This is a genomic window from Clostridium collagenovorans DSM 3089, from assembly GCF_900130005.1.
In the GTDB taxonomy this organism is placed as follows: domain Bacteria; phylum Bacillota; class Clostridia; order Clostridiales; family Clostridiaceae; genus Clostridium_D; species Clostridium_D collagenovorans.
Map to the genome: position 1 here is coordinate 358,732 of NZ_FQXP01000004.1, position 57,671 is coordinate 416,402.

Consider the following 57,671-nt stretch of genomic DNA (forward strand, 5'->3'; position numbering starts at 1 on the left):
GCGATTATATTAAAAGTATAATTGCTGGCTTTATGTATTATTTGCATAGGATTGTATATTTACAGTAATTACAATATAATATCAATATATCAAAAGATTTAATTAAATTTACAGAAGAATAATACGGGGGACATCAATGGTAATAGCGTATCAAATAGGGATCTTTTTAATAATAGTAATATCTTCATTTTTCGGCTTTAGAGCTTTATTAATATCAGTAATTTGCATAGTAGGTTTTAGCTTGACTAATATTTTTACATTAACATTGCTTATGGTACAAATGACAACAATTGCAGTATCTACAGCAATAGGAATGGTTATTGCAACTATAAGGTTATTTATGGACATGCCAAGGCTATTTGGCAAATTTCGTTATTGGCTTAGTGAGAAGATATATAGTTTGAGAAACTCTTCAAAAAGTTTTTTGCTTAGTTTTATATTTGTAAATTTTCTAAGATATCTTTTAACTTGGGCATTTTTTATAGTATGTGAATTTTTAGTTCCAGGTGGAAATATGAGTTCAGCTGGAGAGATAATGGAGATGGTTATGGGGGTATTATTCATAGGTTATTTCTATTCTATAATATTCATAGGAAGAAAAATAAATTATGAAAGTGATTCCTTAATTGAGAAAGGAAGCCTTACTAGCTTTTTAGTCGCATGTGGAAGTATGTATTTAGCATTTAGTCATATTCAAAGATTTTCATATGTTTTATTTGCATAGTTATCTTCAAGATAATCAAAATTATAAAATTGAGCTATAGATAGTTAATTAACTCTCTATAGCTATAAATAGGTTCATTTAAAGATTAGAATTGAACATAAAAAATTTAAGCAGTATTGTGAAGAATATCTATGATAAGAGGTATAGCTTTATATGGTAAATAGAAATAATATATTAGATTGTGGTAAAATAAAGTTGTAAATTGATTATGTACACTTTATTGGAAGGGAGAAGAGGAATATGAGCTTCAATGAAGGCTATAATAAATCTGAACTTTTAGCTATAATAGAAAGTGAAAAATTTAAAGAGATATTTATAAAAAACAATATATTTAATGTTTTAATATTTGGAAGTCTATATACAGAGGAGTTTAATGAGGAATCTGATGTAGATATTGCAGTCATTGCTCAGAATAAAATTCCTTTCAAAACTGAGATAAATATAACATTAGAACTGGAAAAATTATTAGGTAGAGATGTTGACTTTATAGATATAAATGATGAAAATATAAATAACATTATAAAAATAGAGGCTTTAAATAGTAAGAAAATAATAATAAATGATGAGCTTCTAAACAATGCTATAGAAAAATATGATAGATTATATAAAGAAAATAGAGAATTTTGGGATATTTTAGATAGAGAGGTTTTGGGTAATGAATAAGGAAAGATTAAAAAAATTAATATATGATTTGGAAATAACAAATAATGATATTGAAATTTCATTAAAGTTATTAAAAAACAATATAGATAATGGTGACTTAAAAAGTGAGTTCTCCAATAGTTTAAAGTATAAATATTTAAGTTTGTTTATTATATATGAGGATTTTATTTCTATGTTACTAAAAGAGTATAATTTATATGAGATAGGTTTGTCTGTTGATAAAGCCATAAAGAAATTAAGGGAAAGAAATATATTAAATGATAATCAAGAAGTATACTTAAATTCAGCTAGATTAATTAGAAATAAGATAGGACATAGGTATAAGCAACCCTCAATAGAAAGTATAATTGATTTTCTTGAAGAGAATGGGGAAGCTCAAGAAAGTATTCATAATTATATAAAGAGCTTTATATAAGTTGAATATTATAAGAATTTTGGCCATAAAAAATTAAATTAAGCATTTTAAAACTGATATGATTCAATTCATGTCAGTTTTCTTAATTTTAATAAAAAATTTCATATAAAATAAATCTTTGGGAATAATAAAGGTTGCATTTGTTAAAAGAAAAAAGTAGGAGAAAGAATAATGAAAAGTAACAAAAGAACCAAAGGATTTAAAAAAGTAATTTTTATGATTATGGCTATTATGTGCGGTATTGGTATTAGCGTCATACCAAGTACAGAGGTTATGGGAGAAAGCAGCAGCAATATGAAATATTCTGTGGAACTATCTCCAAATAAGAGTTATGTTGAAAGTGGAGAAGTTGTAAAGGTTAAATTACATGTAGAAAACGACACAGAAAAGGATAACTTTGACTTTAAAGCTAAACTTATGATAGATGGTAATAGTGAAGTTATTGGTAGTGATACAAAGGAAATAAAGAAAATTCCATTAGGAGAAAGTACTGAAATTATCTGGGAAGTGAAGGCGAATACTGGAGCTTCTAAGATATTTATAGGGGTAATAGAAAAGAATAATAAAGCCTTTGAAATAAAAGCAAGCAATATTGCAGTTAAGGGAGAGGGATGGTTTATAGGTGATAACCATACCCACACAAAATATTCTGATGGTCAAGGTACTATAGCAGAAAATTTTGATGCTGCAAGAGAAGCAGGACTTAATTATGTGTCTATTACAGATCACAATAACTCTTTGGGCTGGAATGATGCCCAAAGAGAGCAGGGGGAGGATCTTATAGTTATAAGAGGAAATGAATACACTTCAAAATCTTGCCATGCAGTTATTATGAATGTAAGTGATGAAAAAAATTATTCAGGAATGAATACAAATGAGCTCTGCAAATATATAAAAGCTTCTTATAAAAATCCACTTGTATATGCAGCACATCCCTATGAAAGTGCATATACATGGCAGGAAGAAGATTGGAATTGTGATATAGACGGAATCGAAGTATGGAATGGTTGGTGGGGAGCTAAGTACAAGCCTAACTGTGATGCCTTTTCTAAATGGGATGAGCTGAACAAAGAGGGTAGACATATTTATGGAATAGCAACTACTGATAATCATGAATCTAAATATATAGGAAAGACATACACAGTAGCATATCTAAAGGAATTTTCTAGTGAAGGAGTAGTTGAAGCTCATAAAAAAGGTCATATTTATGGGTCTAATGGTCCAGTAATTGATTTTAAAATAGGAGATATTATGATGGGAGATGACCTTCATATAAAAAACAATAAAGTAGTTACTGTTAAAATGAGCGGAAAGTATCATGAAAAATTAAGTAAGGTAACTTTAATAAAAAATGGAGAAATAATTTATAGCAAGGATTTAGATAATAATGAATTTAATATAAGTCAAAATGTACAGGTAAAGCCAGGAGATTTTTTAAGAATGGAAGTTCAAGGAAAAGAAAGTGAACATCTTAAACTAGACTGTATAGCTTTTGATTCTGCACCCTTTGCTTTTTCTAATCCAATTTTCATAGTTAATAATAATTAAGGAGAATTACATAAAAGCAATTATAGAATATAAAATTAATATTAATAAGAGACCATATTATTAAAGTAAATAACAATATAATACTTCGCAAAGGAGTACAAAGTATTATATGTTATAAATTAGGTCGCTTTAAAGATGGTCTCCTAAATTTTGCAGAAAAATTACTATTTATATAAAAATAAACTAGCTTTTAAATTAAGCGTTAATAACAGCTAAAACTGTATTAGGGTCAGTTATTAAAGTTACACCTTCTGGAACATGGATGTCTTTTGCACATACTTTATCCTCAAATGTCATTTTAGATACGTCTATATCAATGAATTCAGGAATTTTTTCTACGTTACCTTGGAAATCTACAAAAGAGGTAAAAGTTTGAAGTACTAGTCTTTTAGCTTCTAAAGCAGACTGTCCTAAGTAGTTAACAGGAATTCTTAATTTTATTACTTCATTTGGTTTTACATATTGTAAATCTAAGTGTAATATTTCACGGAAATTGCTTTTTTGAACTTCTTTAACTACACAATTAAATTTTTTATCATTTAAAGTTAATGGAATAATTGAACCCTTAGAATTACACTTAAGCATCTTAGCTAACTCTACATTTTCCATTTTTGCAGAAATTGGTTCAGGAAGAAATTCACCGTAAATTACGCAAGGAGTAAATCCTGCACTTCTAATTTGTTTTACATTTTCTTTTTTATTTCTTTCATATAATTTAAAAATTATGTTTGACATAATAAGCCTCCAATCGTATGTAGTTTTCTACAATAAATTATTTTTAAACTCTATAGAGGTTAATGCGCTTATCTCATTATAAATTAGGTAAGCAACTAATTATATTGAATGGTTTTCACTTTCGAAATATGTATTAGCCTCAATTAGTCTATCAAGGTGATAATAACATAAATATAAAAATAAGTAAAAAATAGTGTATCTATGTAAAATGACTTTAAATGACTTTATCTATGGAAATATCGGTTTTACATCATAAATCTCAAGAATTTACAATGAATTGCAAGAATTTAAAAAAAATATGATTATTATTTAAAAAAAATAAAAATAGATAAGTCTATTTGTTGATGGATTTACTTGCATCTTTAATGCTAAAAATTAATACGGGAAAGTATATAACTTCCCCGTATAGTATATTTAAATATCTAATATTAACTTTAGCAAAGACTAAGATAGGCTCTTTCTAGCTTCATCACAGAATAAAGAAATATACTGACAAATCTCATCTATACTATGAAGTGAATAAGGTATATTTTCGATATTATACCAAGTGGATACAGAATCGCAAAAGGCATTTGAATCTATCCAAATAAGATATAAAAGCTTATCTAATATATTTTTACCTTTAGCTAGAATTAATTTTTCAGTTGTGTTTAAGGAGCTATAGTTTTCTAATCTAACTTTTGAAGTTTCTATAAGATTAAAACAATATTTAACAACTAATTCATTGAAGGAAAATATAACTTCTTCAACACTGTCATCTTCTAAGGTGTCAATTAAGTCATTTATATAATCTACAATTTCATCATTAGGCATATTACTTTTTAACTGTTTTAAATTTTTGATGCATTCCATTCTCTCTTCCATAATTACCTCCAAGGTTAAGGTTTTTGCTTATGCAAAGCCTCATAAGGATGTATATTGTGAAATATAGATTATCTATTTTATAAAAGTTTTAATATTAAAGCTTTAATATTAAATAAGAAGAACTTATGATTTATATACAATATGATACATTCCTTATTCAGTATAACTTACATAAACTTAACTAAACTTTAATTAAAAATAAAGTTTGGGTTTAAAGTATTTCATAAAATCCTTTACTATAAGTATATGAAGTAAAGGTGAGATTATAGATACCTAAACGTGACCAAATTTATAGCACTAAAGTATGTTTTTTTATTTAAAAATACAAAAGAATTTAAATTTTATATATAAATTTATAACTTTATAAAAATATAAATAGGAATTGATGATCTTAAAAAGGTAAAGTATAGTACGGTTATTTAAAAAAAGGTTTCTATACAGAGTGAGAATATTTATTAATAACTATGTTACAGGGTAGAAAAGTTATCTAAAGAACTATGTGTATCAATTACAAAGTAGTAATTTAAAGATAAAAAAAGAACTAGAATTTCGAATTCTAGCTCTAAGAAAGGAAGTGAATTACTTGATTTAAATTTGTTAGTTCTGTTGAAATAAATACCCTTGTAATTAATAAATACCCTTCATATTTTAACTTAGTAGGATGGATAACTTTTTTGCCCTTAAAGATTAATAGTTATAGTTGTTTTTGATTTCATTGAGATTAGTACACATATTCTAAAGAATGGAATAAAGAAAATGATTTAGCTAATCTCCATATGAACGTAAACAATAACGTTGAATTGACGTTATACTACATAGTATAAAATAATACCCAAGAATGTTACAAAAATATTTTTAGTTAAGAGGTAATTATAGGGCTTTTTATAAAGAAATAAATTGCTTTTAAAGAATTTTATAGAAGACAAACGAAGAAAATATATTAGGTAGAATCTTAAATATTGAGAGTGGATTATTCTGAATTAATAAAATAATAAGAAAATATATACAAAATAAAGGTTGTTTATTATAGTTTTATGTTATATAATTAAGTCAAATTTGTAGAATATATTGCTAGGGGTGCCTTTAAAGGCTGAGAGGGATTGAAAAATCCTAACTCTTAAAACCTGATGTGGATAGTGCCATCGTAGGGAAGCAAAGTTACTTTAATATTTAATTTAGTAATTATAGCTTGCTGTTGCAAGCTTTTTTATTGGAAAAATATAAAATTAACTCCTAGTATAATTAAAGGCTGGGGGTTTTTTTATTTTTATTAAAAGTGCTTATACTTACAATGACTTATTAAGCTTATCTAGAATAAAGGCCTATTAAAACAATATATCTCAATTTAATTTAGTTTATAAGTAAAAACTTAAGAAACTATTAAAAAACAGGGGGATATAAAAAATGAATTATACTACTCAAATGGATGCTGCTAAAAAGGGCATTATAACTAAGGAAATGGAAATTGTTGCTTCAAAGGAAAACATGAAGGTAGAGGAACTAAGAGAATTAGTTGCAGAGGGTAAGGTAGCTATTCCTGCTAATAAGAACCATAAAACTTTAAGTGCTGAGGGAGTAGGACAAGGCTTAAAAACTAAAATTAATGTTAACCTTGGAATTTCAAAGGATTGTCCAGAATGTGAAAAAGAGTTAGAGAAAGTGAGAGTAGCTTTAGAAATGAAAGCTGAAGCTATAATGGACCTTTCTAACTATGGTAAAACTGAGGGGATGAGAAAAAGAATAGTTGAAATGTCAACAGCTATGCTAGGAACAGTTCCTATTTATGATGCTGTAGGTTTTTATGATAAGGAGCTTAAGGATATAACAGCTGAAGAGTTTTTACAGGTTGTAGAAAAGCATGGGGAAGATGGTGTAGACTTTATTACTATACATGCTGGAATTAACAGAGAAGCTATAAAGACTATTAAAGAAAATAAAAGACTTACTAATATAGTTTCAAGGGGTGGATCTTTATTATTTGCATGGATGGAGCTTAATAATAAGGAAAATCCTTTTTATGAGCATTTTGATAAATTATTAGATATATGTGAAAAATATGATATGACTATTTCTTTAGGAGATTCATTAAGACCAGGGTCAATTGCTGATTCAACAGATGCCAATCAAATAAAGGAATTAATAGTTTTAGGTGAGCTTACTAAAAGAGCATGGGAAAGAAATGTACAAATTATAGTAGAAGGTCCAGGGCATATGGCTTTAAATGAAATAGAAAGCAATATGGTTATACAAAAGAAATTATGTCATGGTGCACCTTTTTATGTGTTAGGTCCTCTAGTTACAGATGTAGCTCCAGGATATGATCACATAACTTCAGCTATTGGGGGAGCAATTGCTGCTACCTATGGGGCAGACTTCTTATGTTATGTTACTCCAGCTGAACACTTAAGACTTCCTAACTTAGATGACATGAAAGAAGGAATAATAGCAACTAAGATAGCTGCACATGCTGCAGATATAGCTAAGGGTATTAAGGGCGCAAGAGAATGGGATAATAAAATGAGTAAAGCTAGAGCTGATATTGATTGGAACACTATGTTTGATCTTGCTTTAGACAAGGAAAAAGCTGAAAGATATAGAGCAGAGTCAAAACCACATGATGAAGAAAGTTGTACAATGTGTGGAAAGATGTGTTCTATGAGAACTATGAAAAAGATATTAAATGGAGAAGATTTAAATATATTAAGAGACTAAAATAAAACTCAACCTATAGAGTAGGCTTAATCTTAGAGTCTACCCTATAGGTTTTTATATTATTGCTATTAATAAATTATTTATGTTGTATAATAGGGCTAAGGATATAATTGGGGAGAGTAGACATGATAATAAATAAGGACAAGGTATACTTAAAGTTTTTACTTATTCGTATACTATTAAGTACAAATTTAATTTTATCTATTAGAGTTTTATACATGATAGCTTTTAATATTTCATATGGGGAAATAGGGGTATTGAGGTCTATATTTGCCTTTACTGTTACCTTCTTTGAACTTCCTACAGGAATAATAGCAGATAAGGTAAGTAGGAGATTATCTATGCTTATAGCCAGTGTATTTTTTTCAGCACACTCTATAGTATATATATTCTTGCCGAGCTACACAGGATTTATAATAGCACAAATAATGTTGGGAGTTAGTATTTCATTTATATCAGGTGCAGATTCATCATATTTACATAATTATATAAAGAATAATACAAAGGATGATTTTTTAAAGGTAACTGGAGATATAAGGTATATATCTAAATGGTTTTTAGCTATTTTATCTATAATTAGCTCTATAATTTATAATATTAATCCATATTATAATTTTGCAATTACCTTTATTATGGGTATTGCTGCTTTTATAGTTGTATTTTCATTGCCTAGAGATAGTATGGTAAGTTATATGGAAATATGGAAAAAAAGTTTTTTTAAGGAAGTATATATCTTGACTAAAGATGCTATAAAGAATTTACTAGAAAATAAGTATCTTATGAAAATAATAATATATACCTCTATAACCTTTACATTTTTGATTATTAACTTTGAATATTATCAAATACTTCTTCAAAAGCTGAATTTTCCAAGTAAATATAATGGAAGTTTATATGCAAGCTTTATGATATTTATGGGAATAGGATATAAAATTTCCTCTAAATTAGTTAGAAAATATTCAACGTATTCAATTTTTTATACATATATGATATTAATAAGTAGTACATTTTTTATTTTTAGTAAAACCTCAAGTTTATATATTGTGCTTTTAGGTATAATGGTGCAGCAAATTTGTTTTGGAAGTTGGGAACTAATATTAGAGAATATGGTATTAGAGGAATCACCAGAGGATAATATGAAAAGTACTATTTCATCTCTGAATAGTTTAGTTACCAATATAATAAAGGCTATTTATTCTTTAATATTAGCATTTATGTTCAGCAAGCTTGGATATAAGTTTAGTTATATAGTTATGGGAAGTTGTATAATAGGTATGGTTATAATTAATTATATTCTAACATTATTTAAGAAAGTAAGATGAAGATAAATTTTATATAAAATAGTCTTCTAAAATAAGAAATTTACTATTGTAAAGTGAATTTACTGTAGTATAATATAGTAAAATATATACTAATATAAAGAAAATTTTATAATATTTATTTTAATATCATTAAGGAGAAAAACATGAGAAAGAGCTATAAAAATCCAAAGGAACTAGCAACGCATTTAAAGGATTTAGTTGATTTATACTTTGAAGGACTTATGACTTATGAAAAGTTAAGTGATAAGATTATGGGTGTAGTTGAAGCTAATGATGGAATCAAAGATGGAAAGATTGCATCTAAATTAGAAGTTATAATTGGTGAAGAAGCCTTAGAAGTAATTAAGAAGATAATAGAAGAAAATAAAAATTCTTAATATATAGCTTTAAGATAATAAGCAACTTGGTAAAAGCTTAGTTTTGTAGAGAATAATTTCTGCAAAACTGAGCTTTTATATTACATTTAAATATAGAGGCAAATCAGTATAATATGCATCTATATTATATAGTAAAAAGAATGATATACTAAATTAACTTTATGGTGAGTATATATTAAAAAAGTATTTAAGTCTTATAAATGAACTTATTGTAAATGAAGAAGCTCATAAAAGGTTTATAAAAAAAATAAAATTTAGAAAATTGAGAAATTTATATTGAAAATATCTTTATTACTTATATAAAAAATAGGGGGAATTAAATTATGAAAGCAATATGTATTATAGGAAGTCCAAAGTCAAATGGGAGTACAGCATGTATAATGGACACAATTATAGAGGGAATGAAAGAAAGTAATATAGAAGTTAGAAGATATGTTCTTGGAGATATGGATATAAATTATTGCAAGGGATGTATGCAATGTTATAAGACAAAGAAATGTATTCAAGATGATGATATGAACATAATAATTGAAGATTTACTGGATGCAGACATAGTACTAATAGCTTCACCTTCTTATTGGGGTGATGTTACTGGGCAATTAAAGGTATTTTTTGATAGGTCGACTCCCTTAAGTGATACAAATGGAGAAACTTTAGTACCTAAGGGTAAGATAGGTGTTTCTATAGCCGTTAGAACAGGTACAAGAGTTGAAGAAAATATACATTTGATAAATACAATAGAACATTATTATGGACATTTAGGAATAAATCCAGTTGAAGGATTTACGGTAGAGAGAGTACAGTTTAAAGAGGATTTCAAACAAAATGCAGAAAAGGTAAAAGAAGCTTTAGATTTAGGGAAAAGACTTGTAGGGTTTAGTAAAAATAATCAGGAATAAAGTTAAGTGTATTAATAATGCTCATAATAGTAAGTATTAACAATATTATTTACTTTAATTAATTGAATTAGCAAAGTTTAGGTTCTATAATAAGAATAACTATATTAATTAAATTAGAAGATAAGGTTACTAATATAGAGAAACTGTGAAGAGGAGATGATAACTATGAGAGGGTTTAGCAAAAAAACTATTCTAGGGTTTATGATGATAATTTTAATTTCATTATTTACTGTGGGATGTTCTAAAACAGATAAGGTTCAAAATGCTTTCAATGAGTATAAGGATAAATGGATTGCTAAGGATTTTAAGTCTATGTATGCAATGCTGAGTACTGAATCTAAGGCATATATAACAGAAGAAAAGTTTGTAGAGAGATATAATAATATTTATGATGCCATAGAAGCTAATAATATAGCTATAGAAAACAATGGAGAGGTGGAAAAAGCAGAAAATGAAAATGTTCTTCCATTTAAATTATCCATGGATACTGTGGCGGGAAGTATAGATTTACAAGATTATAAAGTTAAAATCATAAAAGAAGATAAAGAGTATAAAATTAAGTGGGATGAGTCACTTATTTTTCCTAAAATGATTCCTAATGATAAAGTTAGAGTTGATGATAAGGAAGCAAGTAGAGGGAAAATTTTAGACAGAAATAATAAAGAATTAGCTGTTGACGGAGAACTAAGTATTATAGGTATACATCCTGTAGTTTTTGATAAAGAAAATAAAGAAGAAAAGATTAAAGAAATGGCGGAAACCTTAGATATTAGTGTTGAAACCATAGAAAGTAAATTAAACAATAATTCTAATCCAGATCATTTCGTACCTATAGTGGATATATTATCTAATGATGAAAAAACTAAAAAGTTAAGTGGTAGAGTAGATGAAGGCATTTTAATAAAAACCAAAAAATCTAGAATATATTCAGATAGTGAAGCATTAGGAGCTTTGGTTGGATATATAGGACCTGTGACTGAAGAGGAATTACAACAAAATTCAGGTAAGGGTTATGGTTTACATAGTTTAATTGGTAAAGCAGGAATAGAAAAGGTTTATGAAGATACTTTAAAAGGAAAAAATGGAGCTAAAATTTATATAGAAAGAGGAAGTGAAAGTATTCCTATAGCTGAAAGGGAGCTTGAGAATGGAAAGGACGTAAAACTGTCTATAGATTCAGAGTTACAAGCTAAAGTGTATGCAGAAATGAATGGTGATAAGGGTGCTGCAACAGCTGTTGATCCAAAAACTGGAGAGGTTTTAGCTATGGTAACATCACCATCATATAATTCTAATGTCTTTACAACGTATATTACAAAAGCTCAAAGTCAAAAATGGGAAGGAAATAAAAAGGCTGATATGGAGAATAGATTTAATGATGTGTATTCTCCAGGCTCTGTAATGAAGTTAATAACAGCAACAGCAGGATTAGATAATGGAATAATAGATATGACAGGAACTAAGGATATTAAAGGTATTTCATGGCAAAAGGATACTTCATGGGGTGGATACTCTGTTACAAGAGTTACTGACCCAGGTAGACCAATTAATTTAAGAGATGCAGTTAAGTATTCAGATAATATATACTTTGCGCAAGTTGCATTAGAGTTAGGAAGTGAAAAGTATATAGAAACTGCTAAAAAGTTTGGAATAGGTGATAAACTTGAGTTTGACTATCCAATGGATAATTCTCAAATATCTAATGATGGAAAGTTAGATAAGGAAATTTTATTAGCAGATACGGCTTATGGACAAGGTGAAGTTATGGTATCACCTTTAGAAGTTGCTTTGGCATACAGTGCCTTAGGAAACAAGGGTAATATAATGAATCCAAGACTAGTTTTAAGTGAAAATCCAGAAGCTAAGGTATTGAAAGAGAAAACAATATCTGAAGCTAACTTAAGTAATTTAGTAGAGGCATTTTCAGCTCCTATTAAGGATGCAGATGGTACAGCTGCTGGAGCTAAAATAAATGGTGTGAATTTAGCAGGAAAAACTGGAACGGCTGAAATAAAATCTTCACAAAGTGATGAAAATGGTAAAGAAGACGCTTGGTTTGTAGCTTTAGATACAGACGACTCTAAAATTGTTTTATCTATGATAATAGAAGATGTAAAGAATAGAGGCGGTTCCTCTGTAGTAATACCAAAAGTTAAAAATTCTATAGAATACTATTTAAATTCAAAATAGATTAGCGTATATTGTGATATAATGAGTAGAATAAGTGAAAATTATATATAAAAATATATGCAATGGAATAAGGAAGGTATTTTATGACAACAGAAAAAAATAATTCTATGAATGAGGATATGGCTAAAAAATTAGAAGGTTTAAATGCTAAGGAGATTTGGCAAGAGCTATATAATAAAGAGTTAAATACTAAGAAAACAGTACTTGAATATATTGAAATTACAAGAGCTCTTAAACATGTTAATGTAACAGAAAAGCAAATTCAAGATACTTATAATTTAATATATAAATCTATAGATGATATGGCAAGTAACATAAAGCCAAACACAATTATGTATTTAAAGAATCAATTGAAAGATCAATTAGGAAAGCTTGTAAAGGAGAAAGATCCAGGAGCTACTAATGAATTTATTGAGTTCTTTAAATTAGCTTATCCAGAAGGGGATAGAAGAAAAGATTTTACTTGGGTACTTATGGATATTAATAAAATTGTAGATGAGCAAATTTGGACTACAATAAAATATATTAATTCTTGGTGCATAAGAGATAAAAATAGATTAAGTGTAAAACAGAAAAAGGATATAATTCCTATGATTGAATTAATCTTAAAGAGAAATGATCCTAAGTATGTACACCCACTTAAGAATTTTACACAGCTTCAAAAAATACTTAAAATAAAAATAGTACCAGCAGGTAAAGGCTTTAAGGTACTTTATTGTAAGTAATATATAATTAAATATTTTCAAGGAAATAAATTATAAATCTGTAAATCAGAAAGTAAACTGCAAAGATAAGAATAGGATATAGAAAAGAGCTTCTCTTTTCTATATCTTGTTCTTTTTTTATTTTAAAATACTCATTTATGCTAGATAGGTTTATGTATTTAGGATTAAAGTTTAAGGTAATTAATAATGTATATAAAATATATTTTTTAAAGGACTTATAAAATAAAACTGAAAATAGGACTTATAAATTTTAAAAGTTATATTATTGAAAATTGCAATACAATCTATTAAAGAAATGAAATACTAAATACTTACAACTTAAGAACTGTAAGGATTTCAATTATAATTTAGTTCTCCTTTAATTTCATACATAATTTATAAAAATAGTTATTAATACAACTTAATATTGAAGATAGAAAATAGTGGTGTTATAATGACTTTGCAGGTGTATATACAGCTGTAATATTTTAGGACGGTGTAATCATGGAGAGAAACATTGTAGAGGATATCTTAAAGTTAAAAAAAGAAAAAAATGCTATTATACTTGCTCACTACTATCAACCAGGAGAGGTTCAAGATTTAGCTGACTTTGTAGGGGATTCCTATTATCTAAGTGAAATAGCTAAGGACTGTAAGGAAGATGTTGTTGTTTTATGTGGAGTTAAATTTATGGCTGAAAGTGCTAAGATTTTATCACCAAAGAAAACAGTATTAATGTCTTGTGAAAATGCAGGGTGTCCTATGGCAGATATGGCTAATGAAGAGGAATTAGTAAAATTAAAAGAAAAGTATCCTAATGCTTATGTAGTATGCTATATAAATTCAACGGCAAAGGTAAAGGCACATTGTGATGTATCTGTTACTTCTTCAAGTGCTTTAAATATACTTAAAAATATACCTAACAAAGAAGTTTTATTTTTACCAGACAAGAATTTAGGACAGTATATAGCAGAAGCATTTCCAAAGAAAGAATTTATTTTATGGGATGGATATTGTAAATACCATAATAAAATTGAGAAGAGTGCTATCTTAGATCTAAAAGATAAATATAAGGATGCTCAAATATTAGTTCACCCTGAATGTGTGAAAGAAGTTAGAGAACTTGGGGATTATGTAGGAAGTACAAGCGGTATAATAGATTTTGCTACTAAAAGTTCAGCTAAGGATTTTATTATTGCAACAGAAGAAGGCGTTTTACACCAATTAAAAAAGAAAAATCCTAATAAAAACTTTCATATTCCAGGCGGAAGAATATGTTGTGAAGATATGAAAAAGACTACTTTAGAAGGTTTATATGATACTTTACTTAATATGAAAAATGAAATGATTCTAGATGAAGATATTAGAGAAAAGGCATTTATTTCTCTAGAAAACATGCATAAGTTGGCTAAATAGTGACATGGATAATATAGTTGACGTATTAATTATTGGTTCAGGGGTAGCAGGTCTTTATTGTGCCTTAAACTTAAGAAAAGATTTAAACATATTAGTAGTATCAAAAAGTAAATTAGAAAGTAGTAATACCTATTTAGCTCAAGGAGGAATTGCAACTGCACGAAACGAAGAGGACAAGCCATTCTTTGTGCAAGACACTTTAAGGGCAGGGCATTACAAAAATGATATAAAAGCTGTAGAGATATTAGCAGATGAGTCTATGGAAAACATAGATGAATTAATAGGCTTAGGGGTTGAGTTTGATAAAGAGGGTAAGGATTTAAGTTTCACTAAGGAAGGTGCTCACAGTATAAATAGAATAGTTCATACAAAGGATTATACAGGAAAAAGTGTAGCACAAGCTTTAATTAAGGAAGCTTTATTAAGAGATAATATAAGAATTTTTGAGGATTCTTATTTTGTAGATATAATAGAAGATAAAGGGAAGTGTACTGGGGCTATTGTAATTAAGGACAATATGCAAATTAATATATATGCTAAGGCAGTAGTATTAGCAACGGGAGGAATTGGTGGATTATTTAATAATTCAACTAATCAAAGGATATTAAAAGGTGATGGTATAGCAACGGCTATTAAACATAAGATTAAGTTAAAAGATATAGATTATATACAAATACACCCAACGGCTTTTTATGAAGAGAATGTAGATGATAAGAGATTACTTATATCAGAGGCTATAAGAGGAGAGGGTGGAAAGCTTATAAATTCTAAGGGAGAAAGATTTGTGGACGAGATTCTTCCGAGGGATGTAGTTTCAAAGGCTATTTTTGAAGAAATGAAAAAAGATGAAAAACCATATGTTAATTTAGATATAAGATTTTTAGGTGAGGAATATATAAAAAATAGATTTTCCTTCATATATAGAGAATGTTTGAAGAAGGGAACGGATATTACAAAGGATTATATAAAGGTTTCACCAGCTCAACATTATTTTATGGGAGGTATAGAAGTAGATGTAGATTCTAAAACTTCCATGAGAAACCTTTATGCTGTAGGAGAAGTAAGTTGTACGGGGGTTCATGGTGCTAATAGATTAGCAAGCACTTCACTTTTAGAGGGACTTGTTTTTTCTAAGAGGGCTGCAATAGATATAAATAATATTATACATTATAATAAAGTTAAGACTGTAAGGGTAAGTAACTTAAATGAAAGCATTGAAGAATTAAGCATTAGAAATGAAAGAATGGTCATAGGTGCTTTAAGAGAAAGGTGTAAGGATTTAGATTATGAATTATTTAATTGTAGATAAAATAATAAAAGATGCGCTTCTAGAGGATATTCCTAATGAAGATATAACAACTAATTCAATAATAGGTGAAGAGAGCTTATCTACTGTTGATTTGCTTTGTAAGGAAGAGGGTATAATTGCAGGGCTTCTAGTATTTAAAAGGGTTTTTGAAATACTAGGAAGTGTAGAAGTTGAATTATATAAAAATGACGGAGACAAGGTATATCCAAAGGAGAAAATAGCTTTTTTAAAAGGAAGTACACGAAATATACTTTTAGGGGAAAGAATAGCTTTAAACTTATTACAGAGAATGAGTGGAATAGCAACTTTAACAAATAAGTTTGTATCTAAGCTTAATGAATCTAAAACAAAATTGCTTGATACAAGAAAAACAACACCTAATTTAAGAATTTTAGAAAAATATTCTGTGAAAATAGGTGGAGGTTTCAATCATAGATTTAACTTATCAGATGGTGTAATGCTTAAGGACAATCACATAAGTGCAGCAGGTGGAATCAAGAATGCTGTGAAGCTTGCAAGAGAAAATACTTCTTTTGTGAGAAAAATAGAAGTTGAAGTTGAAAGTTTAGAAATGGTGAAAGAAGCACTTGAAGCTAAAGCCGATATAATAATGCTTGATAATATGACCTTAGATATGGCAAGTGAAGCAATAGATCTAATTGGAGATAAGGCACTTACTGAATTTTCTGGGAATGTGAACCTAAATACAATTGAGGAAATAGGGAAAATTGGAGTAGATTATGTGTCTGTAGGTGCTTTAACACATTCAGCTAAAATCTTAGATTTAAGCATGAAGAATCTAAAAAATATATAAAGATAATGGGAGATGAAAATAGTTGTAGTATGTGTATTTTAAGAAACATACTATAACTATTTAGTGCTAACTGATATTATAGAATAAATATAGCTATTATCAGAAAGTCACTATATTAAAATAGAAATCCTATAATAAAGGAAACAATAATCATTATTAATTATTTCGTTGACAAATATAGTTATATGATTTAATATGAAGATGAAAGTTAAAGATGAATTACAATTCATTTGTATAAATGTATGTAGAATAAATCTGAACTTCAAATAATATATTTATAAAGCAAATAAATGTTTTAATTTCATAAATAAAATTTAATATTACGCACTTTATGGTGTTTTTGCAAAATTAAAAGGGAATGTGGTGAAAATCCACAACAGCCACCGTTACTGTAAGAGCTACGAAACTCTAAGAATCAACATGATAACCACTGAGTATATAAACTTGGGAAGGTAGAGGAGTAGGTTTGAAGCTTTAAGTCAGGAGACCTGCCATTAAGTATTAAAAATTTCGGTGAGAAGTTAAGATCGTATATTAAGAATTAAGTTATATTACTACAAATTAATAAATTATCATGTAAATATAAGATTTACGTTTATAAAGTTGCGAAAATTTATAAATTCAATTCTTTGTAAAATGTTAAGATAAATTATTAGTTTATAATAAAGTCTTATTAGGAGATGTGTGTTTATTGTGCACAATACTTAAAATGTGTATAAAAGGACAAGTCTCTAAGAGATAACTTAAAACTTTTTAAAATTTCCATATGTATACTTAAATCTCATAATTTTATTATGAGATTTTTTTATTGCTCAATAATTCAATTATGAGGTAATAAATATAAAATTATTATTTTATTATGAGATTTTTTTATTGCTCAATAATTCAATTATGAGGTAATAAATATAAAATTATTATTTTATGTAATGCCGAAAGGGGAAACAAAGATGAAAAGATCTATTAAAGTGAGAGGATTAATTTGTGCTGCTTTAGCAACATGTGTATTTGCTATAAGTGCAACATCAACTTTTGCTTCACCTAGAAAAGAGTCTGCATGGCCACAATTTAGAGGGGAAGTATTAAATCCAGGAATAACTGACAGCAAAGCACCAAGAACTTCAGCAGAAATTGAAGAGGACTGGGCAGTCAAAATAGGATCAGGTTGGAATTATAGTGATCCTATTATAGTAGGACAGTATGTATATATTACAGATAGCTCTAATATAAAGATGCTTGATAGAAACACTGGAGAAGTCATAAAGTCAGCTCCACTGGCAGAAAATATTGGATTTTTCTCAAGAATGTCTTATGGAGAGGGAAAATTATTTATACCTATAGGTGCAGGACGATTACAATGCTTTGATGCAAATACACTAGAATCCTTATGGATAACAGAAGTTACTCCAAAGGATATGTATTTACAAGCCTTATCACCAGCTGTATATTACAATGGGCATGTTTATATGGGAACTACTAATGGCTCAGCAGATAAAGGAATGTTCTATGCTGTTTCAGCAAAGGATGAGGACCCATCGAAAGTTGATGAAATAAAGGAATATACTTGGACATATGCACCAGAGGTGGGTAAGTCAGGTTACTATTGGAGTGCAGGAACTGTGGTTGGAAATAGCATAGTTTTTGGTGGTGAGAAAGGTGAAGTTGTTATACACAACTTAACTGATAATACAATTACTGATAAATTAGAGCTTAATGAAGCTATAAGATCTTCTGTTCATTATGACAGGAATTTAGGAAGAGTATTTATAACTACTAAGGCTGGAAACATTCACTCTATAAAAATTAATTCTAATGGAACTTTTGATAAAAGCTCTTTATTAACAACAAAAATTGGACAAGATATAACATCAAGTCCAGTAACATATAATGGAAGAGTATATGTAGGTGGCGGTGGAATTAGTAGTGGTGCTGGCTTCTCAGTTTTAGATGCTAAAACTTTAGAAGTAATTTATCAAATAAATGATATACAAACTCAGTCATCACCAATTTTAACTACTGCTTATGCTACAAAGGAGAATAAAAACACAGTATATTTATATGCATTTAAATACACTAATCCAGATGTTATATATGCTGTAAAAGATTTTGAAGGTAATACAGAACCAATTTTTGAAGAGATAGCTACACCAAGTAGTAAACAATATAATTCATCATCTGCTGCTATAGATGAAGATGGAAGTATATACTTTAAAAATGATTCAGGAAAGGTATTTAAGTTTAAAAATACTTTAGATGGTGCTTTCGGTTCAGAGGATGTAATAAAACTTATATACAAGCTACCTAATACAGAAGATATAACTTTAAATAATGAGGTAATTATAAACAGTGCTTTAGAAAGATATAATGATTTATCTGATGCAGAAAAAGCTAAGGTAACAAACTATGATAAATTACAAGCTGCACTTAATAAAATGGAAGAGCTAAAAAATAGTGATAAAGAAGTTGAAAGATTATTAAGTGAGATAGAAAAGTTACCACAGGATATTACTTTAAGTCACAAAGAAAAAGTAAATGAATTATTTAGTAGCTATGAAAGATTACCAGAAAGTCATAAAGCTAAGGTGACTAATATAAATAAATTATTAGATGCTAAGAAAACTATAGAAGCTTTAGAAGAAGAGGAATTAATCAAGAATATAATAGTTAAAATTGATACTCTACCTGAATTAAAAGATATAGTTTTAGATAAAGAAGAATTAATTAATTCAATTTATAAGGATTTTAATAATTTAACAGAAAGTCAAAAAGAAAAAGTAACTAATAAAGATAAAATATTAACTGCTAAAGCTAAAATTGATAAAACTAGAGCTGAAGTAAATTCAATAGAAGAAGATATATGGAATAAAATAAATCCATCAAATATAACTTTAGAAGATAAAGAAGTAGTTTATGACTTAATAAAAAGATATGAAGCTTTAGATGATAGAGATAAGGTTTATGTAAAACACTTTGATGAAGTTTTAGAAGCTAAAAAGATAATTGATAAACTTGAAGCAGAAAATCCATCTAAGCCTGTAGAGGAGCCAGGCAATGGTAATGATAACTCTAAGCCTAATATTGGAGGTAATTCAAACAATGTAGGAAATAATAGTGCATTACCTCAAACAGGGGTAAGTATACCATGGGAATTCATATTAGTTGGTATGATATTAGTTATTAGTGGTATTGCATTAAGTAAGAAAAAAAGAGTTAATGAGAAATAGTTACAAAAGTTAATCTAGAAAGTACTTATTTGGAAGAAATTTTAAATAAGTACTCTTTAGCGTTTAATATTAAAATTAAAGAAGTTTAGAAAAAATGATTAAGTTTAGTTTAATTATTTTATTTATAAGTTTCAAATATAGGGTAAAGTGGAAATAGTATCATTGACAGTCAATGTAGGGTGTTATACTATATTAATGAAATTTAACAATGTATTTCCACAAACACTCTTAAGTTACTAAGCTGAAATTAATAATTTTATATATTATTAAGTATAGGTAAGAAATTTTTATAATTTTTAATTACTATACTTATAATAATATAAGTGGAGGAAAATTATGAAAAAGAGAATTGCTTTAGTATTAAGTTTAGTATTAGGGATTACTATGCTTACAGGTTGTGGAAATAATGATAATAAGAAGGAAAGCTCAGGACAGGTAGCTATAGAAAAAAATGACAGCGGTGCTGATAAGGTATCTGATAATGAGAAAGATAACAAGGAAGAGGAAAAACCTGAAGAAAATAAAGATGGTGAGGAAAACTCAGATAAAAGCAAAGATGATAAGGAAGAAAACAAGGATGGAAGTGCAGCTTCTAGTTTAGAGAATAAACCTTCAAATGAGGAAACTAAATCTCCATCACAAGAAAGTTCATCTTCATCAAATAATAATACACCTTCGACTCCATCAAATAATAATACAGAAAAACCAGCACCTAAACCAGAGCCAGCTGCTAAGTATGTTACTTTATCTATAACATGTAATACACTTTTAGATAACATGGATAAAGTAGATGAGAGTAAAAAAGGAATCATACCTTCCAATGGTGTAATATTAGGAGAACAAAAGGTAGAAATTACAGAAGGAGAGTCAGTTTTTGAAGTACTTTCAAGAGTGACAAGGGAAAAGAGAATACATTTAGATTTCGTTGAGTCACCAGTTTATAATACTGCTTACATCAGAGGAATACAAAACCTTTATGAGTTTGATGGAGGAGATTTAAGTGGATGGATGTATAGTGTAAATGGTGTATTTCCTAATAAGGGATGTAGCCGTATAAATGTGAAAAATGGTGATAGAATAGAATGGAAATATACATGTGATTTAGGAAAGGATCTATAAGTTTATGGAACTCAAATCATACAATAGCTTTGCAGAGTATCATCCAGTAGTAAACTTTTTATACTTTGCATCAGTTATAGTTTTTAATATGATATTTATGCATCCTATATTTTTAATAATAGGATTAAGTGCTTTCTTTATTTATTCAATAAGTTTAAATGGAGTGAAGGCAATAAAATTTAATTTATATTTTTTACTTCCAATGATGATTATGATTATAGTATTAAATCCATTGTTTAGTCATCAGGGAATGACAATATTATTTTATTTGAATAATAAGCCTATGACCTTAGAATCCTTTCTTTATGGAATAGCTACAGCAGTAATGCTTATAAATATGGTTATGGTGTTTAGTTGTTACAATAAGGTAATTACATCAGAAAAGTTTATTTATATGTTTAGTAAGACTGTACCAGCTATAGCCTTGTTAATATCAATGACTTTAAGTTTTGTACCTAAATTTAAACAACAACTTAAAAAAATTAGAACCTCTCAAAGAAATATAGGAAGAGATATAAATAATGGAACTGTGATTCAAAGAGTAAAACACGGTTGTACTATAATATCAATTCTTATTACATGGGCTTTAGAAAATGGGGTGCAAACGGCAGATTCTATGAGAGGGAGAGGTTACGGATTAAGCGGAAGAACAAGTTTTTCTTTATATAAGTTAGAAAAAAGAGATAAAGTAGCTATAGCAATTTTATGTTTTTTAATTTCGGTTTGTACTTTAGGATATGTATATGGTATAAATACCATGCAATTTTATCCTAATATATACATGAAGAAAACAAATATAATAACTATATTTATGTATATATGTTATGGAATACTAGTGTTTTTCCCTCTTGCAATTGAAGTCGAGGAGGCAATAAGATGGAACTTATTAAAATCAAAGATCTAAACTTTAGTTATGATGAGAGTAACAAGAAAAGTTTAGATAATATAAATTTGAATATAAAAGAGGGAGAGTTCGTTTTACTAATAGGAGAGTCAGGTTGTGGTAAAAGTACTCTTTTAAAGCAACTAAAGAATGAATTAGCACCCTTTGGAGAGTTTTCAGGAGAAATATTATATGATGGAATACCTTTAAAAAGCCTGGACCAAAGAAAGTCAGCCTCAGAAATTGGTTTTGTAATGCAAAACCCTGATTATCAGATAGTTACCGATAAAGTTTGGCATGAACTTGCATTTGGACTTGAGAGTTTGGGATTAGATTCCGAAACAATTAGAAGAAGAGTATCAGAAATGGCAAGTTTCTTTGGAATACAAACTTGGTTTAGAAAAGATGTAAGCGAACTAAGTGGCGGTCAAAAGCAGCTATTAAATTTAGCAGCTATAATGGCTATGCAACCTAGACTTTTAATATTAGATGAACCTACATCTCAACTAGATCCTATAGCAGCAGCGGAATTTTTAGAGACTATTTATAAGATAAATAGAGAACTTGGGATAACTGTTGTGCTAACAGAGCATAGAATAGAAGATGTATTTTCAGCAGCAGATAAAGTTGTATTAATGGAAGAGGGGAAAATAGTAGGAGTTGAAAGTCCTAGAAAAATAGGAAAGATAATAAGTGATAAAGAAAATAAACATCCAATGTTTTATTCACTTCCTACACCTACTAGAATTTTTGAAGAATGTGATGGCAGTGGAAGTGCTCCTATTACAATAAAAGAAGGAAGAGAGTGGGCAAGGGAAAATTTCCAAGCTTTAAGTGATGTGCTTAAAGAAGTAAGCTTAGATAAAAGCAAGGAAGCAAAAAGTTATACAAAAGAAGATACGGTTATTGAGCTTAAGGACATATGGTTTAGATATGATAGAAATGCTCCAGATATATTAAAAGGAGTTGATCTTAAGGTATATAAAAATGAACTTTTATGTATACTTGGTGGAAATGGAACAGGTAAAAGTACTACACTAGGTGTTATAGCAGGAAATAATAAGGCATATAGGGGAGAAGTTTATATAAATAATAAAAAGGTAAGTAAGTATAAACTTAAAGAATTATTTAATAAAAACTTAGGGGTATTACCTCAAGATCCTCAAAGTTTATTTGTTAAAAGTACCTTATTAGAGGATCTTAAAGAAGTATTTGATGGTATGGACGTAAAAAAGGAAGAAAGAGAAAATAAAATAAAAGAAGTAAGTAAAACTTTAAAGATAGAAGAATTACTTAACTCTCATCCCTATGATTTAAGTGGGGGAGAACAGCAAAAAGCAGCTTTAGCTAAGGTGCTTTTATTAGATCCTAAAATAATAATACTAGATGAACCTACAAAGGGAATAGATGGTAGTTTTAAAAGAGAATTAGGAAAAATTTTTGAAGAATTAAAGAAAAGTGGAGTAACTATTTTAATGGTAACTCATGATATAGAATTTGCAGCAGAAAATGCTGATAGATGTGCAATGTTCTTTGATGGAGGCATAACTTCCAAGGGAACACCAAGAGAATTTTTCTGTGGAAACTCTTTTTACACAACAGCTGCAAATAAAATGACAAGAGGAATTTTAAATAATATATTAAAGGTTGAAGATGTGGTGAAGTTATGGAAAAAAGAAAAAAATCATTTAAAATAGCTATAATTAGCCTTATAATAATACCTATAATCCTTGTTATGGCAGTTAAGAATGGAAATAAAAATTACTGGTTAATAAGTGTGATTCTTGTTATTTTAGCTATGGCACCCTTCTTTTCAATTTTTGAAAGTAGGAAGCCAAGGGCAAGGGAAATAGTTCCAATAGCAGTTATGTCAGCTATAGCTGCTATAGGTAGATTTGCTTTTGCTATGTTGCCACAGTTTAAGCCAGTTGCAGCAATAGTTATTATAACAGGTATTTCATTTGGTGCAGAGGCTGGTTTTTTAACAGGAGCTATATCAGCTTTAGTATCGAATTTTTTCTTTGGGCAAGGACCTTGGACACCGTGGCAAATGTTTGGTTTTGGTATAATAGGATTTTTAGCAGGGGTTTTATATAAGCATAAAGTAATTGGAAACAAGCTTACAATATGCCTTTTTGGAGCAATATCAGGGTATTTATATGGAATCATATTAAATCTATGGACTGTTTTTGCTGCTGCTAATCCAATTACTCCACAAAGTGTTATAGCCATTTATGCTGCAAGTATTCCCTTTGATACAATACATGCAGTATCAACAGTTATATTCTTATATATATTAGCTATGCCTATGAAAGAAAAAATGGAGCGACTAAAAAGAAAATACGGCTTGTTTAGATAGTTGTTTTTTTACTATTAAGGGGGAATAAAATTGTATTTAAAAGAAGGGGAGTTACTAATAAGAAATGCAAAGCTTGAAGATGCTGATATTCTTTGCAGTTGGTGGAATGATGGAAAAGTAATGGAGCATGCAGGATTTCCTAATGGAATTCATATAAGTAGGGAAGATATTATAGAAAACATTGCTAAGGATTTTCATAAGAGAGTAAGATTAATAATTGAAGTAAAATCTAAGGCTATAGGAGAAATGAGCTATTTAATAGAAGATAATATTGCTGATATAGGTATTAAAATATGTGAATTTTCATATCAAGAAAAAGGATACGGAAGCAAGAGTTTGAAGCTTTTATTAAATTACTTGTTTAGTGAAGTAAAAGTTTTAAAAGTAATTTTAGATACAAATCTTAATAATAAAAGAGCTCAACATGTATATGAAAAAATAGGTTTTAAAAAAGTAGATATTAAAATAGATTCATGGAAAGATGAAGTTGGCAATTTACAATCAGTTGTATATTATGAGTTAAAAAAAGAAGATTATAAATAGAAGAGATAAAGCCATGTATATGTAGAGATTATTCTCTGTATATACATGGCTTTTATATATTATTTAGCTTTTAATATATGAAGGCTAATATTAGTTGCAACAATAGGTGTTATATCAGGAGCAGCATCAATGATTTCTCCCTTAGAGATAGGGGTAGAATAAGCAAATAATTCATTTGCTATCTTCAGGTCTAAGTTTGAAGCCTTAAATGCTTCCTTAGTAGTTTTCTCTGTGGCAAAGGTATCAACTTTAAAGTATTTAAGTACATTTATATTTGGCTCATCATTTTCAGCATAAAAATGATTTATAAATAAAAGTTCCCCTTCAAGTACACGACGCAATTCATTTAATACATTAGCTGAGTCCTGAATGTTAGCAAGCCCAAGATTGCTTGTCATTATTTTAACTGAGGCATCTTTAAAAGGAGTAAGTCTTGCATCAAAGGATAGTAAGCTTACCTTATTATATAAGCCTAAGTGTTCTAAGGCAGCCTTATCTCTTTTTAAAATACTAGGACTAAAATCTGTTGCAACAATGTAATTATCCAAGTTCTTAGCTAATTCTTCAACTAAATAACATCTACCAGAAGCAATATCAACTATAGGGTCACAAGAATTTTTTAAATAGTTACATAAGAATTCAAGCTGACTTTCAGTACCTTTAACAATATCCTTAGTGTATAAATCAGCTCTAGCATTTTTAAATAAAGGCATAGCTTCTTCAAAATTTCCTTGTTCATCTAAAAGCATAGCCTTAACAAATCTGTCAGTAGCACATAAGTCATTATTTTCATGTTCCATAAGTGCATCTACTAATTCAGGATGCTCAAGAAATAGGGTATTAGATTCTTCCCATAAGTCATTTCTTTGAAGTTCTGGAGTAAGGAAAACACCTATTCCATCATGAATTTCATAGGTTGCATTACATTGAGTACATAGAGCATGTCCTTCAATCAATCTCTCTTCAGTTTCATTAGAAATATCCCATGTTAAATTACTATGGCAGAATGGGCACTGTAACATATCCATTAAATATTTATGCATTTTAATTACCTCACTTATATTTAAATTTCATTAGAATACTGCCTTTTGTATTAATAATTATTTTATTTAAGCTTTAACATTGAAGTATATGATTTTAAAAATAAAATTAGAATATGTGTATTGTAAGATTAAGAGTGTAGTATTAAGATTAAGTTTATAAAAGAATAAAGTCGAATCATTCTTAATAAAGGATATTAAGTAATATTATAACAGGGTTGACAGTTGCAAGCTACATTATTAAAATAATATTTATAAGATTTTTACAGGGTACTATTGTTACAACGAAAACTAATGTTATAAAGCTTAGAATCTAAGCATTTTAAGGTGCTAGATTTATATATAAAAAATTAAAAATAATGCTATGCTGTAATCTTTAAAAGAAGAATATTTAGTATTCGATAAAATATTATAGCTACATAATATGAGGAGGAGTAAATTATGAGTTTTGAAAAGGGGAATATTTCAATTCATACAGAGAACATTTTTCCAATAATTAAAAAGTGGTTGTACTCAGACAAAGATATTTTCATTAGAGAACTTATTAGTAATGGCTGTGATGCTGTAAATAAGTTTAAAAGATTAGTTACTTTAGGAGAGGCAGAATGTCCTGAAAATGAGAAGTTTAGAGTAATTGTATCTGTGAATAAAGAAGAAGGAACTTTAAGCTTTAGTGATAATGGAATAGGTATGACTGAGGAAGAGGTTAAAAAATACATAAATCAAGTAGCCTTTTCAGGAGCAGAGGATTTTGTTCAAAAGTATAAAGAGAAAATCAGTGAAGGAAATGACATAATAGGACATTTTGGATTAGGATTTTACTCTGCTTTTATGGTGTCTACTAAGGTTGAAATAGATACTCTTTCTTATACCCAAGATGCAAAGGCAGTAAAATGGGTTTGTGAAGGGGGAATAGAGTACGAAATAGCACCTTCAGAGTCAAGAAGTGAAAGAGGAACCACTGTAACTTTATTTATAGATGAAGATAGTAAGGAATTTCTAGAAGAGTATAAAGTAAGAGAAATAATTACTAAGTATTGTTCATTCTTACCTGTAGAAATCTATTTAGAGAGTGATTTAAACAAGGCATCAGAGGATGGAATTGTGGATGCTGAAATAATCGAAGATTCTAATAAAGCTGAGGGTGATGTTAACTCAGAAGAAAAGGAAGATAAAAAGGGGTTACCTAAGCCATTAAATGACACTACACCATTATGGCTTAAAGCACCTAAGGATTGCACAGAGCAAGAATATAAGGAGTTTTATAAAAAGGTATTCCATTCCTTTGATGAACCATTATTTTGGATTCATTTAAATGTGGACTACCCATTTAATTTAAAAGGGATACTTTACTTCCCTAAGCTTAAAAATGAATTTGAGCTTATAGAAGGAGAAGTTAAATTATATAACAACCAAGTTTTTGTAGCAGACAATATAAAAGAAGTTATACCAGAGTTTTTACTATTATTAAAAGGGGTAATAGATTGTCCAGACTTACCTCTTAATGTATCTAGAAGTTTCCTTCAAAATGATAGAGATGTAAGTAAGATATCTAAACATATAGTTAAAAAGGTAGCAGATAAACTAAATTCTCTATTTAAAAATGAAAGAGAAACTTATGAAGGCTTCTGGGATGATATTCAAGTATTTATTAAGTTTGGATGCTTAAAGGACGAAGGATTCTATGATAAGATTAAGGAATCTTTAATTTTCAAGACTATAAATGGAAAGTACGTTACTTTAAAAGATTACTTAGAAAACTATAAGGAAAAACATGAGAATAAGGTTTTCTATGTAAGTGATGAGGAGCAACAATCACAGTATATAAAATTATTTAAGGATTATGATTTAGATGCTATTATCTTAAATACTACAATAGATAATCATTTTATTTCTTTCCTTGAATATAAAGAAGCTGGAATTAGCTTTAGTAGAATTGATTCTGATTTATCAGAAATTCTAAAGGGTAAGGAAGAGAGCAGTGAGGAGCACAAGGAAAGAGCTAAAAATTTAGAAGAGCTATTTAAAGGAATATTAGGAGATAAAGTAAAGAATTATTCCGTTGAAAGTCTTAAAAATGAAGAAACACCTGCTATGATTTTAGTAGATGAGTATTCTAGAAGAATGAAGGAAATGCAATCTAGATTTGCAGGCGCTAATTTACCTATGAATTTCCAAGAGGAAAAGACTTTGGTTATAAATGATAATAATCCTATAATTCAAAAGCTTTTATCCTTAAAGGATGTAGAAGATAAAAAGGAGCAGGTATCATTAATATGTAACCAAATATTAGACTTAGCTTTAATAGGTAATAAAGATCTTAATGCAGAGCAATTAGATGAATTTATAAAAAGAAGCAATAAGTTAATAAGCTTATTTATTACTTTATAATAAAATTATTTATTATTTTAAGATGAGCTTAATATAGGTCTTAATAAAGTTGTTAAGTATTAAAAGCAGCTTTGAATAAGAATGTATTACCTAGCAAAATATAAAGTTCAATAAGGATTCTTTATTATTAAAGAAAGATATTATGAATTTGTAGCTAGGTATAAAAAGTAAGATAACAAAAAACTAAAAAAGAGGGCTGTAGCACTAATGAATTCATATGTAATATTATGTATTTATACTTGGTTATAAATACATAATGCATAATGCATAATGATATAGATTCATAGTGTTACAGCCTTTCTTTATTGAGAAGTTCCTTTAAATGTCGAAATAAAAATTACCAAAGTTATTATAAAAGTATAAGATGAATAATAAAATATGGTAAATAGATTAAAACTAATATTTATGAAATAGTTTTAATCTTTATTTACAACATTACTTAATTCATATCAGTATAATTACTACATTAATACAAGGGGGGATTTTGTATGTCGGAAAAGAAAGGACTTTCTCATGAAGCTTATGGTGGGGTTAAAGGTGAAGATTATGTTCCATACGTAAATGCTAAGGAGGCTTTACCTGAATTAACAATAGCGTCTATAATTATTGGTTCCTTATTTGCTGCAATTTTTTCAGCAGCTAATGTTTACTTAGGGTTGAAGGTTGGAATGACCATCTCTGCAATTATTCCTGCATCAATTTTAGGAACAGCGGTGTTATTTGCCTTTGGAAGAAGAAGTATTTTAGAGGCTAACTTAGTAGCAGGTGTAGCTGGGGTTGGAGAAGCTCTAGCAGGTGGAATAGTCTTTACTTTACCTGCAATTGTAGTTTGGGGTCAAAAGTTAACATTATTACAGATTGTTTCAATAACTATTTTAGGGGGAATTTTAGGTATTTTATTTGTAGTTCCTTTAAGAAAGTATTTAATGGTAGAGGAACATGGTAAATTACCATTTCCAGAAAGTATGGCAGCTTCAGAGGTACTTGTTAATTCAGCTGCTGGTGGAGATGGACTTAAGAGCGTTGTAACTGGTCTTGCTGGAGGAGGAATTTTCAAATTCTTATCAGGTGGACTTTTGTTATGGTCAGAAAGTCCAACTTGGCTTATTAACGTTACACAGGGTGGAAAATCTATTTTTGCTAGTATCTTTGGTATTGATGCTATAGCTTCACTTTTAGGTGTTGGTTTTATAGTGGGAATTGAAGTTGCAATATACATGTTTGCAGGGGCAGTAATTGCATGTTTTGGATTAATACCGTTAATTAAGTTTTTAGGTGAAGGTTTAGCTGGACCTTTATATCCATCAACAGTTCCAATAGCAGAAATGACAGCTAGTGCAATTAGAAGTGAATATGTAAGATACATTGGTGCAGGTGCTGTTGCAGCAGGTGGATTTATAAGCTTAGCAAAGGCTATTCCAATTATAGCTAAATCTATAAAGAGTGCTTTTAGTGGAATGAAGTCTGGTTCAGTAGAAACTAAGAGAACTGAAATAGATGTAAAAATAACATGGGTAATGGGTGCAGCTGTTTTAGTATTTTTCTTATCATGGTTATTACCAATGACTAAGCTTCATCCAGTTGGAGCATTGTTAGCGGTTATTTTTTCCTTCTTCTTTGCAGTCGTATCTGCAAGAATATGTGGAATAATAGGTGCATCTAACAATCCTATATCAGGTATGACCATAGCAACCTTATTATTTATAACAGCTATATTAAAAGCCATAGGAGTAGTTGGTAATACGGGTATGGTAATGGCGCTAACAGCAGGAGGAATTGTATCAGTAGCTACAGCTGTTGCAGGTGGAGCAGGACAAGCTTTGAAAAGCACATATATTATAGGTGGTACACCTAAAAATGTAGAAATAGGTTTATTAATAGGCTTAGTTGTATCTGCAATAGCAGGTGGAGCGGCAATGCTACTTTTAATAAACATTTATGGTATTGGAGGAGAAACAGGTCTTCCAGCACCACAAGCTAACTTAATGGCAATGGTTGTTCAAGGGGTTATGGATGCTAAGTTACCATGGACACTTGTACTTGTAGGAGCAGCTATAGGAATTGCTATGGAAATGTTTAAGTTACCAGTATTGCCTGTAGCTTTAGGTATATATCTACCAATGAATTTAAGTGCTGGTGTTTTAGCTGGTGGTATTTTAAGAGTAATAGTTGATAAAAAATACAAAGCTAAGGAAAAGCTTAAGAAAGAAAAGGTTGAAAAGGGTGTACTAGTTGCTTCAGGATTAGTTGCTGGAGATGCTTTAGTAGGTATATTAATTGCTGCTTTAACTGGATTAGGATTAGCTGATGCAGTTGGTATAGGTCCAAATATCTTACCAGCTTTAGCAGAAAGTAAGATTTTTGCAATTGTTATGTTCTTAGCATTAATGTTCTGGGTATATAAATATATTACTGGAGATAGCAAGAAAGCTAAGAAGAAAGCTTAAAAGATATAAAATTTTAATTTAAAGTTTAAAGATATAATAAATATGAGGAAGTGTGATATACATGAATAAAAAGAAAGCAAGTGAAGGTGAAAATTTTCTATTGTATATACCAAAGAAAAAGCATATAAATTATAAAGAAATAAAGGGGAGAATAGTTTTATACTTTGAACACAATAAAATTGTAGAAAAACTTGCCAGATTAATTGTTAAAAAGCCAAAAACAACGGATATTGAGCTAGATGAGTTAAGCAGTGAGGTGTGGAGGCTTATAGATGGCAACAATACAATTTATGAAATAATGGAAAAAATGAAAATAAAGTTTGGAAGTAGATGTGAACCTTTAAATGAGAGGTTAATATTGTTTATGAGGTATTTAAATAAAAAAAATTGGATTAGTTTTAACAAGGAAAAAGCGAAAACAAAATCTAAAGTTTCTTAAAATAAATTACTGATAAAGCTTCTATAGGATTTTAGGTACAAAATTGCAATGATAAAAGAAAAATTACTATAGAAAATGAAAAAATTATTAATAAAACTAATAAAAACTTAAAAAAAGGTAGGTTTTTTGAGTTTTTCAAGTACAAAATTGTTATTTGGAATTAATTTTTAAGCTTTAAGTTCTTAAATTTGTGTACTTTTCAAAGCATCTTAATCATTCCATAAACTTCTTAATTTATATATAATAAGTATATAGATAGAAGAGGTGGAATTTATGAAAGAAGAAAGTAAAATTTTAAGGATGTCAGTATTAGGAGCTTTAGGTTTTGCAATACTGGGTATAGCTTGGGGTATAATTTCTCAATCAGAGATGATTATATTTGATGGAATGTATTCATTTGTCAGCTTAATTTTATCCTTAATTGCTTTATATATAAGTAATTATATAAGTAAAAAGGATGCGGATAAGTTTCCTTTTGGAAAGCATATGTTAGAACCAATAGTAATAGCATTTAAATCCTTAGTGATTGCATATATGTGTTTAAGTTCTTTTATAGGAGCGATTAAACAAATTGTTTTAGGTGGAAATGAAGTAGAATATGGGTTTGCATTAGTTTATGCATTAATTTCAGTAATTGGCTGTGGAATTATTTACTTTATAATGAAAAGAAGAGGAGAGAAGACTTCTTCAGAATTAATAAATGCTGAAAGTGCACAGTGGTTAATGGATGGTTTATTAAGTTTAGCTGTACTAGTAGGATTTATTATAGCATCATTATTAAGTAAGACTTCTTTAAGTTATCTTAACAAATATATAGATCCATTTATGGTAGTTATAACATCAGCATTCTTTATAAGAGTGCCAGTTAAGACCTTTATAAAGAGCTTTAAAGAAATAATTTCTGTTAAAGCTGATGATAGTATTAATGAAGAGGTGTATAATTTAGTTAAGACAATAGAAGATGAATATAACTTTGAAGAGTCCATAACAAGAGTATCTAAGGCAGGTACATCACTAAGAATAGAGATTGACTTTGTTTATAATAATGATACTAATATAAATGATTTAGATGATATGGATTGTTTAAGAGAAAAATTAAACGATGAACTAAAGCATATAAGTTATAAAAAATGGCTTAGTGTTACCTTTACTGGTGATAGAAAGTGGGCTATTTAATAGTAAATTATTATCTTTTTAATCAAAATAAAGCCTTTGTTTTATAGGATTTAAGAAGAGAACATTCTTTATTTAATAAGGAGTAGTTCACGACCATATAATGCTTAAAATTTTAGTTTATAATATGAAAAAAGGTTGTCCAATAGGACAGCCTTTTTTTATGATTTTTATTTATAAAGTAGTTTACTCAATGTATTTTATAATTTACTCATTACTGAAATAAGAATACACTATAATATAAAGCTATCAAGAGTTAAGATATATATTTAAGCTAATACTATTTTTAAAAGTAATGTATGTTTTTCAATATTGAAGAGAATTTATATGGAAAACTAAATATTTGGAAAGATATGTGACTTTATCACAGAATAAAAAAGGGAAAAATTATATAACATAAGTAAGAACTTTACTTAAAGAAATGTTTAATCTAGTTATAAATTACTTAAATTACGAAATGAGTAAGTAAATTCTTCATTAGAAAGTTTATAAAGAAAGTGAAATATAAGTTTTATACCTATAAAGTAATTGAAAAACACCAATAGATACACAAAGGATATGAAGGTAAGAAATTTATGAGTTTTGCTCTAAAAGGAGGAGTATATATGTTATCTATATTTAAAAATAAAGCTACAGAAGTTGTAAATGTCAATGATTTAGAAGAATTACTTGGAGAAATTAATTTAATAGATATAAGAGAACCTTACGAAGTGGAACAAGGTACCTTAAAAGGTGCTAAAAATATACCTATGAGGGAACTACTAAAAAATGTAGAAAAATATTTAGAAAAGGATAAGGATTATTATATACTTTGTCAGTCTGGTATGAGAAGCAGCAGAGTTTGTAGTGGATTAAGTAAGAGTGGATATAGAGTTATTAATGTTTCTGGTGGCATGGGTTCTTATGTTGGAAGTAAAATTCAATAGAAGATAGTAACATTATATGAGGGTATTATATTTTATCAATTAACTTAAATGTAGAGAGGGAGCTAAATTTAAGAATAAACACTTTAAAAAAGATATGTAATAAAATTCAAGATAAATTGATTATAAAATACTTGGAGGTAGGATTATAGATGAGTAGAAAGGTTTTAATTGTGGGAGGAGTTGCAGGCGGTGCTTCTGCTGCAGCTAGATTAAGAAGATTAAGTGAAGAGGATAGAATTATAATGTTTGAAAAGGGGCCTCATGTGTCATTTTCAAATTGTTCTTTACCATATCACTTAAGTGGAACTGTAGATAAAGTTGAAAAGCTAGTCTTAATGAATCCACAGAAATTTATGAAACAATATAAAATAGAAGCAAGAGTAAATAATGAAGTAATTAAAATAGATAGAGAAAACAAAGAGGTTCATGTTAAGGATGTGCTTACTAATGAGATTTATAAGGAAAGTTACGATAAACTTATATTATCTCCAGGAGCTAAACCTGTAGTTCCTAGAATTGAAGGTATTGAAAATGTAAATATTTTCACAATAAGAAACGTTGTAGATATTGATAAATTAAATAAATTTATTACAGATATGCCTTCAAAAAGGGTTACTGTAATTGGTGGAGGATTTATAGGTGTTGAAGTAGCAGAAAACTTAAAAAAAGCTTCCTTTGAGGTAACTTTAATAGAAGCTATGCCTCAAATTTTAAGGACCTTTGACTATGATATGGTTCAAATATTTCATAAGGAACTTATGGACCAAGGAGTAAATTTAATTGTAGGAGATAAGGTTAAGAGTTTTGAGAAGGATAAGGTTGTTTTAGAATCAGGAAAAACTGTGGAAGCACAGGCCGTTGTAATGGCAATAGGAATATCTCCTGAGACTTCTTTAGCTAAGGAAGCAGGTTTAGAACTTGGAGAAACAGGGGCTATTAAAACAGACCAAAACTATAAAACAACTGATGAAGATATATATGCTGTAGGTGATGCTATAGAAGTATACAATTCTTTAACATTAGATATGACTAAACTATCCTTAGCAGGACCAGCTCAAAGAGAAGCAAGGGCAGTAGCAGATCATATTAATGGAATAAGTGTAAATAATACTGGTTTCATAGGATCATCTGCTATTAAGGTATTTGATTATAATGGTGCTTCAACAGGACTTAATGAAGGATTAATTAAAGCTTTAAACATGAAAATAGATTATGAAGTAGTTAGCTTAGTTAGCAATGATAAAGTTGGATTAATGCCAGATAATAGCCCTGTATACTTTAAATTATTATTTGAAAAGCCAACAGGAAGAATTTTAGGTGCACAGGCTATAGGAAAAGGAAATGTAGTTAAGAGAATAGATGTAATAGCAACAGCTATGGCCTTTGGTGGTACTGTAGAGAACTTGAAGAATTTAGAACTATGCTATGCACCACCCTTTGGAACAGCTAAGGACGTAGTTAACTTTGCAGGATATATAGGTTGCAACCTTTTAAGAGGTGATTTTAAACAAGTAAAAGTGGATCAAATAAGAGAGCTTTTAGAAGAAAATGCATTAATTATAGATGTAAGAGAAAAATTTGAGTATGAAAATGGACATATAAAAGGTGTTAATAATATTCCTTTAAGTGAATTTAGGGAAAGAATAAATGAAATACCTAAGGATAAACCTGTTTACCTTCACTGCAGAAGCGGTCAAAGAAGTTATAATGCAGCACTTATTTTGAAGAGCTTAGGATATGATAAGGTTTATAATGTAACAGGAAGCTATAATGCTTTAAGTTTCTATGAATACTATAATGATAAAACTACAGGAAGAAAAAGTATTTTAACAGAATATAATTTTAAATAATAAAGTAAAAGAGATAAGGCAGAGTAGTGCTTTATCTCTTTTTCTTTATTATAAGTTATTTTCAATAAAGTCAACTCTTTCTATTGAATCTACTCTAAGAATTTGAGTTTTAAGAATACCTTTCCTATCTGTAAAGGTAAATTTAATCCATTCATCATCAACATCTAAGATTGTTGATTCAAGCTCTCGTTTAGAAGCTAGTACCAATCCTTCATCAGTTACTAATATACATTTTTTATTTATAAGATCGGATAATACTTTAGACATAGACTTTTCTCCTTTTAAAGATTTTTCAAGTTTTTTGATTTTAGATTCAAGTTTTTTTATCTTTTCTGGATAGGAAGAATAACAAATTATAAGCACAAATGCTATAAGTCCGAAATATTCCAAAACAAAGCCTCCTTTTGGTTAATTATAAATCAAAATATTGTTATATTTACATTATATTATATTTAATTAGTAACTTCTATAATAATAAATTACTTTAAATAATGATTTAAGCATTTTATATAAAGCTAATAGTAATGCATAGATATATAAATGAAATTATAAAAACACTTAAGAGACATTCTTTATTTTTTCTTTATTTTTAACGCATTAATTCTAAATTAAATCTTTGTAGAATTATAGATGAAAGAAGAAAAGTAAAAGGATGTGCAGTTAATGATAAGTGTAAAAAATTTAAGTAAAGAGTTTAATAGTCAAGATGAAAAGCAAAGAGTATTGAAAAATATTAATTTACACATAGGTTATGATGAACTCATAACGATTATGGGAGTATCAGGTGGTGGAAAGTCTACGTTATTGCAAATAATAGCCTTACTTACAGAACCTACAGAGGGAGAAATATATTATGGAGACTATAAGGTTGATTTCAAAAATGAAAGATATATAAATGATTATAGAAGAAATAATATAGGACTTATATTTCAGAATGCAAATCTTATTTCATCTTTGACACCTTTAGAGAATTTAATTATAGCTATGGATACAAAGAGAAGTTATAAAGAAAAAGTTATGAAGGCTAAGAGTTTATTAGATGAGGTAGGACTTTCTAAGAAGTACAATTGCAATGTAACTTCCTTATCTGGAGGAGAAGCTCAAAGAGTAGCTGTTGTAAGAGCTTTAGTAAATGATCCAGATTTAATACTTTGTGATGAACCTACTGGGGCACTGGATTCGCAGAATAGCAAAAGAGTAATAGATTTATTAATGAAAATAAGAAATGAAAGAAAATGTACTATTATTATAGTAACTCATGATAGGGAAATTGGGGAGCTTGGAGAGAGAAAAATTCAGTTAAGAGAGGGTGAAATACATGAAGTGGACAACCATCTTTAAAATATATAATCTAAAACAACTTAAGAAAGAAAAAACCATAGTAACTTTTACTTTTATCTCTATTTTAATAGCAACAACAATATCTTTAATAATACCCATAGTAAATCTAGAGAATGAAAGATATATAAATGAAAATGTAGTGAAAATTAATGGTGGGGATTTAAGCATAGAGCTTTTACAAGAAAAGACTATAGGATTTGAAAATAAGTTAAATGAACTTAAAAGTAGAGGCTTAAATATAAATGAAATAACTCTTAGAAATGTATACTATAAGAAGTCATCAAATAATATCCTTGGAGCTATAGCGGTAGGAGGGTATTCCTTACAAGAGGATGAAATTATACTTCAAAGTAGCTTAGCTAGAAGATTAAATGCAAAAATAGGGGATTGGGTAGAATTAGATACTCAAGGAAGTGGTAAATTTAAATATAAGGTTAAGGAAATTGAAGGGTTTTCTTCTGGAGTTACTAGGGATGCTGATTTAATAGGATATGGTAAGGTACAAAATAATAATAATCTTAAGTCCTTAGAAGGAGGAAAATTAATTCATATTAATGGAGATGACGGAGAAAAGTTAAAAAGAGAGTTACTTAAAGAAAGTGAGATGAATATTTACAACACTATAGATGACAAGCGTAGAGAAATAAAGGATGAATTACTAATTGAAAAATCAGCCCTAGGGGTATTGAGTACAGTGGCATACATATTTTCAATTCTATCTATAATTGGTACAACGATGATGCTTATATTAAAGAGAAAGAAAGATATAGCAACTTTGAAAATACTTTTTATAGATTCAAAGGAAATAAAAAAAGCCATGGGTATGGAAATATGTGTTTGGGTATTAATAGCAGTTGTATTAAGTATAGGTATTAGTTATCCAATTGCAAAGCTAGTATTAAATTATTCAGGAATAGCTAATGTTATTTTCACTAAGGAGATCATAAAGTTAATTTCAAAAGGGGTTTTCTTTAATTTAATAGTATTTGGTGTAATAATAACTATCTCATTATATATTCTTAGTAGCATTAATCCTATGTCTATAATAAGAGAAGAGGAAGATGAGCTTAAGAAAGCAAATAAAAAAACATCAATTCTTATTATAATGCTTATGCCCATGCTATTTATAGCTTACTCAATATACTTTGATAACATTGGTAATATGGTTAGTAGCTTATTAATTATGGTTATAGTGATTATTTTCTTCTTATTAACATTAGGTATATTAAAAATTCTATTTATGAGAAGACCAAAGAGTACACTTTTATTATATAGTTTAAGAAATATAAAAAAGAACTTTTTCTCCTTTGTAATAGTTTTACTAAGTTTAACTTTTACTTTATGGCTTATACTACTTGGATTTAACTTAGAAGCTTCAATAAAAAGTAGCTTTAAAAGTTCTCTTGAAGGGATACTTCCTTACAATTATTATATACAAGGTAAAAATAATGAGGAATTAGAGAGAGTATTGAAAAATCATAATGATGTAGAGGGCTATATAAAGAGCTTTTCCATAGATGGAGGAATTAAAAATCAAAACTTAAGAGAAAATGCATTTAGATCCGTTGTAATAAGCGAAATTAATAAGGAGGATTACGGAATTAATTATAAAATTATAGAAGGAGAAAATCTTTTTATAGGAGAAGAGGGGTTTATTATTGCAGATAATCTTAGGGAAGTAAATAGATACAATGTTGGAGACATATTAGAAATAGAAACAAGTAGAGGAGTATTAAGTGGAAAAATAAAAGGGATTTATGAAAGTGGGGGAATAAATACCTTATCTATTTTAAAGGAAAATATAGAACTAGGTGATGAAATATCATATTTAATAAAAGCTAAGGATAATAAATTTATAGATGAATTAAGTGATACTTATGTAGTTGGTATAGGAGAACTTGGAGAAGGTATAGCTGCTAATGTAGCTAATTTCTTAAGAGTTTTTAGAATTCTTTCTGTATTTTGTATTTTTGGAACGATAGTATTTGCTATAAATATGACTTATATGAATTCTCTTAAAAGTGAAAAAGATGAAGATATATTAAGAAAGTTAGGAATAAGTAAAGGTTTTATAATAAAAAGTGAAGTTATAAAAATGTTTATTTTAAGTATTTTTAGTTGTGTCATATCCTTAGGCATTTATTCAGGTGCAATTAAATTGTTTTTTAAAGCTATGTTCAATGGAACCTCAGAAATATCAAGTTCTATAGTTATATGGAATATGATTTTATCAATATTTATTACTATATGTAGCTTTATGATTTCCTTAAGAAGAAAAGTTAGGAAAAGGGAATAAATACTAATTAGTGCAGTTTCGTGACTTTAATCATGAGTTAGTGATAAAATATTAGTACTAAATTATTGAAAGGGGGAGTTTATTTATGAAAAGCAATCTTTTAATAATAGAAGATGATAAAGATATAGCAGAAATGGTGAAGGAGTATTTAGAGAAGGAAGGATATAAGGTATTTATTGCTAATAGAGGGGAAGAGGGAATAAGGCTATTTAATAGAGAAAAGGTAAATCTTATTATGTTAGATGTAATGATGGAGGGAATGGACGGATATGAAACCCTAGAGAAAATTAGGGTGATTTCAGAGGTTCCAGTAATAATGCTTACGGCTAAGGGACATCAAATGGATAAGGTAATTGGATTTAAAAGGGGATGCGATGATTATATTACAAAGCCCTTTGATTTAGTAGAATTAAGTTTAAGAATAGCTGCTATTTTAAGAAGAGGAAAGAGTAAGAATTCAAGTGATAGCTCTCTTATACAATATAAAGATTTGATTATAAATAAGGATGAATATTCTGTAACAAAATGTGGTGAAGATATAAATCTTACTAAAAAAGAATTTGATATTTTAGTACTATTAATGAGTAATCAAGGAAGGGTGTATACTTCACAACTTATATATGAGCAGGTATGGAATGAAGCATATCTTGAAAATGATAATTCAGTAATAACTCACATTAGAAATTTAAGAGAAAAGCTAGGTGATAAGGTTAAGGAGTCTTTTTATATTAAGACTATATGGGGAGTTGGGTATAAGGTTGAAAAGGATGTTTAAATTAAGGAGTAAACTTGTAATAAGTGTATTTGTATCCTTATTTTTTGGTATGGTAGCTGGGATTACTATTAATTCATTAAATAATAAGCTTATATTAGAAAATGAGAATAAGGTAAGAGAGCTAGCTTCTAAAAGAAACACTGATGAACTTCAAAATATTATGAATCAATTAGATATAAAAAGTGAAAATGAGGAAATTGTATATGAAAATATAAAGCGTCTAGAAAAGGTTATGAAAGGTACTATTATCAATAGAATTTTAGTAGTAGATAGTAAGGGATATGTTAAGTTTTCAGCAAGTAAACTAGGCATAGAAAAAATAGATATAAGCACTGGGGAAGGAACAGACTTAAGTGTTAGAGGAACTATGTTTATAGCTAAAAATATAGTGAAACTTAATGAAAATAGTTATGTAGTCCATTTTACAGAAAATTATATAAAGGATGATATGTTATCCATAAAGATAGCTATTGTAGTAGGGGCAATTATATTTCTAATTTTAATAAATAGCAGAGTGAAGTATATAAGTTATATAACTAAGAATGTTAAAACAATAGCCACTGGCGACTTATCTAATAGAATAGATTTGAAATATAAGGATGAACTTAGGGACCTAGCTCAGGATATAAATTATATGGCTGAAGAATTACAGAAGCAAGATATAAATCAAAAGGAATTTATAACAAACATATCTCATGATTTAAGAACCCCTTTAACTACAATTTTAGGATATTCAAAGATGATTGAAAGAAAGGTTTATAAGAATGAAGAGGAGTTAAATAGATATATTTCTATAATAAATCAAAAGGGAAATTATTTAAAAACTATGATGGAGGATTTCTTTGATTATTCAAGACTTTCTTCAAGGGATTTAGAGTTAGAAAAGACTTTAATAAATCTAAATGAAGTTGTATTGCAATTATTAGATGGAGAAGAAATAAATTTTAAAAATAAAGATTTATCTCTTAAGGTGATTTTAGAAAGAAAGGCTACATATACCTATGGTGATCCTATGTTGGTAGCAAGAGCATTTAATAATCTAATAAGCAACGCTTTAAAATATTCTAAGGAAAACTCTGAGGTTAAAGTTGAATTAAAAGAAAAAAATATAAATGGGGTTAATTACGGGGTATTTACTGTGGAGAATGCTTCTAATCATCCTATGAAGGAAGAAGTTGTAGAAAATTTATTTAAGAGATTATATAAGTTAGATAAAGCTAGAAATGATAAGGGGAGTGGATTGGGATTAGCCATAACACAAGAAATAGTAAAGCTGCATAATGGCTTTGTGGAAGCAACTTTATGTGATGAAAATATAAGGTTTTCCATAGGGCTTATACAACATAAGTAAGTTCTAATTAATTAAATTTTACATAATCCGTCACCATTAATGCTTTTGGTATATAATAGTAAGTAAGATGAGAAGTTTAATTTATACTTAACTTAATATTAGCTAAAGAGGTGTGACGGAAGTGAAGGAAAATTATAAGGGAATATTATATGCTATTTTATCATCGGTAGCATTTGGATTAATGCCCATTTTTGCAAAGGTTGCCTATGGAAATGGGTCTAATCCAACTACAGTTTTATTTTATAGGTTTTTAATTTCAGCTATTATATTATTTATATATCTTAAAATAAAGAAGGTAGAAATTAAAATAGATAAAAGAAGTGCATGGATTTTAATTTTAATTGGATTTATAGGGTATACAGTAACTACTCAAACCTTATTTATGTCCTATAATTATTTAGGGGTAGGCTTTGCAACTACACTACATTTTATATATCCAGCAGTGGTATGTGTTATAGGATTCTTTTTCCTAAAAGAAAAGATAAGTAAAAGAAAGCTTATTGCACTTATATTGGCAGGGTGTGGAGTTTATTCTTTAGTAGCCTTTGAAAATAATACAATAAGTGCTATGGGTGTCATTCTTGCCATTTCATCAGGTATTACATATGGACTTAATGTAATACTATTAGGAATTAAAGCTTTAAAGCATATTGATAATAGAGTTAGAACTATGTATGTATCCTTAGGTGCTTTTGCAGGAATGCTTATTTATGGTATATACAATAATTCAATTATATATGAGCTTAATTTTAAGCTTTTACTATGCTATATAGGTATAGCTATTATCTCAACTATATGCTCTATAGTACTTTTACTTAAGGCTATGGAGATTATAGGAGCTGGTACAGCATCTATATTAAGTACTTTTGAACCCATAGTAAGCATAATCTTAGGAATAATTATATTCGGTGAAGCATTTACAGTAGCTTTATTTATAGGAGCTATTTTCATAATAGGATCAACGGTGCTTTTAGTAAAGGACAAATAAATCTAGGGCAAAAGCATCTGTAATAAAAATAACAATGTTTCAGAAAAAAACATGGTAAGTTCAAAAATTTTTTGTATTTAAAATTAATGCTTATTATATAATAAACCTAGATATTAGTGTAAATATATGGTGTTAATATCTAGGTTTATATATTAAAGCTTTATAAATAAGAAACTTTATTTATAAAAATAAGTTATTCTAAATATTTAAAGACTCCTATCATATCTAAAACACCATAACCCCATTCGGGATTTGGATATACATCATTCATTCTTTTAGATGTTCCTCTTGTTAGATAAGTTTTTAACTTTTGTGAGTACATATCAGGATCATTACCATCTACTATGCCCCATTGAAACATAAGAGCACTAGCACCTGCTACAACTGCGGCAGATACACTAGTTCCATTAACTATAGCAGTTGTATTATTAGGAGCCGTAGTTGTGACATTAACTCCACCAGCTACTACATCAATTTTTATATAATTTAAAAAGGACATTCCAGAACTATTAACAATTCCATAATTATTTTGATTGTAACTTCCAACGGTTATTATAAATTCAGCAGAACCAGGTCCTGTAAAGGTACCATAAGGACAAGGGGAAGAAAATCTAGTATCACCAAGGGTTATTCCCTTTGGGAGTAACCATGCATTATAGGTACCATCTAAGATATAATCTCCAAATAGTCTAAGCTTCCAAGTCCCAGGTTGTAAATAGCTCATATCAATTACTATTAATTCGTCACCAGATAGTTCATCTGGTAAAAAATAAGTTACTGTAACTATAGTTTTTTCAAAGATGAACTGATTTACCTGTTTTTGATTTAAAAAAGCAGGTATAATACCTGAGTTTTCTCCAGAAGCAGAAATAAGTTCAATTGACATAATATTAGGTTTATCAACCCATATTTCTAGACGGAGAAAATTTTGTTCCTTTGATACATATAGTTGAATATCTTGAAAGTCGCCCTTTTTTTCTATTTTACCAGAGGTATGGCCGGAGGCATCAGCTTCATTGCCTGATCCAGTTATAACTGCTAACCCTTTATTATTAGAAATATCATTTATAAAGTCCTCTAATAATCCATCGCCTTTATGATTTCCAAAGGTAGTACCAAGAGGTAAAAGTATAATCATAGGGCGATTTGCAAGTATTGTATACTCATATAAGTAATTAAGTGCTAGCATAATAGAAGTTCTATCATAAATAGGAACTGTAGGAGTAAGAAACTTTTTAAGGGCAAGTGATTCAATTAATTTAACAATTACAAAGTCGCAGTCAGGTGCAGCTCCTTTAACCTCAGGGTTTATACCCTTAGCACCAACTATTCCTGCCATGGCAGTACCGTGTCCTACTTCATCTTTGGAAGGAACTATATCATATGGATTTTTACCTTCACTTTTAGTTTTGATAGCTTGGTTTATAGAATCAGTTGAGTAAATGGAACCAAAGGGAACATACTTTTCAGAGTCAGAAGAATTAATACTTTGATCCCATATACTTAATATTCTGCTTGAACCATCTTCACGCATAAATTCAGGATTTAAGTAATCGATACCAGTATCTATTATACCTACCATTACACCTTTTCCGGTTAGATAAAAGGGAGGTTCTATTTGAGTAAGATTTATATTAGCTGCAATTATAGGACTTAGGCTTTGAAGAACATATCCATAATATCTACCTATATATACAATAGAAGGAAAAGGATTGTTTTCAAGGGTATATCTATCGTTAGGATCCTTTAAGGGCATAGATACAATAGCATATTTGTTATTTATTACAGTTATATACATTGTAGAAGAGTTTTTTGCATCTGCAACTATATTTCCTTGATACTCAACTATATAGTGTATATAATTTGAATCTCCGAATATTGAAGGTGGAGCATTAGAAAATGGTTTATTCATATAAATTGCCCTCCATTTCTTTAGGAATTCGTATAAAAAATTTATTAAAGTGGTATTCAGTATGAGTATCACCTCTATAAAAGGTGCTAATTGATCTTGTACCAGCTAAAGTATTAAATATTCCTTCTAGATCTAGTTTGCCATATCCCCAGCTTGGATTTGGATAAGTTTCAGTAGATTTTCTAGTAGCTCCTGTTATAAGGTAACTTATTACTTTAGGGGAATACATAGTTGAATCATTTCCCTTTATAATTCCCCATTCAACAAGTAGTGCACAAGCACCAGCGACTATAGCTGCAGCTACGGAAGAGCCTGTTATGGTTGCAAGTTTATTGTTTAAACCTGTAGTTAAAATATCTACTCCAGGAGCCACAATATCAGGTTTAATAAAGTTGCTTAGAGGATAGCCTTTTCCAGATTGAGCAACTATAGTGTCATTTAAGGAATTATAGTATCCGACGGAGACAATTTTTTTTGTAGCTGCAGGTACTGTTAATGTGGAAAGTGGATCCGGAAGTAAAAATCTTGTACCCTCTGGTAAGGTAATATCTGGAGATAGCCACATATCAAATCTTCCATCAGTAACATACTCAGCTTTTAATTGAAATTTCCAAATGCCAGGTGTTATATTTGTAAAGCTCAGAGCTATAACTTGAAGTCCAGTATTATTGTCAGGAACAAAAAAGTTTATGTTAAGCTCTGTATTTTCATAAACAAACTTAATTTTTTCTACTTGATTTATCTTTGAAGTTATAAATTTTGAGCTTTGCCCCGAAGGAGAAATTACATTTAAAGCAAACTTATTAGGCCGTCTTACCCAAATTTTAAAAGAAAAGTTTTGCATTAACCTTTCGATTCTTAATTCAGAAGTTCTAATGTCACCTACATTAGAGGCAAGTCCAGAAGCGTGTAAATCAGCAGCACCCTGATTACCAGTTGAGGTTACGACAACTAAACCTCTATAGGAAGCAAGTTCATTTACATATCTAGCTAAAAGTCCTATTCCGTCGTGACTATAATCAGAACATCCTAAGCCAATTAATATAATCATAGGTTTGCTTGAAGCTATAGCAAATTTTTTTAAATACTCTAAACCTGCTACAATTTCAGCTGTATTATAAACAGGTACATCTAAAATACCATTAAGCTGTAAGTCTCTTTTATAAGTTGCTGATTCTGAAAGTTTCACTACAACAAAATTACAATCGTGGGCAACTCCTCGAATATCCTTATTAAACCCTCTAGCACCTACTATCCCAGCTAAATTAGTACCATGACCAATTGTATCCTTAGAAGGTACGATTTCATAGGGATCCTTACCAGAAGCATAAGCTTTTAATGCAGTATTGATTTGTTCTTTAGAATAAGTAGTACCCATAAATAGATTGTTATCTGGTGTAGAATTAGAAATAGTTTGATCCCAAATAGATTCTATTCTTGTAGTACCATCTTCATAAGTAAACTCTTTGTTTAAATAATCTATTCCAGTATCTACAAGTCCTATTAGCACCCCAGTACCAGATAAATCTAAATAAGGACTATTCTTTATGGATTCTATATTACTTGTAGCTTCACCAGAAGTAGCTTCTAAAACAAACATGCTTCTAAAATTCACAAAAATTATAGAAGGAACATCCTTTAATAGTTGATCTAATTTACCAGCTTCAACGGATATAATAGCAAATTTTTCAGTTATTGTATCACCGCAGGCGTAAGATACCTTTGATATTTCTTCTAGGAAGTTTCCTCTATATTCAATTAGATACTCATAGTAATCTGGATTATTATAAAAATTACATTGTTTTAAATTTGTCACCGCAATCACCAAAGAATTAATATTATTTATATAATATGAAGTGTTACTATAGTTTGATAATAAATTAATGTATTTTAAAGTAAAAAGATATTTCATTTAAGAAAAATATATAAATATTATGATAGAAAATCCTAAGCAGTATAGAATACAAAAGCTATTTATTCATGGGGAAGAGTATCTAGTTATCATAAAGCAAAGTATGAATATGCATGGTTTTTATTTGGGGTATATTTTACCATATCTTAAAGAACCTTAACATAAATTAACTCCATCTTAGTAGGGACTTAATGTAGACCAGGTACAATAATGGTGTAGTTAAACAGTAGAACTCATCAAGTATCTTGTTAGTAGTCTTTGCATTATTAATGAGAATAGGAGTGCATAATAGGATACAAAAAGTAAATTACACAATGGGGGTATTAATAATGATTCGATTCAAAAAGTCAATAACTTCACTAGTAGCTTGTGCTATGACAATAGCTGCATTTTCTTCAGTGGTAACACCAAGGGTAAATGCAACTACATTAAATGATGTTCAAAGACAGTCAACTCAAGTTACATTAATAGGAGGTAACACGGAATGGAAGTATGAAGATACAAATAAGGATATGTATACTTCAAAATTCTATGAAAAGAGCTTTGACGATGCAGAATGGAAGACGGGAAAAGGACCATTTGGATATCCAGCAAAAGACTATAGCGATATTTTTGGACCAGTATCAGGGGGAACTTTAGTAAATTCACAAGCAAAACCAAATGCAATTATAACTTATTATTTCTCAAAGGATTTTAATGTAAAAAATCCTTTAGAAATATCAAAATTAGAAGCAACTGTTGGAGTAGATGATGGGTTTGTTATGTATATTAATGGGGTAGAGGTAAATAGAAGCTATATGGATGCTGGTGAAATTACTCATTCATCAGAAGCTAATCATGTAAATGAACCATCATCACCAGATGGATTAAAAAAACTAGATTTAACTTCTTTTAAAAATTTATTAGTTGAAGGAAAAAATAAAATTTCAGTTTCAGTTCATAATAGAGATAGAAATAGCTCAGATATTTATTTTGATATGAATCTTCAAGCACAGTATGGAGAAATAACTTCACCAGAACCACCAGTTGAAGAAATTAAGGATGTATCACCTAAACAAGTAAATGCTCATATGGGAGAGGATCCATCAACTGAGGTTAATCTTACTTATACAACTTTAGCACAGGGATTGGAAACTAAAGCTGTACTTAATAAAGTAGGAGATAATAAGAAGTTTACAGTAGTAGGTGAAAATTCTATTGGGAATGCAGATAAGTACTTCCATAAAATATCAGTTAAAAATCTAGAACCTAATACAACTTATGAGTATGAAGTAGGCTCTGGAGATAAAACATTCAAAGGAAAATTTAAAACAGCACTACCTAAGGGGAGTAAGGATAGCTTTAAATTTGCATATATTGCTGATCCTCAAGTATCCAATGGTACTAATGCTGAGGCTGCAGGAGCTGTTTTTGCAGAACTAAATAAAAATAAAGATTTATCCTTTGTATATCTTGCGGGAGATATTACAGATAAATCAACTAATGAACAACAGTGGGAACTATTATTTGAAAATGGCGGTGCTTTTCCGACTGGTGGACAAGATATGTTTGGAAATATTTTGATTTCAGCTGTTCAAGGAAATCATGATAACAATACCTTAACAAGACATATAAATGCTCCAGCAGAAGCAGGAAATATTGTATATTCTTATGATTATGGCCCAGCAACATTTATAATGTTAAACTTAGAAGCTGCTAGAAGTGATGCTGATGCTAGAGCAAAACAAGCGGAGTATTTAAGTAAAGTAGTTAAGGAAGCAAAAGATAGAAATCAATGGACTTTAGTTGGTTTCCATAAGTCTATGTACACAGGAGCTTCACATATAACTGATAGTGATGCAATAGCTGCTAGACAATTCTGGACACCTATTTTTTCAGAATTAGATGTTGATGTAGTTATGCAAGGACATGACCATGTTTACTCAAGGGGATATGTAGATGCAAAGGGGTATAATGCTAACCCAAGTAAGGATGCACAGGGAAGAATTGAGGATCCTAAAAATGCACCTTTATATATGGTAGGTGGACATGCTGGGGGATTAAAATGGTACTCTAAAAAGAACTATACAGTTGGGGAAGGCGATTTGCTTGCACCAGGATATAGTTTCTTAGATGTTAACTCAACTGATACAGGGAGTGATGTTAAAAGAGAACAAGTAATTGTTGAAATGGAGATTTCTAATAAAGAGTTAAAGTTAAATACTCATATGTTTAAATATGATCCAGAAACAGATAAAATTACTACAGATAAGTATTTATATGATTCAATGGTAGCAGTTAGAGAAGTAAAAGAGGAAGGTCCTGCAGAAGAAGATAAAAAAGCATCAGAAAAGGTAATAAATAAGATAAATGCTTTACCAGAGAAAATAACACTAGAAGATAAAAAGGCAGTAGAGGAAGCAAGAAAAGCTTACAATGAATTAACAGAAGCTCAAAAGGTTTTAATTACAAAGGAAGTAGAAGAAAAACTAAAATCTGCTGAAGCTAAGATAATAGAATTAGAAAAGGCAGCTCAGCAAGAAGAGGATAAGAAAAAACCTACAACTCCAGAGCAAGGAAAGGAAGAGGGTAATGTTTTACCTAGCACAGGACAAGAAAAATCTACAGCTACAATTTTGACAGGAGCAGTATTAGTATTATTAGGAGCATTAAAATTAAGAAAAAAGGATAAAACTGTTTAGATTGCAAGTTAAGAAGAAAATTAAATAACAAATGAAAAAATTAAACTTATAAATTAAAATATAACATAAAATAAAAGATTAAAGTTCAGGTTGTGATACAAAGAAGAGTAATAAGAATATATCTGTTTTTAGTAAGCAGGATATATTGAGAAAAAATTTTTGTTATCACAGCCTGTTTTTTTATGATTTAAATGACTTAATAGTATTAGAGATTTCTTTTTAATGTAGGGAATAAATAAACTTTAAATCTTATTATGAACTTTATAAAAAAGTTTAATATAGCAAAGGATTTAAGAGGGGCTTTTATAAGCTTTAACATAACTTAACATTGCTTTAATAAGAACTTATGAAAGAAAAAGTAAAATTATATATAGAGGAATTATACCTATCTTATTATTAAGGGGAGAAGAAAAATGAAAAAACTTAAGAATGAAATATTAAAAAATAAGGGTGGAACAATAATATGGACTATTTTTATAATAGGATTTTTTATATTCTTATATGGGCTTAATTCGAATTTGAAATATAATAAGCCAGAGGATGCGCCGGAAAATATTAAATATGCAAAGGCTGAAGTTACAGAGATAATATCAGAGGAGCTAGGACCGGATCCGGATTTTCAATACATAAATATAGGAAAACAACAATTAGAGTTTTTAATATTAAGTGGAGAAAATAAGGGTAAGATAGTTACAGCTAATAATTTTATTTCACGAGTTGATAATAAGCCAGCAAAGCTTGGAAGCAAGTACATACTATCTACTTACGATGATTTTAGAACTACGGTAATTGCAAATTATAATAGGGAAGTATCACTATATATATTATTAGGTATTTTTATGGTTATTGTAATGATACTTGGAAAGTTGAAAGGAGTTAAGTCTTTACTTTCCTTAGGGTTTACAATGATTAGTATAATATTTTTATTTATACCACTTATAATAAAGGGGGTTAACCCAATAGTTGCATCTATTATAATAGTGGTATTATCAACAGCTGTAACTATGATAGCTTTAAATGGTTTAAGCAAGAAGACTGTCGTGGCATGTTTAAGTTGCATTTTATGTACAATTATAGCAGGGGTAATTGCATATATCTTTGGGGCAATAAATAATATTTCAACTTATAACACACCAGAAGCTCAGGATTTATTATTTGTGGCGGCTAATACATCTCTGAAAGTAAAAGAATTGTTGTTTTCAGGAATTTTAATATCCTCTTTAGGGGCTATAATGGATACTACAATATCTATAACATCTTCAGTATTTGAAGTATACGAAGTAAATAATAATTTAAGTAGTTCACAATTATTTAATTCAGGAATGAATATAGGAAAAGATGTTATGGGAACAATGACTAATACACTTATATTAGCCTTTACGGGGAGTAGTATAAATGTATTGATTATTTACTTTATGTATAATATACCTTATATGCAGTTGATTAATATTGACTTAATAGTAATAGAAATAATTCAAGGCTTATCTGGGGGAATAGCTCTTATTTTATCTATACCAATAGCGGCATTAGCTTCAGCAAAACTCGCTCCTATAAAAAGTAAAACTAAAGATTTGTAAAGCTATAAGGAATATGATAATATATAAGAACTGTATTTAAAGGTATAAGTATTACTTATGCTTTATAAGTTATATATAATTATAAACTTATGAGATATATATTAAGAATAAGAATTGAGGAGATGATTTTATGTCAAGTTTACCAAAATGCCCAAAATGTAACTCAGAATATACATATGAAGATGGAAGTCTTTTAATTTGTCCAGAATGTGCTCATGAGTGGACTATGAATGATAGTGGAGTAGAAAATAATGAAGATGAACTAATAGTTAAGGATTCCAATGGAAATATATTAAGTGATGGGGATTCTGTAACTGTAATAAAGGATCTTAAGGTAAAAGGATGTTCTTCTTCTATAAAAAAGGGAACAAAAGTAAAAAATATACGTCTTGTTGAAGGAGATCATAACATAGACTGTAAAATAGATGGTTTTGGTGCTATGCAACTAAAATCTGAATTTGTTAAAAAAGCATAAAAAATATGATGAATCTTTAAATCATTACATAAAATAGTTTTAAGGATTTCTTTTAGTACTATAAATAAAAAACCATGCACTAACTAGACAAAATTATCTAATTAGGCAAGGTTTTTTTATTTATAGTTGAATTTATAGTTGGCTGTAAAAGTAAACTTTATGAATTTCTTAAGTCTGTGATTTATATAAAGTAAGGCATCATAAAATTTTATTTAATATAAGCTTATTATCTACCAGAAGTATAAACACCTTTATAGTCCATACAGTAACTTGCTAAACCTGGAACTCTGTAGTTTTTAACATATTTAGCTGTATACATTTTATATAAAGAGTGCTCAAAAGGGCTTACTAAAACATCATCATAAGTAAGAAGTTTTTCAGCTTTACCTAATAATTCAGCTCTCTTTTGAGGATCTAATTCAGAATCAGAATCTTTTATAGCTTTATCATACTCTTTATTATTCCAATTTAAATATGAATATAAACCGTCAGAACAATAGATATCTAAAAAGTTTGATGGATCATCAAAGTCAGCTGACCAACCACCTATTGCTATATCAAAGTCACCATTTTCCATGTTTTCATACATTATTTGATATTGATTTGATATAACCTCAAGGTTGATTCCTAAATTTGATTTCCATTTATTTTGGAACCATTCACCTTGCTTTTTACAGTAAGCATTATCTCCTCTTGTATTAATAGAAATCTTTAATTTAGATGGATCATCACCTAAACCAGCTTCTTTCATACCTTCTATTAATAAAGCTTTAGGATCTGTAACCTCATCAATTAATTTTTGTACATACTTAGGAGTACCAAGTCTTTCTTGGAAACTTTTTTTATCTATAGATACATTATCAGGAACAAATTCAAAACCAGCAATACTATTTCCATTATTTATATCTTGAGAATATTGTTTTCTATCAAATCCAGCAGCAAGAGCTTTTCTTATTTTGATATTGCTTGTAGGTCTACCTTCCTTAAGGTTAAACACTAGGGATTCAACGTTATATCCAGGAGTTTTTTCGATGTTGAATTTATCTGAAGAATCAAACTTTTTAACCCATTCAGGATCACTTACATCTCCTCTATCAACTTCGCCATTATATAAAGCTTGCATTGCAGAGTTAGTATCTCCAACTATAGTTTTTGTGATTTTCTCAACAAATACATTATCTTTATCCCAATAATTAGGGTTCTTCTCATATACTAATACACCGTTATGTTTCCATTCACTCAAAATGTATGGGCCATTTGACATTGTCATTTCGGCTTCAGTACCATATTTACCATTAAACTTATCGATAGCAGCCTTTTGAACAGGTCTGAAGGTTGGGAAGTAAGAAAGTTGTAAGAAATATGGTATAGGTTTTGCTAATTCAAATTTTAACGTATAGTCATCAACAGCTTTTACACCAAGGTTTTCTAGTGCTGCATCAATAGTTGCATCTGCTTGTCCAGTTAATGCAGTAGCTTCTTTGGCACCTTTTATAATTGGTGCCACAAATGATGAATACTCAGAAGCAGCCCTTGGGTCACAAACTCTTCTAAGTGAATATACAAAGTCATTTGCCGTTACAGGAGTTCCATCTTGCCACTTAGCATCTTTTCTTAATTTAAATGTGAATTCAGTTGAATCATCATTAGCTTCCCAAGTTTCAGCAACACCAGGTTTTATTTTATCAAGTCCACCAGGTTCTTCAGCACCTTCAACTCTTGTTAAACCCTCATTAATAGGAGCTAAAGCTTGCCATGTAGTTGTTATACCAGCTAAGGTTGGATCAATTATTTGTGGCTCACCACCAAATAAGTTTAGATATTGTGTTTTATCTTTTTCACCGCTACCTGATCCATTTCCCCCCTTAGAGCTATCATTTTTGTCGCCGCATCCAACTAAAGCAGAAGTAGAAATTACTGATACTGCTAAAATTGTAGCAAGAATTTTTTTGCTTTTCATTAATAGTTCCCTCCTAAAAGTTAAAATCCATTTTAAAGTTATATGAACATTGAAAATCTAACATAGTACTTAAGAGTACTACTAAATAAAAATTTAGAAATCAATGGACAAAGTCTATAAAATTTAATTATTTTATAAGTAAAATCTTATAGCTTATTATTCATAATTTAATTTTAAAATATGTAATAGTAAATTTTAACATAAAGTACCATGAAAAAAATTATTCCATATAATAAGTTGTAATATTAACTTATATATAATTTAAATTAAATATCATGGAGTAATCTACGGTGTGTCTAGAAAAATTAGTTAAAAGTTTTGTAATTAAGAAAATACACTTTAAAACAAATAGAATAATCGCATTAAATAACATAAATATAAAATATTAAAATTAATTTAATAAAATAACTTAAAATACTTTAATAATAATTTATAGAAATAATTGTATACCATCCTAATAAATAACACAATACTTTATTTATAGAAAAATAAAATAAATTTACAAAAAATATAGAAAATTTCGATAAATATATAAAAAAGGGATGAGAATGGGAATTATATTTAAAGTTTTCACCATATTTTCTTTTGATAGCAAGATCTTGAAATTAATATTAAAACATCAAATGTTAAAATATACAGTATATTTTCTATATAAGGGTAAGAGGATTTAATAATATATTTATTGTTTTTATAAAAGTAAAGATAAATTATGATAAATTTTAAAATTAAATCATATTTAAAAAAGTATTTTTAAGTAAAGGAATATTAAAATAAATATTTAGTAAAAAAAGGTGCAAAATAATAGGTGTAGGTAAATTTTAAATATATTAAATTAAAATAAAAAAAGGTATGTGTAATATGAAGGACTACTATATAAGAAGTAAAGAAGGAAGATATATAATTCCAATAAAAATTCAAACTTATGAGAAACTTTATGATGACTTAGATTTTAGACCTAAAGAGTATAGAAAGTTAAATACAGATATTCATGATTTTATAAAGGAGGTGTATGAAGAAATACCTTGGAATGAAGAGTTAGAAATTAATTTTGTTTTGCCTCAAATTATTAAATCTGAGAAGGAAGAAGAAAAAATTAAAAAAGCCTTTGAAAATTATTATGAAAGAAAAATAACTTTTAAAAAAAGAAAAACAAAGGCAGCAGGAATAAGAATATTAAAATATCTTGCAATAGCAGCTGCCGCTTTAGTTTTATGGGTTTTACTAAGTAAAACAAATGAGACAAAAATTATACAGGAACTGCTTAATATTGTAGCTACGGTTTTATTATGGCAAGTTGTTAGTATGATTTTTGTAGAAAGTAGCACTTTGAAATTAAGTAAGGATATAACAGAAAAAATATATTCAAGCAAAATAAGCTTTAGTTATGTACAATAAAAGAGCAAATAAAAGACATTAATATGGCAGAAAATTCAAAATAAAATAAATTAGCCGACTAATTAAATTTATGTTAACACTATATTAAATAACACACCAAATATTGATTTACGGTGTATTATGGATTAATATAATAGTTAGCCGACTAACTTAATTGGAATTTAAGGATAAGTTTATAGAAAGGAGCAAGATATGGATAAGGAGTTTGATGGTACTTTACAGGGAGTTTTTTCTCAAGTAATGAGATTACATTTTTTAAGAACACACTCTCTTTTAGAAAAAACAGGAGTATATCCAGGACAACCGCCATTGTTATATTTATTATATAAAAAGAATGGAAGAAGTCAAAAGGAATTGGCAGAAAAAATGGGGGTAAAACCTGCTACTATTGCTGTAATGATAAAACGTATGGAAAAAAATGAGCTCCTTGAGAGAAAACAAGATGAAAAGGATCAAAGAGTTTCTAGGATATTTATAACTGATAAGGGAAAAGAGGTTTGTAAGAACTTAATCGTTATTCATAAGGAAATAGAGGAAGAATGTTTTAGAAATTTTACAGAAGAAGAAAAGATAATATTAAGAAGGCTACTAATGCAAGTAAGAGACAACTTGCAAACTATATGTAATGGAGAAAAGGTAAAATGCCCTTTCGAAGAATAAACTAAACAAGCATAAGGAGAAAAGAGGATGTTTAAGATAATTAGATACTTAAAAAAATCGGTAATATCTATTTTAGCTATAGTTATACTTTTAGTTGTACAAGCTACTTGCGATTTATCATTACCGGACTTTACATCTAAAATTGTAAATATAGGTATACAGCAAAGTGGAGTAGAAGATGCTGTTCCAAAGATAATAAGAAAGAACTCTTTAGATGGTATTACTTTATTTATGAGTGAAGAGGATAAAGATAAAGTTTTAGAAAGTTATACATTATTAGATAAAGAGTCACTTTCTCAGGAGGATTTTGATAACTATAAGAAAAGTTATCCTGCATTAGAAAATGAATCACTGTATAAATTGAATATAGAAGATAATAAAGAAAAATTAGATGAATTAAATGGAATTTTAGGAAAGCCTACACTTATATTTAGTGGTTTAAGTGGTGATGATGAAAAGTCGAAGAAAATGCAAGAAAATATCCTTGAAAATATGCCACCTCAATTAGTTGCTAGTGCTAATGGAGATGTAATAAAGATATTTTCTATGATGCCAAGAGAGCAGTTAGATAAAATAACAGAAGAAATGAATTCTAAATTTAATGAAATGCCAGATAGTATAGTTACACAGAGTGCTACATCATATGTGAAAAAAGAATATACTAATATTGGAATAGATATGAACAGTAAGCAAAATAAATATATTTTAGTATCTGGTGCTAAAATGTTAGGAGTAGCCTTAATAAGCATGATTGCTACTGTAGCAGTTGGATTTTTAGGTGCTAGGGTTGCGGCTTCTTTAGGAAGGGATCTTAGAGGAAAAGTATTTAATAAGGTTATGGATTTTTCTAATGCTGAGATGGACAAGTTCTCAACAGCTTCATTAATTACTCGTAGTACTAATGATATTCAACAAATTCAAATGTTAATGGTAATGTTGCTTAGAGTTGTATTTTATGCTCCTATTTTAGGGGTAGGTGGTGTAATAAAAGTACTTAACACTAATACATCTATGGCTTGGATTATAGGAGTGGCTGTATTAGCTATTTTATCATTAGTATTGCTTTTATTTGCAATAGTTATGCCCAAATTTAAAATTGTACAAAAGCTTGTAGATAAAGTAAACTTAGTAACTCGTGAGATTTTAACAGGTATATTAGTTATACGTGCTTTTAGTACTCAAAAACATGAAGAGAAAAGATTTGATAAAGCTAATGTAGATTTAACTAAGACAAATCTTTTTGTAAATAGAATTATGTCTTGTATGATGCCAGCTATGATGCTTATAATGAATGCTATTACTATTCTTATTGTTTGGAACGGTTCACATAGTGTTGATTCTGGAGCAATGCAGGTAGGAGATATGATGGCATTCATTCAATATACAATGCAGATTATAATGTCATTCTTAATGATTTCTATGGTATCTATTATGTTGCCAAGAGCTTCTGTATCAGCAACACGTATAGATGAAATTTTAACAACAGATCTTACTGTTAAAGATAGCGATAAATTAGAAAGCTTTAAAAATGATAAAAAAGGTTATATTGAGTTTAAGGATGTAAGTTTTAGATATCCAAATGCGGAAGAGGATGTATTAAATAATATTTCATTTACTGCAAAACCAAGGGAAACAACTGCATTTATAGGAAGTACTGGTAGTGGTAAATCTACTTTAATTAATTTAATACCGCGTTTTTATGATGTAACACAAGGTGAAATATTAATAGATGGAGTAAATATAAAAAATGTTTCACAATATACATTAAGAGAAAAAATTGGTTATGTACCACAAAAAGGAGTTTTATTCTCAGGTACTATAGAGTCAAATTTAAAGTATGGTAAAGAAGATACTTCACATGAGACTATTGTAAAAGCAGCAGAGATAGCTCAAGCAACTGAATTTATTGATTCAAAACCTGAGGGGTTTAATACAGAAATATCTCAAGGTGGTACCAATGTATCTGGAGGTCAAAAGCAAAGATTATCTATTGCTAGAGCCATTGCAAAAAATCCTGATATATATATTTTTGATGATAGTTTTTCAGCATTAGATTTTAAAACTGATGCAACTTTACGTAAAGCTTTAAAACATGAAACTAGTGAAAGTACAGTTTTAATAGTTGCTCAAAGAATAAGTACTATTTTAAATGCAGAGCAAATTATAGTACTTGATGAAGGTAAAGTTGTGGGAATTGGAAATCATAAAGAGCTTCTAAAAAACTGTGAAGTTTATAAGCAAATAGCTTTATCACAACTTTCAAAGGAGGAGCTAGCCAATGAGTAACGAAAAAAGAAATCAAATGAAAAAAGGATTTGGCGGTGGACGTGGTCCTATGGGAGGCCCTATGGTAGGGGGAGAAAAGGCAAAAGATTTTAAGGGAACTATGAAAAATCTTTTAGCTTATTTAAAACCTTTTAGAATATCTATATTACTTGTTGTTATTTTTGCAATCGGAAGTGCAGCTTTTAATATAGTTGGACCAACTATACTAGGTGATGCAACAACAGAAATATTTGATGGATTAGTTGGAAAAATATCTGGAGCAGAGGGTGCTGGAATTGATTTTACTTCAATAGGAAGATTACTAGTATTTTTATTATGCCTTTATGTAATAAGTGCTACATTTTCCTTTGTTCAAAGTTTTATAATGAGTGGTGTATCTCAAAAGGTTTCATATAATCTTAGAAAAGAAATTTCACATAAGATTAATAGAATGCCACTTAAGTATTTTGACACTAAGACTCATGGTGAAGTTTTATCAAGGGTTACAAACGACGTAGATACTGTAAGTCAAAACTTAAATCAAAGTATGACGCAGGTAATAACATCCATTACAACTGTTATTGGTGTACTTATTATGATGATACGTATAAGTTTATCTATGACATTTGTAGCAGTGTTGACATTGCCAATATCAATGATTTCTATATCTTTAGTTGTAAAAAAATCACAAAGGCACTTTAAGTCACAACAAGAATATTTAGGACATGTAAATGGACATGTAGAAGAGATTTACAGTGGACACAATATAGTAAAAGCTTTTAATGGTGAAGAAGATGCAATTAATGAATTTAATAAATTAAATAGTAATTTATATGCTTCAGCTTGGAAGTCACAATTCTTATCAGGAATGATGATGCCTATAATGACTTTTATAGGTAATATAGGATATGTTATGGTATCTATTATGGGGGGATGGCTTGCTATTAATGGAAGAATTACTGTTGGTAATATTCAATCTTTCATACAATATGTAAGAAGC

The 57,671-nt window shown here is 28.9% G+C and carries 44 protein-coding genes and 2 riboswitches (1 of these 46 running past the window's edge); of the genes, 37 read left to right on the forward strand and 7 right to left on the reverse strand.

The genetic code is table 11. The features are described 5' to 3' along the window. Positions 1 to 136 precede the first annotated feature (136 nt). From BUA48_RS06070 to BUA48_RS06085, 4 genes are all read left to right on the forward strand, one after another. Positions 137 to 724 carry a hypothetical protein gene (locus BUA48_RS06070; protein WP_072831113.1) on the forward strand — a complete coding sequence of 196 codons (588 nt, stop codon included), beginning with the start codon at positions 137 to 139 and terminating at the stop codon, positions 722 to 724. A gap of 240 nt (positions 725 to 964) precedes the next feature. Continuing rightward, positions 965 to 1,387: a nucleotidyltransferase family protein gene (locus tag BUA48_RS06075; RefSeq protein WP_072831115.1), complete on the forward strand. Its 423-nt coding sequence runs from the start codon at positions 965 to 967 to the stop codon at positions 1,385 to 1,387. Beyond that, positions 1,380 to 1,802 (forward strand): hypothetical protein, encoded by a 423-nt coding sequence (locus tag BUA48_RS06080; RefSeq protein WP_072831117.1) that lies wholly within the window; start codon positions 1,380 to 1,382, stop codon positions 1,800 to 1,802. Before BUA48_RS06075 ends, BUA48_RS06080 begins: the two co-directional genes overlap by 8 nt. Positions 1,803 to 1,973: 171 nt before the next feature. Further along, entirely contained in the window at positions 1,974 to 3,350 is a 1,377-nt protein-coding gene (locus BUA48_RS06085; RefSeq protein WP_072831119.1) for a CehA/McbA family metallohydrolase, read from the forward strand. Between the two features lie 195 nt (positions 3,351 to 3,545). Here the strand turns inward: BUA48_RS06085 and BUA48_RS06090 are convergent, their stop codons facing one another. After that, entirely contained in the window at positions 3,546 to 4,085 is a 540-nt protein-coding gene (locus BUA48_RS06090; protein WP_072831121.1) for a 50S ribosomal protein L25, read from the reverse strand. A gap of 444 nt (positions 4,086 to 4,529) precedes the next feature. Next, positions 4,530 to 4,949 carry a hypothetical protein gene (locus tag BUA48_RS06095; RefSeq protein ID WP_072831123.1) on the reverse strand — a complete coding sequence of 140 codons (420 nt, stop codon included), beginning with the start codon at positions 4,947 to 4,949 and terminating at the stop codon, positions 4,530 to 4,532. A gap of 1,063 nt (positions 4,950 to 6,012) precedes the next feature. After that, a riboswitch (TPP riboswitch) is annotated at positions 6,013 to 6,117 on the forward strand. Positions 6,118 to 6,353: 236 nt separating this feature from the next. On the opposite strand from BUA48_RS06095, the gene thiC reads away from it, so the two are divergent. From thiC to BUA48_RS06170, 15 genes are all read left to right on the forward strand, one after another. Further along, entirely contained in the window at positions 6,354 to 7,661 is a 1,308-nt protein-coding gene (gene thiC, locus BUA48_RS06100) for a phosphomethylpyrimidine synthase ThiC (RefSeq protein ID WP_072831125.1), read from the forward strand. Positions 7,662 to 7,786: 125 nt separating this feature from the next. Beyond that, positions 7,787 to 8,983, forward strand: coding sequence for an MFS transporter (locus BUA48_RS06105; protein WP_072831127.1), 1,197 nt, complete (start codon positions 7,787 to 7,789; stop codon positions 8,981 to 8,983). 143 nt (positions 8,984 to 9,126) lie between these two features. Then, a complete protein-coding gene (locus tag BUA48_RS06110) occupies positions 9,127 to 9,360 on the forward strand; it encodes a TIGR04540 family protein (protein ID WP_072831129.1) in 234 nt (77 codons plus the stop codon). A gap of 323 nt (positions 9,361 to 9,683) precedes the next feature. After that, a complete protein-coding gene (locus BUA48_RS06115) occupies positions 9,684 to 10,259 on the forward strand; it encodes a flavodoxin family protein (protein WP_072831131.1) in 576 nt (191 codons plus the stop codon). Between the two features lie 165 nt (positions 10,260 to 10,424). After that, a complete protein-coding gene (locus BUA48_RS06120; protein ID WP_072831133.1) occupies positions 10,425 to 12,449 on the forward strand; it encodes a penicillin-binding transpeptidase domain-containing protein in 2,025 nt (674 codons plus the stop codon). Between the two features lie 83 nt (positions 12,450 to 12,532). Next, positions 12,533 to 13,174: a hypothetical protein gene (locus tag BUA48_RS06125; RefSeq protein ID WP_423231107.1), complete on the forward strand. Its 642-nt coding sequence runs from the start codon at positions 12,533 to 12,535 to the stop codon at positions 13,172 to 13,174. Positions 13,175 to 13,657: 483 nt separating this feature from the next. Continuing rightward, positions 13,658 to 14,569 carry a quinolinate synthase NadA gene (gene nadA / locus BUA48_RS06130; protein WP_072831135.1) on the forward strand — a complete coding sequence of 304 codons (912 nt, stop codon included), beginning with the start codon at positions 13,658 to 13,660 and terminating at the stop codon, positions 14,567 to 14,569. A 4-nt stretch (positions 14,570 to 14,573) separates the two neighbouring features. Beyond that, positions 14,574 to 15,878 carry an L-aspartate oxidase gene (locus tag BUA48_RS06135; RefSeq protein ID WP_072831137.1) on the forward strand — a complete coding sequence of 435 codons (1,305 nt, stop codon included), beginning with the start codon at positions 14,574 to 14,576 and terminating at the stop codon, positions 15,876 to 15,878. Further along, positions 15,856 to 16,692, forward strand: coding sequence for a carboxylating nicotinate-nucleotide diphosphorylase (gene nadC / locus BUA48_RS06140; RefSeq protein ID WP_072831139.1), 837 nt, complete (start codon positions 15,856 to 15,858; stop codon positions 16,690 to 16,692). The genes BUA48_RS06135 and nadC overlap by 23 nt, the downstream gene beginning before the upstream one ends. Positions 16,693 to 17,007: 315 nt before the next feature. Beyond that, positions 17,008 to 17,202: riboswitch (cobalamin riboswitch) on the forward strand. A gap of 437 nt (positions 17,203 to 17,639) precedes the next feature. After that, positions 17,640 to 19,913 (forward strand): LPXTG cell wall anchor domain-containing protein, encoded by a 2,274-nt coding sequence (locus BUA48_RS06145; RefSeq protein ID WP_072831141.1) that lies wholly within the window; start codon positions 17,640 to 17,642, stop codon positions 19,911 to 19,913. A 336-nt stretch (positions 19,914 to 20,249) separates the two neighbouring features. Further along, complete coding sequence (locus BUA48_RS06150; RefSeq protein WP_072831143.1) at positions 20,250 to 21,032, forward strand: DUF4430 domain-containing protein; 783 nt, start codon at positions 20,250 to 20,252, stop codon at positions 21,030 to 21,032. A gap of 4 nt (positions 21,033 to 21,036) precedes the next feature. Beyond that, entirely contained in the window at positions 21,037 to 21,936 is a 900-nt protein-coding gene (locus BUA48_RS06155; RefSeq protein ID WP_072831145.1) for an energy-coupling factor transporter transmembrane component T, read from the forward strand. Further along, positions 21,909 to 23,612 carry an ABC transporter ATP-binding protein gene (locus BUA48_RS06160; RefSeq protein ID WP_072831147.1) on the forward strand — a complete coding sequence of 568 codons (1,704 nt, stop codon included), beginning with the start codon at positions 21,909 to 21,911 and terminating at the stop codon, positions 23,610 to 23,612. Before BUA48_RS06155 ends, BUA48_RS06160 begins: the two co-directional genes overlap by 28 nt. Beyond that, positions 23,582 to 24,274: an ECF transporter S component gene (locus BUA48_RS06165; RefSeq protein WP_072831149.1), complete on the forward strand. Its 693-nt coding sequence runs from the start codon at positions 23,582 to 23,584 to the stop codon at positions 24,272 to 24,274. Before BUA48_RS06160 ends, BUA48_RS06165 begins: the two co-directional genes overlap by 31 nt. A 30-nt stretch (positions 24,275 to 24,304) precedes the next feature. Further along, positions 24,305 to 24,817, forward strand: a complete 513-nt coding sequence (locus tag BUA48_RS06170; RefSeq protein ID WP_072831151.1) for a GNAT family N-acetyltransferase — start codon at positions 24,305 to 24,307, stop codon at positions 24,815 to 24,817. A 59-nt stretch (positions 24,818 to 24,876) separates the two neighbouring features. Here BUA48_RS06170 and BUA48_RS06175 read toward each other — a convergent pair whose 3' ends face one another. After that, complete coding sequence (locus tag BUA48_RS06175) at positions 24,877 to 25,860, reverse strand: methyltransferase domain-containing protein (RefSeq protein ID WP_072831154.1); 984 nt, start codon at positions 25,858 to 25,860, stop codon at positions 24,877 to 24,879. Between the two features lie 438 nt (positions 25,861 to 26,298). On the opposite strand from BUA48_RS06175, the gene htpG reads away from it, so the two are divergent. The 6 genes from htpG (at position 26,299) to BUA48_RS06205 (ending at position 35,083) form a co-directional block, all read left to right on the forward strand. Continuing rightward, positions 26,299 to 28,248, forward strand: a complete 1,950-nt coding sequence (gene htpG, locus BUA48_RS06180; RefSeq protein WP_072831156.1) for a molecular chaperone HtpG — start codon at positions 26,299 to 26,301, stop codon at positions 28,246 to 28,248. 488 nt (positions 28,249 to 28,736) lie between these two features. Continuing rightward, complete coding sequence (locus BUA48_RS06185) at positions 28,737 to 30,695, forward strand: OPT family oligopeptide transporter (protein ID WP_072831158.1); 1,959 nt, start codon at positions 28,737 to 28,739, stop codon at positions 30,693 to 30,695. 61 nt (positions 30,696 to 30,756) lie between these two features. Continuing rightward, entirely contained in the window at positions 30,757 to 31,134 is a 378-nt protein-coding gene (locus BUA48_RS06190; protein WP_072831160.1) for a PqqD family protein, read from the forward strand. A gap of 273 nt (positions 31,135 to 31,407) precedes the next feature. Further along, positions 31,408 to 32,310: a cation diffusion facilitator family transporter gene (locus BUA48_RS06195; protein ID WP_242944306.1), complete on the forward strand. Its 903-nt coding sequence runs from the start codon at positions 31,408 to 31,410 to the stop codon at positions 32,308 to 32,310. Between the two features lie 602 nt (positions 32,311 to 32,912). Continuing rightward, positions 32,913 to 33,233: a rhodanese-like domain-containing protein gene (locus BUA48_RS06200; RefSeq protein WP_072831162.1), complete on the forward strand. Its 321-nt coding sequence runs from the start codon at positions 32,913 to 32,915 to the stop codon at positions 33,231 to 33,233. Positions 33,234 to 33,382: 149 nt separating this feature from the next. Then, on the forward strand, positions 33,383 to 35,083 hold the full coding sequence (locus BUA48_RS06205; protein ID WP_072831163.1) for an FAD-dependent oxidoreductase: 1,701 nt from the start codon (positions 33,383 to 33,385) through the stop codon (positions 35,081 to 35,083). Between the two features lie 48 nt (positions 35,084 to 35,131). Here the strand turns inward: BUA48_RS06205 and BUA48_RS06210 are convergent, their stop codons facing one another. After that, positions 35,132 to 35,473, reverse strand: coding sequence for a hypothetical protein (locus tag BUA48_RS06210; protein WP_072831165.1), 342 nt, complete (start codon positions 35,471 to 35,473; stop codon positions 35,132 to 35,134). Positions 35,474 to 35,746: 273 nt separating this feature from the next. Between BUA48_RS06210 and BUA48_RS06215 the strand changes: the two genes are divergently transcribed. The 5 genes from BUA48_RS06215 to BUA48_RS06235 all read left to right on the forward strand — a co-directional run bounded on the left by BUA48_RS06215 (position 35,747) and on the right by BUA48_RS06235 (position 41,834). Beyond that, positions 35,747 to 36,424 (forward strand): ABC transporter ATP-binding protein, encoded by a 678-nt coding sequence (locus tag BUA48_RS06215; RefSeq protein ID WP_072831167.1) that lies wholly within the window; start codon positions 35,747 to 35,749, stop codon positions 36,422 to 36,424. Then, positions 36,402 to 38,720 carry an ABC transporter permease gene (locus BUA48_RS06220; RefSeq protein WP_072831168.1) on the forward strand — a complete coding sequence of 773 codons (2,319 nt, stop codon included), beginning with the start codon at positions 36,402 to 36,404 and terminating at the stop codon, positions 38,718 to 38,720. The genes BUA48_RS06215 and BUA48_RS06220 overlap by 23 nt, the downstream gene beginning before the upstream one ends. Before the next feature lie 85 nt (positions 38,721 to 38,805). After that, positions 38,806 to 39,495 (forward strand): response regulator transcription factor, encoded by a 690-nt coding sequence (locus tag BUA48_RS06225; RefSeq protein WP_072831170.1) that lies wholly within the window; start codon positions 38,806 to 38,808, stop codon positions 39,493 to 39,495. Beyond that, entirely contained in the window at positions 39,488 to 40,846 is a 1,359-nt protein-coding gene (locus BUA48_RS06230) for a HAMP domain-containing sensor histidine kinase (RefSeq protein ID WP_072831172.1), read from the forward strand. Before BUA48_RS06225 ends, BUA48_RS06230 begins: the two co-directional genes overlap by 8 nt. Before the next feature lie 121 nt (positions 40,847 to 40,967). Beyond that, complete coding sequence (locus BUA48_RS06235; protein WP_242944307.1) at positions 40,968 to 41,834, forward strand: DMT family transporter; 867 nt, start codon at positions 40,968 to 40,970, stop codon at positions 41,832 to 41,834. A gap of 193 nt (positions 41,835 to 42,027) precedes the next feature. Here the strand turns inward: BUA48_RS06235 and BUA48_RS06240 are convergent, their stop codons facing one another. Continuing rightward, positions 42,028 to 43,746 carry a S8 family peptidase gene (locus tag BUA48_RS06240; RefSeq protein WP_072831174.1) on the reverse strand — a complete coding sequence of 573 codons (1,719 nt, stop codon included), beginning with the start codon at positions 43,744 to 43,746 and terminating at the stop codon, positions 42,028 to 42,030. Next, a complete protein-coding gene (locus tag BUA48_RS06245) occupies positions 43,739 to 45,562 on the reverse strand; it encodes a S8 family peptidase (RefSeq protein ID WP_072831176.1) in 1,824 nt (607 codons plus the stop codon). Before BUA48_RS06245 ends, BUA48_RS06240 begins: the two co-directional genes overlap by 8 nt. Before the next feature lie 425 nt (positions 45,563 to 45,987). Between BUA48_RS06245 and BUA48_RS06250 the strand changes: the two genes are divergently transcribed. The 3 genes from BUA48_RS06250 to BUA48_RS06260 all read left to right on the forward strand — a co-directional run bounded on the left by BUA48_RS06250 (position 45,988) and on the right by BUA48_RS06260 (position 50,391). Next, the gene (locus BUA48_RS06250) at positions 45,988 to 48,339 is read left to right on the forward strand and encodes a metallophosphoesterase (protein WP_072831178.1); all 2,352 of its coding nucleotides are present in this window, start codon (positions 45,988 to 45,990) and stop codon (positions 48,337 to 48,339) included. Positions 48,340 to 48,752: 413 nt separating this feature from the next. Further along, positions 48,753 to 49,916, forward strand: a complete 1,164-nt coding sequence (locus tag BUA48_RS06255; RefSeq protein ID WP_084666118.1) for a YibE/F family protein — start codon at positions 48,753 to 48,755, stop codon at positions 49,914 to 49,916. 130 nt (positions 49,917 to 50,046) lie between these two features. Continuing rightward, positions 50,047 to 50,391, forward strand: coding sequence for a zinc ribbon domain-containing protein YjdM (locus tag BUA48_RS06260; RefSeq protein ID WP_072831180.1), 345 nt, complete (start codon positions 50,047 to 50,049; stop codon positions 50,389 to 50,391). A 226-nt stretch (positions 50,392 to 50,617) separates the two neighbouring features. On the opposite strand, the gene BUA48_RS06265 is transcribed toward BUA48_RS06260, so the two are convergent. Further along, positions 50,618 to 52,351 (reverse strand): peptide ABC transporter substrate-binding protein, encoded by a 1,734-nt coding sequence (locus BUA48_RS06265; RefSeq protein WP_072831182.1) that lies wholly within the window; start codon positions 52,349 to 52,351, stop codon positions 50,618 to 50,620. An 858-nt stretch (positions 52,352 to 53,209) separates the two neighbouring features. On the opposite strand from BUA48_RS06265, the gene BUA48_RS06270 reads away from it, so the two are divergent. From BUA48_RS06270 to BUA48_RS06285, 4 genes are all read left to right on the forward strand, one after another. Next, positions 53,210 to 53,746, forward strand: a complete 537-nt coding sequence (locus BUA48_RS06270) for a hypothetical protein (RefSeq protein WP_072831184.1) — start codon at positions 53,210 to 53,212, stop codon at positions 53,744 to 53,746. A gap of 192 nt (positions 53,747 to 53,938) precedes the next feature. Next, on the forward strand, positions 53,939 to 54,406 hold the full coding sequence (locus BUA48_RS06275; protein ID WP_072831186.1) for a MarR family winged helix-turn-helix transcriptional regulator: 468 nt from the start codon (positions 53,939 to 53,941) through the stop codon (positions 54,404 to 54,406). Positions 54,407 to 54,433: 27 nt separating this feature from the next. Next, on the forward strand, positions 54,434 to 56,692 hold the full coding sequence (locus BUA48_RS06280; RefSeq protein ID WP_072831188.1) for an ABC transporter ATP-binding protein: 2,259 nt from the start codon (positions 54,434 to 54,436) through the stop codon (positions 56,690 to 56,692). Further along, positions 56,685 to 57,671 carry the 5' portion of an ABC transporter ATP-binding protein gene (locus tag BUA48_RS06285; protein ID WP_072831190.1) on the forward strand. Its footprint extends 876 nt past the window's final position, so 987 of the gene's 1,863 nt are visible here — the first part of the coding sequence; the start codon lies at positions 56,685 to 56,687; its stop codon lies beyond the right edge, outside the window. Before BUA48_RS06280 ends, BUA48_RS06285 begins: the two co-directional genes overlap by 8 nt.

What these genes read in the sequence shown, in the direction of transcription:
- BUA48_RS06070 (WP_072831113.1), top strand. Translation starts at nt 137, where the DNA reads ATGGTAATAGCGTATCAAATAGGGATCTTTTTAATAATAGTAATATCT.
- BUA48_RS06075 (WP_072831115.1), top strand. Translation starts at nt 965, where the DNA reads ATGAGCTTCAATGAAGGCTATAATAAATCTGAACTTTTAGCTATAATA.
- BUA48_RS06080 (WP_072831117.1), top strand. Translation starts at nt 1,380, where the DNA reads ATGAATAAGGAAAGATTAAAAAAATTAATATATGATTTGGAAATAACA.
- BUA48_RS06085 (WP_072831119.1), top strand. Translation starts at nt 1,974, where the DNA reads ATGAAAAGTAACAAAAGAACCAAAGGATTTAAAAAAGTAATTTTTATG.
- BUA48_RS06090 (WP_072831121.1), bottom strand. Translation starts at nt 4,085, where the DNA reads ATGTCAAACATAATTTTTAAATTATATGAAAGAAATAAAAAAGAAAAT.
- BUA48_RS06095 (WP_072831123.1), bottom strand. Translation starts at nt 4,949, where the DNA reads ATGGAAGAGAGAATGGAATGCATCAAAAATTTAAAACAGTTAAAAAGT.
- thiC (WP_072831125.1), top strand. Translation starts at nt 6,354, where the DNA reads ATGAATTATACTACTCAAATGGATGCTGCTAAAAAGGGCATTATAACT.
- BUA48_RS06105 (WP_072831127.1), top strand. Translation starts at nt 7,787, where the DNA reads ATGATAATAAATAAGGACAAGGTATACTTAAAGTTTTTACTTATTCGT.
- BUA48_RS06110 (WP_072831129.1), top strand. Translation starts at nt 9,127, where the DNA reads ATGAGAAAGAGCTATAAAAATCCAAAGGAACTAGCAACGCATTTAAAG.
- BUA48_RS06115 (WP_072831131.1), top strand. Translation starts at nt 9,684, where the DNA reads ATGAAAGCAATATGTATTATAGGAAGTCCAAAGTCAAATGGGAGTACA.
- BUA48_RS06120 (WP_072831133.1), top strand. Translation starts at nt 10,425, where the DNA reads ATGAGAGGGTTTAGCAAAAAAACTATTCTAGGGTTTATGATGATAATT.
- BUA48_RS06125 (WP_423231107.1), top strand. Translation starts at nt 12,533, where the DNA reads ATGACAACAGAAAAAAATAATTCTATGAATGAGGATATGGCTAAAAAA.
- nadA (WP_072831135.1), top strand. Translation starts at nt 13,658, where the DNA reads ATGGAGAGAAACATTGTAGAGGATATCTTAAAGTTAAAAAAAGAAAAA.
- BUA48_RS06135 (WP_072831137.1), top strand. Translation starts at nt 14,574, where the DNA reads ATGGATAATATAGTTGACGTATTAATTATTGGTTCAGGGGTAGCAGGT.
- nadC (WP_072831139.1), top strand. Translation starts at nt 15,856, where the DNA reads ATGAATTATTTAATTGTAGATAAAATAATAAAAGATGCGCTTCTAGAG.
- BUA48_RS06145 (WP_072831141.1), top strand. Translation starts at nt 17,640, where the DNA reads ATGAAAAGATCTATTAAAGTGAGAGGATTAATTTGTGCTGCTTTAGCA.
- BUA48_RS06150 (WP_072831143.1), top strand. Translation starts at nt 20,250, where the DNA reads ATGAAAAAGAGAATTGCTTTAGTATTAAGTTTAGTATTAGGGATTACT.
- BUA48_RS06155 (WP_072831145.1), top strand. Translation starts at nt 21,037, where the DNA reads ATGGAACTCAAATCATACAATAGCTTTGCAGAGTATCATCCAGTAGTA.
- BUA48_RS06160 (WP_072831147.1), top strand. Translation starts at nt 21,909, where the DNA reads ATGGAACTTATTAAAATCAAAGATCTAAACTTTAGTTATGATGAGAGT.
- BUA48_RS06165 (WP_072831149.1), top strand. Translation starts at nt 23,582, where the DNA reads ATGGAAAAAAGAAAAAAATCATTTAAAATAGCTATAATTAGCCTTATA.
- BUA48_RS06175 (WP_072831154.1), bottom strand. Translation starts at nt 25,860, where the DNA reads ATGCATAAATATTTAATGGATATGTTACAGTGCCCATTCTGCCATAGT.
- htpG (WP_072831156.1), top strand. Translation starts at nt 26,299, where the DNA reads ATGAGTTTTGAAAAGGGGAATATTTCAATTCATACAGAGAACATTTTT.
- BUA48_RS06185 (WP_072831158.1), top strand. Translation starts at nt 28,737, where the DNA reads ATGTCGGAAAAGAAAGGACTTTCTCATGAAGCTTATGGTGGGGTTAAA.
- BUA48_RS06190 (WP_072831160.1), top strand. Translation starts at nt 30,757, where the DNA reads ATGAATAAAAAGAAAGCAAGTGAAGGTGAAAATTTTCTATTGTATATA.
- BUA48_RS06195 (WP_242944306.1), top strand. Translation starts at nt 31,408, where the DNA reads ATGAAAGAAGAAAGTAAAATTTTAAGGATGTCAGTATTAGGAGCTTTA.
- BUA48_RS06200 (WP_072831162.1), top strand. Translation starts at nt 32,913, where the DNA reads ATGTTATCTATATTTAAAAATAAAGCTACAGAAGTTGTAAATGTCAAT.
- BUA48_RS06205 (WP_072831163.1), top strand. Translation starts at nt 33,383, where the DNA reads ATGAGTAGAAAGGTTTTAATTGTGGGAGGAGTTGCAGGCGGTGCTTCT.
- BUA48_RS06215 (WP_072831167.1), top strand. Translation starts at nt 35,747, where the DNA reads ATGATAAGTGTAAAAAATTTAAGTAAAGAGTTTAATAGTCAAGATGAA.
- BUA48_RS06220 (WP_072831168.1), top strand. Translation starts at nt 36,402, where the DNA reads ATGAAGTGGACAACCATCTTTAAAATATATAATCTAAAACAACTTAAG.
- BUA48_RS06225 (WP_072831170.1), top strand. Translation starts at nt 38,806, where the DNA reads ATGAAAAGCAATCTTTTAATAATAGAAGATGATAAAGATATAGCAGAA.
- BUA48_RS06230 (WP_072831172.1), top strand. Translation starts at nt 39,488, where the DNA reads ATGTTTAAATTAAGGAGTAAACTTGTAATAAGTGTATTTGTATCCTTA.
- BUA48_RS06240 (WP_072831174.1), bottom strand. Translation starts at nt 43,746, where the DNA reads ATGAATAAACCATTTTCTAATGCTCCACCTTCAATATTCGGAGATTCA.
- BUA48_RS06250 (WP_072831178.1), top strand. Translation starts at nt 45,988, where the DNA reads ATGATTCGATTCAAAAAGTCAATAACTTCACTAGTAGCTTGTGCTATG.
- BUA48_RS06255 (WP_084666118.1), top strand. Translation starts at nt 48,753, where the DNA reads ATGAAAAAACTTAAGAATGAAATATTAAAAAATAAGGGTGGAACAATA.
- BUA48_RS06260 (WP_072831180.1), top strand. Translation starts at nt 50,047, where the DNA reads ATGTCAAGTTTACCAAAATGCCCAAAATGTAACTCAGAATATACATAT.
- BUA48_RS06265 (WP_072831182.1), bottom strand. Translation starts at nt 52,351, where the DNA reads ATGAAAAGCAAAAAAATTCTTGCTACAATTTTAGCAGTATCAGTAATT.
- BUA48_RS06270 (WP_072831184.1), top strand. Translation starts at nt 53,210, where the DNA reads ATGAAGGACTACTATATAAGAAGTAAAGAAGGAAGATATATAATTCCA.
- BUA48_RS06275 (WP_072831186.1), top strand. Translation starts at nt 53,939, where the DNA reads ATGGATAAGGAGTTTGATGGTACTTTACAGGGAGTTTTTTCTCAAGTA.
- BUA48_RS06280 (WP_072831188.1), top strand. Translation starts at nt 54,434, where the DNA reads ATGTTTAAGATAATTAGATACTTAAAAAAATCGGTAATATCTATTTTA.